We start from the raw sequence: 57,671 nt of genomic DNA on the forward strand, positions 1-57,671 counted from the left end.
GGGACTTATAGCTCGCAGCGCCAGGAACTGGTGGAGCAGTGGGCCAATTACGAAACCCTCAGCCTGGAATTCTGCGAGGAGATTGTAGAGCCGGTCACCCGACGCTGGGTGCAAATGGGCCTACTGGCTGATGCTTTCCAGATTCCAAGGGATGTTGACCCATCCACATTATTGAACGTCGATTTTATTACCCCGGTGATGCCCTGGATCAATCCAGCCCATGAAGCCAGCGCCGATGAAACCCTGCTGGAAAATGTGCTGGTCAGCCCACAGCAGACCATCCGTCGCCGTGGCAAAAAGCCGGACGATGTGATCAAGCAGACCGCGGCTTGGCAAAGAAAGCTGGAAGAGAACGGCATCACCACCCCAACGAAACGCGCTGCGGTCCCCGCAGAAAATACTGAGCAAGACCCCGAGTCTTAAAAGGAGACCGCAATGACCAAAAAATCTTGGTACAGCATTACCGCTGCCGCAAATAACGGTGAAGCCGATATCTTTCTGTATGACTTTATCGGTGGCTGGGGCATGACCGCAAAAGATTTTGCCCGGGATCTCAAAGCGCTCGGCAATGTCAGCAAGATCAATCTGCACATTAACTGCCCCGGCGGTGATGTGTTCGACGGCACTGCCATTTACAACCTGCTCAAAGATCATAAAGCCGAGGTGGAAACCTGGATTGAAGGCATCGCAGCCAGTATGGGCAGCGTGATCGCCCTCGCCGGGGATACCGTCCATATTGCCGAAAACGCCTATTACATGGTGCACAACCCCGCCGCCTTTGCCGCAGAGCGCGCTTTTCGTAAATGGGGCGAGCCCTCTACTTATACAGACAGTAGCGGTACTGAGTCAATTGGATGCCGGGTGATTAAAGATCAAGAGATCTGCGAGTTAGAAGATGAGGAACGTGTGCGGGTGCCGCGTATCGAGCTGAGTCTTTTGGTCAGTGAAGTCGGGCCATACAACTCTGGGGCGGTGGTTACGCTTGGTAGAGTGGCGTATACGGTGTGCAAGCGGCTGGCGGATGATGGGGTTGTTTGGCGGGCGTTGGTGGATGGATAGTAGGTACTACTAAAAAATCTCTTCCCTAATTTGTGTAAACCAAAGAAAATACTCGGGTTTTGAATTTTTTCAGGGAGCCTAAAAATGGAAGGATCTATGAAGCCTAAATCAGACAACCTTTTTCACTTCACGAAATCTTTAGACGTTTTGCAGCTAATATTAAAGAATGGTATTCAACCTAGATACTGTTTAGAAGACATAGAATGGTTTGGTGTTGAAAGTGATAAACATATTGCTTTTCCAATGAGCTGTTTCTGTGATATTCCTCTTTCAAGGATTTCTGAGCATACAGATTTTTACGGTAGTTTTGGATTGGGGTTGTCTAAAAATTGGGGCTATAAGAATGGATTAAATCCTGTCATATATAGTCCTGAGGGTGGTGTTGCCCAAAGTTTGGCGAAGTATTTGTTCTATTTCAATTTTAATAATTTAAGTGATAAAGATCATCAACGATTTAGTGATCATCTTTTTGAGTATTGGTCGATTGTAAAGCCTGTTAAAGGGAAGATGGTCGTCTCAGGTTCTATTGTAGAAAAGGAATTCTATCAAGAGAATGAGTGGCGTTTTGTTCCTCCAGTTAGAGATTTGTTATTTCAAGAGCAATTCGAAGATAAAAAAGAGAGGGCCAATAAGGAAATTGAGAAATTTGCGTTAGAGATGTCTCCAAACGATATTAAGTATATTTTTGTTAGGTCAGATAGTGACATTCCTCAACTAGTAGACTTTATAAATACAGAGCTAGGCAGGTTTCCCTTGAATGATCTAAAAATACTTCTATCTCGGATTGTTTCTTTGGATACTTTGAAAAAAGATCTTTAGTTTAGCTAACTCATCTAAGGCCGTTCCCAGTGCATAAAACCTGCACTCGCAGGATTTTTTATGCCAAAAACTCCTGGAACATTTCACGTTGACCTAACGCATCACCATCCGAGATGCCGCCCTAAACAATCTGAAAAGCCTATCCGATTGCAACTTCCCCTCAGCGGGAACCACTGAAAGCATCGAACGGGAAGAGCTGCCGGCAATTTTCGTAGGTTTTGCCACTGTAAATACAGAGGTGGCGAGGACAAACCTGATGAGTACCGGGTGATCTTTGAGCGTGAGGTCAACGGGCTCGATGATGAGGAGCATATGCATGTGCCGCGCATTGAGTTGAGTCTGCTGGTCAGTGAGGTTGGGGCTTACAGCTCGAGGACGGTGATTACGCTTGGCGGTGTGGAGTATTCAGTGCGCAAGCGCTTGTGGGATGATGGAATTGTTTGGTAGGTGCTGGTGCTGGTGCTGGTGCAGGTGCTGGTGCTGGTGCAGGTGGATGGGTAGTTTTTAACTGATGGATTGCCGGCTTGAGGTATTCGAGGCTATAGTAATATTTAGCTACGAAAAACTATGGATTAATTAAAAATTAGAACTTTATACCGGATATGACTTGTGAGAGTTATTATCGGATTAAAAGCTAACAATGAGCGTACTTTTAATAACAAAGATCAGAATCGGCTTCTTTATATCTATAACTTAAAACCGATAAGTCATTGTTTTTTATAAAGTTCCAAATGTGATATAAAGCGGTGAAAATTCTGAGATATAAAGACCCCGCTATATATTTATTGATACATATGGGTCCAAGTGCGGATAACTAATTAATACGCTTAGATTTTTCTACCTTCGAAAGAGGTGAGGTTTGGAAATATATTCCAAACATCTGCGCTTCATTCCATACATAAACTCTCTACGCGGTTTGCTCAGTTTAGCGGAGAGTAAATTTTACTGGGGATACCAATGAGATATCTACTTTCCATGTTGCTATCAGTTGCTCTGGCTGGATGCGTAACTTTACCATCAGCATCTATTCCAGATGGCGGAGTGATCGCAATAATATATGAAACTCCAGATTATATCTGTCACGACCACACGGGGATTACAGTCTTCGGTAATTTTGTTAAATACTATAATCTTCCAAGTGAAGATATAGAAAGAGCAATATTTGAAGGTTATAAATTAGGCTTTGAACAAGCAGGATACAAAGTTGTTCGAAAAAAAACTAAAGACTTGTTCGGTGATTTAGCTCCTAAATCTAATACAAATCTTTCTCCTCAGGAAGTACAAAGGCTTGTTACATCTGCATCAAAAGAAAATGTATCGTTAGTTCTTTATGCCGATGCAATGGCTGAGGCAGACCTGACAAGTTCAAAGCCACCTCTCGATATACGTAATTACTGCGAAGGTGGTACCATACTTTTTACAGGCCCGGGACAATTTCGTGCAGAAGTTTTGGCTTACTCTATGGATACAACTGCTTTTGATGCGAGGAGTGGACAAAATTTAGGGCGCTTGCATTATCACGAAAATCCAACGTTTAGTGCGACCAAACCTTCCGACTTGAAAAATATTACAGAGCAAGATTTAGAGCGGTTTCTGAGGGATTTGAAAATGAATGCGAGCTTCAAGGCTAGCCTGATAGTGAAAAACTTAACGGGTTCATCAATTTGAGCGCAGAAAAGGGTGCTTTGCACATTAAAGTATAAAAGTGCATGAGTTTATATGTATGAAAAATATATATCTTTGATAATCTTTGAGTTTTAGGTGGCCATTGCATAAAGGCGGTACTACTTTGTAAACATTCAAACCCGCACCAGCGGGTTTTTTTATGCCCAAAATTCCTGGAACAACTCCAATGACTCAACGCATAACAATCCGCGATGCAGTAGTAAACAACTTGCAAACCCTATCCGGTTACAACTTTCCCTAAGCGGGAACCACTGAAGGCATTGAACGGGAAAAGCTGCCGACCATCCTTGTAGGCTTTGCTACGGAACAAACAGAACAGGAACTCTCGGGCACCACCCGCCAACTGGATCTTGTCGTTTCGGTGGTGGTGCACAGCCGGGGGGATATCTACGAATTACTGGATCAGGCCGCTGAGGATATTGAGAGTGTCCTACGGGATCGAACCCTGGGGGGTGCCTGTGAAATTTTTGCGCTCTCACAAACCGATTTCGCCCTGGATCAGGATCACCCGCTGGGCGAAGTACGCCTGACCTATACCGCCCAATATTCCACTGAATGACGCACTTCTGCGTCGGACTTTCATTTCCACTAAAGCAACGGGAGAACCCCTATGTCTCAATTGGCTCAGGGCACCAATATCTATTTTATCGATCCCGCAGATGACTCTGTGCAGAAAGTGACTGGGGTAAATTCTTTTAACCCCGGCGGCAACCCGGCGGATCAGATCGACGATACCTCCTTGGAGGACTTGGATAAAAAATTCAAACGCGGTCTGCGTACACCGGGGCAGGCGTCGGTGGGTCTTAAAATTGATCCGAGAAATGCGGTACACAAGCGCCTGCATGAGTTGTCCCAGGATGACACCGTGGACAATATGAAATGGGCGGTGGGATGGAGTGATGGTACCGAGGCACCCACGGTGACAACCGGCGAGTGGACCCTACCGACTACCCGCACCTGGTTCACCTTTGAGGGCTATGTAGCCGACTTCCCCTTTGATTTCCAGCAGAACAGTTTGGTCACTGGTGAAATATCGATCCAGCGCAGCGGCGGTTCGGCCTGGACGGTTAAGTCTTCAACTTAAGAGGTTAATTAGGAAATTATCCATCGAATCCCTACAGCAGCAGGGGGCATTTTCCGGGGGTCCTGTGAAGCGTTCCATTACCTGGAAGCAGGGCGAGTAAGAGTGATTGACGAGTTTCTATGTACTCTGTCTTTATTTTATTAACGAGCCCTCAGCGATGTGCCGGAGATACGTGGAGGGGTATCGCTGCCAGTATTATTGATACCGAGAAAAAAGCCACTATTTAGCCAAGAGCATATTAACTGGGAGGCAGGTCCACCAGTATCTGCGCAAATTCCGCAACGAGCATTAAGAATCACGAAAAATTAATGACTTTATGATCATACGGCTATATTTACTTTTTAGCTCAATACCAAGGTAAGCTTCTACCAATGGACTCTATGTTGCTGTTGTTCCTCGCTGTCGGAGCTGAGGAGACAAACGGCGCCGACAATACTGGTCTATTACTAGTTGAGGCTAGAGCCTGAGCAGGGACATTTAAAGATGCGATTATAGCTGGGTACTGGGTTTTGATTAAGGAACATCGCACTTATCTATTGATGACAATAATTGAATGGTTGGAGTGTTGGACTTGTAGGGGGCTCTAATCAGGGTAGTACGGATTATGCAAAGGAGATAATGGGCTCAAAAAATATTAAGAAGCAGCTACCTGGGGACTATTTAATACTTGTTTGATTAAAAGTGTGTCTGGAGTTCTTTTTTTACTTTCCCTGAATGATTTCTTTTGCTGGATTTTAGTCGTATATCTCCTGTAGGGTTTGGGTCCTCTGGCATGGAGGGCGAGGGGTGAAAAGCCAAAAATTCATCAGACTGCAAGTTATTTAGAACCTTTTCCTTTTCTATATGACGTTGATAGCCGATCTGACAGCAAATGATAATCGACTGTTTTTGTATACCGTGAGATAACGCCTTAGCACATGTCGCCACGGTGAGGCGATGATCTTATTTAAGGGGGAAGTAATGAATTCGAACCAAGCCGATAGGAGAATTCTCGGCCGGAGTGACAATGCAAGTCCACGCAAGCCACAACGCAGAAACGGGCATAAGAAATATGAAAAACTTCTCGATGCGCTTGAAGCTCTAATTACTGAGCAAAACCCAAATGAAATTAGCCTCATCGACCTAGCCCAGGCTGCCGGAGTTCCTGTAGCATCTGTTTATCATTTTTTCCCTAGTGTGGGAGCCAGTCTAACCGCATTAGCTGAGCGTCACTACGAGTCATTTGGCAAAGTATTACTTGAGTACTCTGATTTCGCACCTGTTGAAAGCTGGCAGGGTTTTCTTAATCAATTATGCGATCTTGTCTGTAGTTACTATCAAGGTAATATCTCCGCATTGAGAGTACATTTCGGACCGCAATCGAGCTGGGCATTACGTCAATTGCAAATGAGTAACAACCGGCGCTTAGCAAACGTTTTGATCAAAAATCTATCCCGCAAGTTTGATCTACCCTCTTCTCGGGACTGGTGTGATCATGTTATTAATGCAATTAATATTAATGATTGCTTCCTCTCTCATTCTTACTCATATTCTGGGGGAATCACCAGTGAGGCTGTAACCGAGGGCAAGCTTGCAGCAGCTGCGTACCTAAAGCTTTATCTTGGAGAATTGTTGCAGCCGCGAAAAACCTCTTATTAAATACCGAAAGGTAGAGTCTATCTTTGCGGGTTAAAGTTAGGGCTTCTAAAAAAATGACAATAATTTTTTAGGGCGTATCTACACTAATTAATCTGTCTACAATAAGTGAAAAGTCAATAAAGAATCTAAAAATCACATCCAATTTATGTAAGCGACTGAAAATTCTACGGAACCCTTTCAGTCGACAGAATAAGCGCTCCACCTCATTCCGCTTCTTGTACACTTCCCGATCATACTCCCACGACGTCATTCGGTTAGCCTTCGGAGGAACCATTGGAATTATGCCTAGATTCAGCACCAACAGCCATGTGTCATCTCCCTCACAAGCTTTATCCATTATGACCATAGTGCCACCCCAACCGCAGTTTTCTAGCGTTCGAAGTAGACTACGCCCCTCGGGAGCATCGCCAAGCTGACCAGGTGATAATGAAAAGGTAACGGCGGTTTTGTCATCTGTCGCGATCAAGTGAATTTTAGTTGTTCATCCACCTCTTGATTTACCGATGGCTTGTGGACCGTTTTTTTAATGCACCGGTAACGTCAGGATTTACCTTGACAATCGTGCTATCAAGGGAGATGTGATCTACCTGATTATTGATCACATCGGCTTCTTGAAGAACTGTGAAAACCTGATCCAAAACCCCATACTTAGCCCAGCGATTGGCCCTCATGTATATAATGTACCACTTGCCAAAATGCTCTGGGAGACCACGCCATTTACAACCTTGCTCGGCAATATATAAAATAGCGTTTATGACTTGTATATTCTGTATCTTTACGTTTCCACGTTTCCACGTTTCCACGTTTCCACGTTTCCACGTTTCCACGTTTCCACGTTGCAGCGGCAAAAGGTGTTCAATAACTTTAATTGTGCTTTTGAGATTTCCATGAGCACAGATTTTTCCAAAATTAGTGTCGACAGGCCCTAGTGTCTTGCTAATACTCGGAAGAAATGCTAACCCCCAACTATTGGTACATCCCTTATAAGTTGGTTTTGTTATACAAATCAAGGTATATTTTGGATCATAAGTACTAAGAGGCCATAGATTCGGTTCTATTTACTCGGAAAAAGCAAAGTTCAAGGAAATGCTATATGTATTTGCGCTACTTATCATTGAAAATGTAATAAAATGTAGCAAAATTCACTAATTGAATTCGAAATAAATATTCTATAATGTTAAATTCACAAGATGTTTAAATTTGACTCAATGTTTAGGTTCGTTATACTAGTTTTAAGTATACCCTTTCTGAGGGTGTTATATATTTCAAGTAAGTATGTGGAAACCATGTTTGTTTTTTGTAATAAGTAAGGAGATAAAAATGAAAAAACTTTTGGCTATAATTATTTTGATGGCTAGCTCTACCTGTGCCCTAGCTAGGAACGATATTAGTGATTACTCCGTTGAGGAGGCGATGTCGACCCCCAAACTATCTTCAGCTATCGGTGAAGGTGTAAGTTTTTATTTTGGAGAGCAAAAGTACCCTAAGGTCCTACAGAATTTCGGTGAATTTGGTTCAAATAAGAAGACTAATGCTTTCGGAAAGTCTGACAAAGCTGCCTGTCAATGGGCATTTGCATCTGCTATTAAGTCGCTTAAGCAACGTGCAGAAAAAGAGGGGGGCAACGCAGTGATAAATATTAGGTCCAATTACAAGGGAAATGTGACTGCGAGCGATACCACCTTTAAATGCGGGGCTGGTGCGATTGTTGCTGGTGTTGCACTTGTTGGCGATGTAGTAAAAATAGAAGGATGATTTAAATGTAGTTTAATTAGAGGTCACCCTAATTAAAGTGTAGTAGTTAAGACTTGATCTGACAGTTTCCGGTTTTCAGAAGATGCTCTGTCAGATCAAGTTCATTTTATGCGCTTTTCTTTTCAAATTTTTTTGCCATCTTCAATTGTTGCCATCGGTTCTTGGATACAATATTTTCTGCCCTGATGGGTGCGGTTCTTATTATAATATGTAAGCCATTCTTCAAGCTCCTTTTGATGCTCCACTACAAATCAGTAGATCTTATAGTACAGTTAAGGTTGGTAGAACTCCTGTAAAATGGTTTTATGGAAAAGTTCACAGATACCCTTCTTTTGCGGATGTCTGGCTTTTGTCTTGCTATATTTTATCTTGTTCACACTCAGATATAAAAGACAATCATGCTGCTCGAACTTGTCACAATATTCTTTGCCGCGATCAGTTAAAGTACACTGCACCGGAAGATCATTCTTAGTGTAAAATGGTAATACACTGTCGTTCAGAAGGTCTGCCGCAGTGATTAGTATTTTGGCGGTTTACGGATTAAATGGGCCACATTTTTTTAAACCATGTATTGATTAACCCATTTTTACTTAAATAGCCCGTATTGCGCGGGCATGGTTTGTTATGCTCAGAATTTAGCATTAGCCTTTTTTCTCTCTAAGTTTACTGCCTGCAATACCGTACACGGTAAATTGGTCGGTTTTTTATCGGTGATCCGTACCCAGTATTTTAAAGGGTTCTTCTTTGGCGATTTTTATTTCCTTCTCCTTTTCTTCCTCGCTGGTCTTAGCTGGGTTGGTAAAATTGCTTGCTTCGATCATTACCAAATTGAAGGTGTCACTAAACAGTGCATATCTATTCATTGGATTCTTCTTAATCCCCAAAGCGGACTTCATGCAAGTATCTATAAAAAAGTAGGTGATAGGTTTGATCGGGGTAATAATAACAATCAAAATAAATCTTTTAGGTACCATTTTTTATTTATTTACTTCTCGCTTAATTATACAAGTATCATTGATGCTGTACGATGCCTTAACCGAGATAAGATCCTATTCGACATTAAGAGGTAAGTGCCAAGTGAATTTTGATGGGAGGTATAAGGGTGGGCGACTAGAAATATATGCGCCGATACAGAGGGTCGGGTTAAATATTAGTTGCTTTAGTTGAGTATGTAGGCTTAAGGTAGATTGCTGCTTAGGCTTTTTGGTTTTGTCTGGGGTTAATGTATTTCAGGTGAGTACAAAATGAAATATATTTAAGTAATTTTTAAAAAATATTGGTTTGCTTTATTGTCTGTCAATGAGTTTTTCGGTATTGGGTTAAGGATATTTAATTATATAAAAATTAAAGGGAGTCATCTAAATGAAGAAATTTATAGAATTCATCGTTTATCTTTTTCTTGGTTTAGGCTTTTGTAGCCAGGCATTTTCTATTGAGATTCTTGCTCATAGAGGTGCATCTGGCGAATACCCTCAAAGTACAGTACTGGCTTTCGATAAGGCACTGGAGCAAGGGGCGGATATTCTTGAGTTAGATGTTCATTTATCCAAAGATCATTATGTAATCATAAATCATGATGCAGATCTTAGAGACAATGTTGGAGTGCCGGATAAAATTAATGATTTGACTTTGGGCGAAATTAAGGCTCTAGATGCGGGGCATGAGTTCACCTTAGATAAAGGCAATAGTTATCCTTTCCGGAATCAGGGGCTTACTTTATTGACGCTGAATGAACTGTTTGAACGATACCCCGAAAGTGTCTTTAATGTGGAAATTAAACCTAATGACAAAACGCTCTCAGAAGTGCTTTGGCAGATTATCGCAGACTACAGGATGGAGCAGAGAGTGACAGTTGCGAGTCAACATAGCAAAGCAATGAAACACTTTCGAGAAATTAGCCGGGGTGAGGTTAGGACCAGCGCAACCATAGGTGAGCTTGTAGAAGCAAGCTTTGCATGGAGTTCGGGTTTTGGTTGGGCTTTCAAACCTCAATTTGATGCCGCGCAACTGCCATATAGTATTACAACCAAGCCTTACGTGCGTTTTTTTCAGAAAAAAGGGGTGACTGTAGACCTTTGGACAGTGAACGATGCGGATCATATCGAGCGCAGTATTTCATTAGGAGTGGATGGAATTATTGGTGACTACCCTGATCGTATTTATCAGGCGCTTGTAGATGCGGGAGAACGCTAGTATCTGTTTGCTATTCATAAAATAAGAATTATTCACTCAAAAGAATTTTTATATCCAAGGGGCTGTGATTTGAGGCGCTTCTCAAATGCGAGCCAAACTTGAAATAAATGCCACGCAAAAGCAACTTAGTTTCAAGTAATAACTGTAATATTTCCATACTGCAAGAAAATTATTAGCGCCATAGAGGCTTCCTGGGGGGTACTTGTACTCTCAATGGCAGTGAAAAAATTTATGTGGCTTGAAAATGAATTAATGCTATTGAAATAGCAATCTTATAAGTTTCTGTCAAAGGATTATCAGCGAGGGCTAAAGAAGTTGCTTTTCTTGAGTTAGAGAAAATAGCCCCAGCTTTTGATATCGCTAAAAAATCTGTCCTTTTAGTTGGGTAAAACTCATGAAATTATTTCTATGGAGGTTTTGAAAAGAAATACTAATTTAATCGAATTGGGGATGGATTCTAAGAAAGCTAAACGCTCTTCTTTTAGCTCTATGGCTAACAGTATCGAAAATCATGTTCATTGTGACGTCACTTTGGTGAAAATTTAACCGCATGAGCTTTGTGCTAGTTGATCAAAAAAATAGTCTTATATTCTTGGGTGTGATCCACTTTCCGGCCTGCTGTTAGCCTTTACATACATGTATGTAAAGGCTAACAGCCATCTAGTAAAATTAGTAGCCTCCCGAAACTGATTGGCAACACTACAGGTGATCCCACATAAGGAATCATTGTGGGGATTTAATAGCAGCCGATTAACTGTTCAATATATTTGCTCGACTGCTATTTCGAAATTTAGTGCGGTATTGGCTAGTTCTCCAACAATTTTCTAGGGGGCGGAGTGGGGAGGGAGAAGGGTATCCGCTCTTCCTTCGTCATCTACACTTTTGAGCTCTTCTCTTAGGTTCACTGTAACTGGAGAGTTGCGCAACACCAGAAAGCCTGCAAATCCTGCGATCACAGAGGCCAGTAAGATGCCGGCTTTGGCCTGAATCAAAAGCTCGTATTGGCTACTAAATGCCAGTTCTGCGATAAAAATTGACATTGTAAATCCGATGCCTGCGATCAGTGCCACACCAATAATATGTTGAAAGCTCGCGGCTTTTGGGAGCTTACCCCAGCCGAGTTTCCAGCCGATCCAGGTAGCACCGACAATGCCAATTAACTTGCCAACAACCAAACCACCAATGACTCCAAGGGTTACTGGATTCAGTACTGCTGCCGAACTAGTAAAGCTTTCAAAAGGGATGCCCGCATTTGCGAGTGCGAAGATAGGGATTACTATAAAACCCACAGGAATATGTAAGCGGGTCTCCATACGCTGAAGAGGGGACTGTGCAAAATTCACACCATTACCAAGGGCCATTACCCTTGCATGGAGGGCATCGCTAGCAATGATCTTGTCGCCGGGGCGAAAATATCGGTCGAAGCTGCGGATAATATCTTTAACAAATGTGCTAAAAGCTAATGGATCATACTTTGGCTTTGCGGGTAGTGCCATGGCGGTAATGACACCCGCTAGTGTGGCGTGGACGCCTGACTGATAAAGTCCATACCAGAGTAATATGCCAATAAAGATGTAGGCTGAAGAGCGACGAACTCCGGCGGCATTGAGGAACCCCATTATTGCAATCAGAAGACCGGATGCGATCAAAGCAGTAGTGTTCACCTGCTCGGTATACCAGATTGCAATCACAAGAATTGCACCCAGGTCATCTACAATGGCCAGGGCTACCAGGAAGGTTACAATCGCTCTAGGTACCTTATTTCCTAGTAGTGTTATACAGCCCACCGCAAAGGCGATATCGGTAGCCATAGGGATGCCCCACCCAGGTTCCGCTACCCCGCCGTTATTGAGGGAACTGTAAATGAGTGCCGGTACCGCCATGCCGCCAATAGCTGCCATCACAGGTAAGACCGCTTGGCGGAGATCTGAAAGCTCCCCAACGAGGAATTCACGCTTAAGCTCTAATCCTACTAAGAAAAAGAAGATGGCCATTAGGCCGTCATTAATCCAGTGGTGTATCGAAAGAGAAAGCTCCCAGTCACCAGAGCCAAGGCTAATTGGCATGTGCAGCAGGTGCTTGTAGGCATCCTGTAGGGGGGAGTTGGCAACAATGAGTGCTACCAATGTAGAGAGCATCAATAAAATACCACTGCTACTTTGGCGATGGATAAATTCCTCAAAAGGTGTAACCAAGCGACCAAGGGCCTCTTCTAGTGGTGCTTGAAATACTTTTCCTTTTCGAATTTTGAATTTATCCAGAACACTTTTTGCCATCGACTAGTTGCCCCTTCCTTATACTAAGCCTTACAAAAAGTAGGGCTGTCTTATGCCTTTAGAGGTTAGAGGTTAGCATGAGACATGTATTGTTATCTATATTGAATTGTCTTTTAGCTAAATCTTAATTTACGTATTTTTTTTAAGGACGTGAAAAAATTCTTTTCGAATGGTTAAGCTGTAATAATTAAGATGTGATTGAAACTTAAGATGTAGGGCCTTTCAAAGGCTCGTTATAAAATAAACCCAAGGGATCTACAAGGCACCCTCTTGTTCATTTTCTATCTGCTCGTAAAGCTCTGCCATTGGACTTCGATCAATAAAAAGTGAACCCTCCGTTGCGCGATCAAGGTCTGTGATCATTAGAGTTGCTGTAGAAAAAGATAAAGCTAGGGAGATGACTATTAGCCATGAAACTTTGTGGCTGATGCCTATCTGAAAGCCCACACCAAAAATGGCAAAGACTGCAATTAGGTAGAGTCCTCCCTAGATGGAAATAGGTATATGGTATTCGAGTGTGTTAACCTTTCTTCTCGAATGAACATCATGTAGTTTGTTCAGCTAAGAGATGAATAAGTGTATACGTGGTGGATCCATCTTTTGGCTCGCTTTTCCGACAATCCCCCATATTTCTTTAAGTACATCCCCCGAGAGCGATTCTGATTTTCGGTCATTGGTTGGGTTGATCCCCTTTTGGTGTGGAGATGTGTATTCGATTAGATGGTTTCTCACTTTATTAATCGTTTCTTTGGTTTCTAGAAAACCTACCTGTAAGTATGCGATACGGATTGCACTTGCTTCATTCAGCAGAAGTTTCCTTCGCTCGCTGAAGCGCTGTAAAGCCATACTAAACATAAATGCTAAAAGAAGCCTTAGTAGTCCAAGTGGGGCACCTACTGCCCCGGCCATAACTGAGTCGTTCAATTGATTGCGAGCACTCTTTTTGCGATCTATCCAAAGGCCAACTAGCAGTGCTGTAAATACTAAAAACAAAGTAAAAAAAGCAATCAGTGAAAGTGAAAAATTATAGAATAAGTTCCTTGACATTGGGAGCCTTTTTCTCAGCTAATCGATAGCTGGAAAACTAAAAGATTAAAAAAGTTATCTATTCATTTGCGTCACCTCATGTGAGGTGATTTCTTATTGCTTTAGCACTCTACTATTTGTTTGTATTTCATAGTACTAAGGTGGCCTCTAATAGTAGATATGTTTGCAATTGTTACAATCCGATTTTTGGGATTTACATGGAGCTTTGTATATGGAGGAGAAAGCTATTCATAAAATATGTTATATACCCCTTTTACTTTCGTGCTATTTTCTCTAGAAAAATGTTACTGATAGTTTTTGCCAGCTTATCCTTTTAAATTAACATCATTACTTCGTGGTTGAAATTATGGAAAGGATGAGATTCCTCGCAGCTTTTCTATTTCAGCCATTTATGTTTCACTGCCGTTTTACATATCAAGTGAGCGTTTATTGGATTTATATGTGAGTAACTTTTGCAAAGGTATATAGGTTAATGCTCAAGCAATAGCAAAATCTCCCCAGGAGCTAGCAATACCATATGCCATTTTCTCCCTATCACCTGAGTTACTGTGGAAATGCTCGTTAATCACAATTTGCCACCAAATGAGGAATGTTAGAGGTTGCGCCATATCTAGCAGGGAAAATTTTTTACCTTTTGGCTTCATTTTGCACTCTTTTTCCCTTTATTCGTGAGGAAAGGGGATTTCTTATGTTCTCTTATGACTGAGACTGTTAAATATGCTATAAGCAAAGCCTTTACGCATATGGCTCAAATACTCGATAATTGACGCCCAACCTTCCGGGGGTGAGTGCTGCTTTTGTACCTCTTCCTAGGTAGGGTGAATAGGAATTGAATCTGAAATCCTGGAGTGATCAGTGACGACAACAGTTGAGCAAAAGGCAACCAATGTACATTGGCATGATGGCGATGTAACTCGTGATAATAGGGCTAGTATTCTTGGCCATAAGGGAGTGACTCTTTGGTTCACTGGTTTGTCTGGTTCCGGTAAGAGTACTGTGGCGGTAGCTGTTGAGAAAGCTCTAGCGGCACGTGGAGTTCTGAGTTACCGCCTAGATGGTGATAATATACGCTTAGGTATCAACTCCAATCTGGGCTTCTCCGCAGAGGACCGCCAAGAGAATATCCGCCGTGTTGGCGAAATTTCCAAGCTGTTTGCGGATACCGGGGTTGTTGTGCTGAGTAGCTTCATTAGTCCATATCGCGAGGATCGGGATGTGGTCAGAAAAATGCACGAGGATGGCGGCCTACCATATTTGGAGGTATTTGTAGACTGTCCATTAGAGGAGGCGGAATCCCGCGACCCAAAAGGCCTCTATAAAAAGGCCCGTGCCGGTGAGATTAAAGGCTTTACCGGTATTGATGACCCCTATGAAGCGCCAGTTTCCCCCGAGTTGCGCCTGAATACGGCAGAAATGACCCTGGAGCAGGAGGTGGAAGTGATTATTTCCACTCTGCAGGAAAAAGGCATTATCGCCAAAGACTAAGTTACTTATCAGCTCGCCCATTTCTGAAAGGGAGGCTTTACCGGCCTCCCTCTTTTCTAGCGAATTTGTCAGGCTATTTGATCAACTTCTTCTGATACTTACTTCCTATAAGTCCTCCCCGACGCCAACTACCGGTTGAGCTCCATATCCCTTCATATACTCATCCTGTACCAGTTATAGAAGTGGCAGCTGTGGAGGCGTTTATGTCGACAAGGGGAGCTTGGTTTCTCTCTGTGTTTTTCTTAATGTTGGTCGGAGTGCTAGGGGTAGCTGCTTGGATCGCATATGCAAAACTGCCAAAAGTGCATGGCAAGGTGGATGCTCCCGTGTTGGGAGTTCCGGCTGGAGCTCTCGAATATGCTCCTACACCGGCCTATGCTGGCCCCCACCCAAGAATGATGTCACGTCCGCCAGAGTATTTCCCATTCCCTATCTCAATCGGTGAGGTTGGGCCTGTAGAAACACTATTTACGGGCCCCTCAAAATACCCATTCTTCTGTGGTCGCAATGCCATTACCGATAGGCAGCCATTGGTTGACAATCAGGTTAAGGAGGGGGTACCTGTTTTTGCTCTAGATGATGATGGGAAGAAAACCAAAGAAGTAATTGGTTATAGCCGGGATTGCAGTCATGCCACGGAGGTAGCTTATTTCTATCGCAGTACAACCGATGGAAGTTTTTACTACCTACATGAGGCACGCAATGATATCGATAAGGTGACCGTGAATGGCCGCCAGGTAGATTTTATTGTGCGAGTGGAAACGGGTACGATCAACCGGCATTTTTACGCCATTGCCGTATTGCGTGGCGAGGGAGAAACCGCAGAAAAGCCGAATGCCAGTAACTGGAACCGTCGCTTGATTTATCAGTTTCGAGGCGGGGTTGGTATAGGTTGGCGCCAAGGTAATCTCAGCAAAGGAGACGTGACCACGCGGCGTATGGATCAGCTGGCGCGTGGGTATGCCATTGTTTACTCGACAGCGAATCAAACTAGAAATCACTACAACTTATGGCTAGCTGAGGATACGGCGCGGCGCCTCAAGAAACAGTTCCAAGCGCTTTATGGCGAGCCAATGTATACCGTGGGTATTGGTGGCTCTGGAGGAGCTATACAGCAGTATTTAATCGCTCAAAATGCGCCTGGGATACTGGATGCAGCTATTCCACTTTATTCCTATCCAGATATGGTGACCCAGACAATTTATGCCTTTGACTGCGAGCCTCTTGAGTATTTTTTTGATGTTTTGGATGCCGATAATCCCCGCTGGAAAGATGTTGAGGAGCGTCAGCGTATACAGGGGCTCGCTGCGAACCCTGAAGCAGATAGCCGCTTCAAACTGATTACAATGGCGGCAGGTTTGTTTGATAGTCGTTACAGAGGTCGCCCAAGTGGCGCAACAGAGTGTGTTGATGGTTGGCGTGGTTTAGTACCACTAGTAAACAATCCAAACTTTGTGCATTTCTTTAAAAGCTTCGCTGGGGATTTGCCGGAAAGGGTGCACTGGACCCATTGGGAAAATCTTCGGCAGTTTTATGGAGCCGGCGAAAATGGCTATGCAAATACTACCTGGGATAATGAGGGGGTTCAGTATGGTCTGAAAGCGTTGGTTGATGGTGAAATCAGTATTGATACCTTCTTGAAAATTAATGCCGCCATTGGTGGTTGGAAGGCACCTCAAAATCAGTCGCAAGAAAAGCTTTGGTTTCTCAATGGTGGATTATTCCCTGTACATCTTTCCTTATGGAGTGAGCAAAATCTCAATATGGGAACCTTGGCAAGCCCTGCCAAGCGTAGCCGTGCGAGCATGGAGGCGATCAATGGGATTTATAGATCGGGACATGTTTTCCTTGGGGATGTAGAAATCCCAATTGTAGATATGCGCCATTATTTGGATGAAGAGTTAGATATGCATCATAGCTCGGCTTCTTTTACTGCTCGTGAGCGCATTCGAAGAGCACGAGGCCATGCGGGCAATCAGCTGATTTGGGTGAGCCACAAAGACTACAACCCCCTGGATGATGCGCTTGACCTTGTTGACCGTTGGATGCAAAACATCATTAGTGACCCCGCCAAAGGTGTTGTTGAAAACCGACCAGAGGATGCCAACGATCAATGCTTTGATAGCGAAGGGAATATACTGGCATCGGGGCCGGATGTTTGGAATGGCGATTGGAACCGCCAACCTAAGGGTAAATGTATGAGGGAGTACCCAGCCCACAGCACCACCAGGCAGGTGGCGGGAGCCCCCGTGACTGATGACATCTTTAAATGCGCGCTTCAGCCAGTTGAACGGGCACTGGCAAAGGGCGCTTACGGCTCCCATACGGAAGAGATTTCGGGCCGCCTAGACGATTTACGCCGCATCTTCCCAACTGGGGTTTGTAATTACAATGAGCAGGATTTGGCTCGCCCAAGGGAGCAGTTAATTCCGAAAGAAATTCCCGTGCGTATTGCAGGCCACTTAATTGATCCAGACTATCGACAGGGCAAAGTGTTGCAGGAAGCCAGTGTCGGGGAGAGGGAGATACAGCCGGTGTCGGCACCGTCTGAAAACATGTCTGATGAGTAATAGTGAGTCTTGGCGCGAAAATGGTTGACAGGAGATTTTATTCCAGTATTATGCGCCTCGCTCAAGGGGCAAGGCCCTTAAAGAAGATGAGTATCGGGTGGTTAGCTCAGTTGGGAGAGCGACGGCCTTACAAGCCGTAGGTCACAGGTTCGACCCCTGTACCACCCACCAACTTCCCAAAATGGAAGTTTACTGCCGAGGACCGGTAGTTCAGTTGGTTAGAATGCCGGCCTGTCACGCCGGAGGTCGCGGGTTCGAGCCCCGTCCGGTCCGCCATACAATAAAAAAGCCCTCTTTTGAGGGTTTTTTTTCATCCGAAATTCCTTCATTACATCGCCATTCATATGTTGTTTTATTGATTAACACATAGGTAAACCACCGCTTTTGGCGGTGAGACTTGACAGTGCTCTGCTGTTCCAGAGTGTAGGGAAAAATACGGACCCATGAACCGGCAAGCCCTTTAGTGAGCTCGTATGCGAGATTGGCAATGTCAAGTTCATGTGAAACATTATTGTAGCTAGCATGTGGTATTTGTGCCGATGTATTGAAAGAAAGCTTTATTTGGGGAATTGAGGCGAGATTGGTCAATATTTAGAGACTTATGTCGTCAAAAGGGCTCTGAGTTGGTCGATGAGTACACAATGAGGGATCGCATCCATATATTGTCAATGATTCCTCCGAAGTTCAGTATTTCCAATACGATTGGGTTTCTGAAAGGGAAATTTGCGATCCAGATATTTCGGAGGTATGAGCATGTACAGAAAAACTATATAGGAAGGCACTTTGGGGCTCGGGACTACGGCATGAGCACAGTGGGGCTTAATGAGCAGATGATTTGAGAGTATATCAAGAACAAGGGGTAGAAGCGCCGGAAGGTGCAGATGCAACTGGCGGGGTTGTAACTGGTCCTTACCCTGGTATTTGGAGTTCGGCAATGGATGGATACATTTTGACCTAAATATATCTGAAATCAGGCGTAGCTGACAGGTAAGATGCATGACGCCATCCTTGACCGACAGGAATATAATAACTTGTTACGGGTAGTTCTTCTAAGTGTGGTATCTCGGCTCGTAAAAAAAGGAGTTGGGGGAGACTTTCGCTAGGATGAGTGAAGCCTGAGGTGTAAACCTAGGCTTGACCCAGATAGCATTGCTGGTCAGTTGATACTTCTCCTGGCGCACTTTTGCCGTTAAGCTTCTGTCTTGGCGGGTAGTGAAGAGGTGGGGGCACTGGTTCTCGATACCAAATCGGACTTTGAAGGGAGCATCGTAGGAAATGGCCATTCGAGTTGATGATCTAGCAAGAGTGGCAATTTACCCGATTGCCAGGTGGGGAAGGGTTTGATTGAAGATCTGACCCGCTAGTTGGAGTTGGCTAAGGTTTGCATAATGTGGCGTTTTTACCAATTGTGGGCCTCAAGAAAAATAAGCTATTCGTAGACTGGTTGATAACTAACAAAACAGGAAGTAATGGAACGCTTGCGGTAGATAGTAAACCGGAAAGTCCACCAAGAATCGATAGTCTACATTATCGGCTTGCTAAGTCATTTAGCTGCCTGCTCTTGCCCTTGGGGCCACACTTTGGAGGTGTGAGGGGATTCTTGCATTTTTTATGGCAATAAAAAAGTAAAGATGATTTTGGCAGAAGCTGCCTATCACCCATTGTTTTTTCTAAGGTATGGTAGCCCGCTTAGTTCCTCAAGGGAGTCATTACTTCGTGTTTTCGGCCCATTATCGAGCACAACTCAGCGGGATACTATGAGGGGGTATTGGAGGTTAATTTTGTTTATCCACCTACTACCACTTTTGCCAAGAATTGGGTGGCGCCTTTCATTAAAAGAGGGTAGTAGGCTCATGCCCTCTGCTTAAGCAGTTCAGGTAGGCTGGTTCGACTACCTCCTGGCTTTATAAAGGTATTAATTTGGCCCTATTTGATCAGGGGGCGTTATTGGAATACGCACTCTTGTAAGAGGCGTATATTTCAGCTGAGGCTAGTATCGAGAGAGCTCTTTTTCTTGTGAAGCCAGTGTGCAAAACAAAGGTTTCTCATTCATTGTGGATCCCTTTATGGTAAAGGGAACCTTACCAAGCCCCACGTAAATGGCTAACCGCGAAAAGAAGTAATTATGCAACCCCGCTTACTAGATAGTCTGGACTTACAGGCTTTTACAGATGCCGCTCGTAATATTCCCTATCAACAGCTAAATAGCGACCTTTTCCATGGTTTAGATGTTTGGGTAAGGCGCGATGATCTTATCGACCCCATTATTTCCGGTAATAAGGCCTACAAGCTTTTTTTTAACTTAATTGAGGCAAAGAAATGTGGAGCAAAAATAATTGTCACTTGCGGCGGAGCCTGGTCAAATCACATACATGCCGTCGCCGCTGCGGGTGCTCGGTTTGGATTTGAAACTATAGGAATCATCAGGGGTGAAAGGCCTCCAAACCTGAGCGCTACACTGCAAGATGCTGAGCGCTTCGGGATGAAGCTCCTATTTGTACCGAGAGCCCTATATCGACAGCGAAGTGAGTTGGATTTTCTCAGGATTATTGGTTTGTGGGGTAAAGATTTCTATTTTATACCTGAAGGCGGCTCCAACCTTCCTGGTATAAAAGGTATACAGCTATTAGGGAAAGTTATTGAGGAGACGGCGCCAGTAGGCTTTGATGAGGTATGGGTGGCCTGTGGAACAGGGGTTACTTTTGCAGGGCTGTATTCTAGCATTTTCAGTGCTTCAGTAATTGGGGTTGAAGTTTTGAAGGCTGGGGATGCTATTTTCAAAGGTGTTTGGCATTGGATTTGGCAGTTAAGTGGGGGGCGCTATGTTTACGAGCAGCCAATAGAAGGGCTCCTTGATGCCTCGCCAGAAGCACTAAGAAAAAATTTGCTAGCTTCGTATCATTGTGGCGGTTACGGGAGGGTATCGAGGGCATTAATTGACTTTAAGTTGGGATTTGAGGGAGTGAATAGCTCCCCTCCGGTTGATCAGGTCTATATGGGCAAATCTGTATATGCGCTCTCAAAAACACTTGGCAGCATAGCTAGGGCTGAGAAAAAGCCTGTTCTGTTAATGCACTCTGGTGGGTTGCAGGGGAGACGAGGTTACAAGTGAATTTTTCCTTGACTTTTGGCTGCTTTAACGAGTGTAAAGTTGGCTATTCGACTCAGGGCGCTCACTCCGGCATAATATGCCGTTTAGCGTCCCTCCGGTAAGGGGCGAACCGATTAGGCAAGTAATGTGTAATGAGCGCCAGGGCATGCTGGGAAGAGATATGTCAGAGTTTCAGAGTATAGGTCTGATCGGTCGAACTGAAAGTGAGAGCACAGCCACCTCTCTTGATCGGCTAATAACTTTCCTTGAGCGGGGAGGTTATACAGTGGTATTGGAAAGTAATACTGCTCGAGCGATTTCTCGTCGTAGTGCTGAGGTATCTCCGAGGAATAAGCTGGGAGAGTTGTGTGATTTGGTTATCGTTATAGGTGGGGATGGTAGCTTACTATCTGCTGCACGTGCATTGGCAAAATATAGTGTCCCCTTACTGGGTATTAATCGAGGGCACTTAGGTTTTCTTACTGATATTTCTCCTGACCAATTAGAAAAAAAAGTTGGCGATGTTTTATCAGGGAAGTATCTGGCGGAGAGTCGCTTCTTATTAGACATGTCAGTTACTCGAAATGGAAAGCCAATTGGAAGTGGCTCAGCACTAAACGATGTGGTTTTGCATCCAGGTGAATTTATCCGGATGATAGAGTTTGAGTTATATATTGATGGCCAGTTTGTATACAGGCAGAGATCAGATGGGTTAATTATTTCTACTCCAACCGGCTCCACGGCATATGCCCTTTCTGGTGGAGGGCCAATTATGCATCCAAAACTTGATGCAATTGTATTGGTTCCTATAAATCCTCACACACTTGGCAGTCGCCCAATTGTGGTTGAGGGAAGTAGTGAATTTAAAATTATTGTTGGTGAATATAATTCCGCCAATCCTTATGTGACTTGTGATGGGCACGATCAAATCATAACCAAACCAAACGATGTAATTAGAATTCATAAAAAGCCTCACAGGTTAACTTTGATTCACCCGCTGGATCATAATTTCTATGAAACATGTCGATCAAAATTAAATTGGCAAAATAACTGATATCGAGTATTGAGAAAGGATATGAGAAAGAAATCTATAACGCCTGTAGTTTTATGTGGTGGCTCAGGAACGAGATTGTGGCCCAAGTCTCGGCGTATGCTGCCAAAGCAATTACAAAGCCTCACGGGTGAGCAGACAATGCTACAGCAAACCCTTGAGCGTGTTCGTGGATATTCAAAACCAATAGTAGTTTGTAATGAAGATCATAGGTTTATGGTGGCCCAACAAGCTCGTGAAATCGGCTTTAATGATTTGACTATTATCATTGAACCTGTTGGTCGTAATACGGCACCAGCAATAGCATATGCTGCTCTGGTTGCTTTGCAGAATGGGGGAGATACCAACTTATTGATTTTACCAGCAGATCACCTCTTGGATGATATTGATCAGTTTCACTCCGCTGTTGATGAAGGTTGCCAACTTAGCTCTGAGGGGAGGTTGGTAACCTTTGGTATAGTGCCAAATGCCCCTGAAACAGGTTATGGCTATATAAAAGCAGGGGAAAATAATCAAGGAGTTGCTAAACCCATAGTAAAATTTATAGAGAAGCCTACTTTAGAGAAAGCCGTTAGTTATTTAGGAGAAGGTGGATATTTCTGGAATGCTGGGATGTTTCTTTTCGGGGCGGAAACTTTTCTTAATGAGCTAGCAATACAATCCAAAGCTATTGCAGAGGCATCTGAAGTGGCGGTCAAAAATGCATTGATAGAGAGTGATTTTGTCCGGCTCCACAAAGATGATGTAGAGAAGGTCCCGGAAGATAGCATCGATTATGCAGTAATGGAGAAGACCAAAGTTGGGGATGTGATTCCTTTGAAATGTGGTTGGTCAGATGTGGGATCCTGGTCATCTTTGTGGGAAGCACTAGAGAAAGACGACAAGGGTAATGCTTCTATTGGTGATGTGATCCTAGAGGATTGCACCAACTCATTAGTGTTTGGGGAAGATCATTTGGTGGCTGCCGTAGGAATTGATAACTTAATTGTTGTCGACACAAAAAATGCGACATTGGTTGCACCAAAAGATCGTGCTCAAGACGTTAAAGCAATTGTAAGCAAGTTGAAAGTGGCCGGTCGTGATGAACATGAACTTCATCGGGAAGTAGTTCGCCCTTGGGGTAAATATGACTCCATTGGAAGCGGGCCACGTTTTCAGGTGAAACGTATCACCGTAAATCCGGGAGCAAGTCTCTCTCTGCAAATGCATCATCACCGCGCGGAGCATTGGGTTGTTGTGTCAGGTACTGCGATCGTTGAGCGGGATGGTGAAGAAATCATGCTCTCAGAGAACGAAAGTGTCTACATCCCAATTGGGGCCAAACATCGATTAAAAAACCCGGGAATCTTGCCAATTGAGCTGATCGAAGTTCAAAGTGGCAGCTATTTGGGCGAGGATGACATTGTTCGATTTGAGGATATTTATGGTCGAACGAGATAATTAACTCTAGTTGCAGCTGATTGATATTAATATTCTGGCAGCGCATGAAGGCCATCTTTTATGTGTTGCTGCTGTTATTTTTGGCAGATTGTTCGATCTGATGTTGGCTTTGATGAACAAATTGAGAAGTGAATATGTTTAAAGGATTGTGGCGCTACCGAAACTTTGTATTAACTGCCATTCAAAATGAGTTTCGTTCGCGTTTTATCCGCAGCAAGCTTGGTGGATTGTGGTTAATTCTCAATCCACTATCACAGGTGGCGATATATGCTTTGATTTTATCTAATGTGCTTGCAGCAAAGCTACCAGGCATAACGAACCATTATGCATATTCGGTTTACTTGATGGCTGGACTTTTAGCTTGGAACCTTTTCAACGAAATTGTCATGCGTTGTCTAACATTGTTCGTGGAGCAAGGGAATTTGATGAAAAAGATGAATTTCCCCAAAGTAACTCTTCCCACAATCGTTACTGGTTCCTGTATGCTGAACAATGTGTTGTTGTCGATAGCAATGCTAACGCTGTTTGTCATCCTTGGCTTCGAATTCAATTTTCAAATGCTTTGGCTTGTACCATTGACATTGATTGTTGTGTTATTTGCTATTGGGATCGGCATGATAGCCGGAGTTTTGAATGTTTTTTTGAGGGATATTGGTCAGGTGCTACCTATATTAATGCAAGTGTGGTTCTGGTTTACGCCGATTGTGTATCCGAAGAGTATTATTCCTGAAGACTATCATGGTTTGATGTTATTAAATCCTATGGCTCAAATCGTAAATGCATATCAAAATGTGCTTGTTTATGGGAGGGCTGTCAATTTAGCAGATCTCCTACCAATTATCACAGTTTCAATACTTCTGGCTGTGGCAAGCCTTTTTCTGTTTCGTCGCGCAAGTGCGGAAATGGTAGATGTACTATGACTTTGCTTTCGGTTAAGAATCTTGGAAAAGCATTCCGGGCCTATCGTAGCGAATGGATTAGGTTTGCTCGTTGGGTGGGTATTCCTCTTAAGCCTAGTAATGAGAAATGGGTGCTTAAGCATATCAGCTTCGATATTTTTCCTGGTCAGGCAATAGGTATTGTAGGGCAAAATGGAGCTGGTAAAAGTACTTTGCTGAAGATGATTACCGGCACCTTACAGCCAACGGAAGGCCATATTCTCGTAAGTGGTCGTATTGCCGCTATCCTTGAATTGGGTATGGGTTTTAATCCAGATCTCACCGGTCGCCAGAACGTTATGCATGCAGCTGGCCTTATGGGCTTTAGTAACGATGAAATTTATAAAGCTATACCTTGGATAGAGGACTTTGCTGAAATTGGAAATTACTTTGATCAGCCAGTCCGAACATATTCCAGTGGCATGCAGATGCGTGTCGCTTTTTCAGTTGCTACGGCGTTTAGACCTGAAATTTTAATCGTTGATGAAGCTTTGTCAGTAGGGGATACCTACTTCCAGCATAAAAGTTTTGACCGAATCCGAGAGTTTCAAAAAGAGGGTACGGCGTTGTTAATTGTTTCTCATGATAGGTCATCGATTCAAAGTTTGTGTGATCGCGCCATTTTGCTGGAAAAAGGATCTGTTATTAAAGATGGTGAGCCTGAAGAAGTCATGGATTTTTACAATGCACTGATTGCGGAAAAAGAAAATAGCACTGTGAAAGTCGAGTATAACGAACGTGGAAAAGCCAAAACGAGTTCTGGTACAGGTGAGGCTACCATTACAGAGGTGGTGATGCTGAATGAGCAAGGGCAGATTGCGGAATATATAGGTGTGGGGGAAGAGGTAAGTTTACGCATTAAGGTGGCTGTCCATAGACCGATTGAAACACTGGTGCTGGGTTATGGTGTGAAAGATAGGCTAGGACAAGTGATTTATGGCACCAATACTTGGCATACGAAACAAGTTATCCGGCATCCATCGGTAGGAGCTGAATATGAATTTATAATTTCTTTTTTGGCTAATCTTGGCGTAGGAAGTTACTCAGTTGAAATTGCGCTGACAGACAAAGATACTCATTTGACAGCAAATTATGAATGGCGTAATCATGCTTATGTTTTTAGTGTTGTTAATATGAGTAAGGCAGAGTTTGTAGGGTTGGCTTGGATTCAGCCGCAGATTAGTATAAGTAATAAAAAAGTGGAGACTATTAGCCAGGGGGTGGCATCATGAAAGAAGGTTTCTACAGTGCTTTTGAAGGCCGCTATCGTGGTTCACGTGAGTTAATCAAAGAGCGCATTCGGGTTTATCTACCTTTTATCGAACCTTTGAAGTCGATTTATAACGAGCGCACGGCTATTGATCTAGGCTGTGGACGCGGTGAGTGGCTGGAACTACTCACCGAGTTTGGCTTTGACCCACAAGGTGTTGATCTAGATGATGGTATGTTGGAAATTTGTAAGGCACTGCGGTTACCAGTAGTTAAGGCTGAGGCTGTAACTACACTGAAAAACTTGCCGGAAGAAAGTCAATTAGTAGTCAGTGGTTTTCATATAGCGGAGCACATCCCTTTTGAAGATTTAGAGGAGCTAGTTTCGGAGTCTCTAAGAGTATTGAAGCCGGCAGGTATCTTGATTCTTGAAACCCCCAATGCCGAAAATATTACAGTGGGTTCTAATAGTTTCTATCTGGATCCTACTCATCAAAGGCCTATTCCGCCCTCTCTTTTGAGTTTTTTAGCTGAATTCAATGGATTTTCGAGAGTCAAGACGTTGAGATTACAGGAAGCTCCCGAATTGAGGGAGAATGAAACTACTGTTTCGATATTGCAAGTATTAACAGGAGTTAGTCCGGATTATGCTGTGGTTGCGCAAAAGAAAAGCGTAGGGCAAATGGCGGCAAAGTTTGATGATGTTTTTGCTGGAGAATATGGTGTTGATTTACCGAGTCTATGTGACAGCTATGAGAAGGCTGTGAATGATAAGTTTGGCCTTATTCAAGGGATGATAAAGTCTCAGGTTCAGAATCAGAATCAGCAGGTTATCGGAGGGCTGAAAAATATATCCCGTTTGCTCCAAAAGAGTGATCAGGAAAGTTATGAGCTTGCTAAGCAAATAGAGCATGCAAATGAAAAGCTACTCAATAATAAGTTTGATCTCATAAATGAAATCTTACAATTTCAGGTAGAGTTGCAACACCAGAATGATATTAAGATCGACCAAATTCGTGAGGTAATACAGCTTCAGGAAGAGAGTAGGCAACAACAGTATAATGTTAAGATCGACCAAATTCGTGAGGTGATACAGCTTCAGGAAGAGAGTAGGCATCAACAGATTATTGGGGTGGTTCAAGATATATCTCGTGAATTACGAGAGAGTAATCAAGGCAGGCATGGGCTCGAAAAACATTTGGAAGAAGTTAATAAACAGTTACAAGCGGTGTATGCAAGTACCTCTTGGCGCATAACTGCTCCAATGCGTATGCTTTCAAGATTCCTATCCAAGCCAATGTATTCCCTGAGGCTGCTAGTGAAGGCTGTATTGATCTCCGTAATTAAACTAGCTAGCAAGGTGTCCTTATTAAGAAAAGTTGCAGTATTACTATTGGTCCCCTTTCCAAATCTTAAGCGTCATTTAGTTTTATTTGTAAGGAATAACCAACTCTTAGACGTTGAACCTCAAGTAAGTGGAAAGCCTAAAGCACATCGTTTTGAGAATAAAGGAATAATTTCTGATCATTTCTCATATCGTTTAAATGATGATGAGTCTCCATCTCTATCCGTAGACCAAATTCTTGGGCGGATAAAGAGAGAATTAGATGAATTAAACTAGCAGGTTGATTTTAAAGTGGTAACCCAAAAGAAAACAGAATCTAATTACCAGGGAATCAAAGTTGCCCTGCTGTCTACAGCGCTTTCATCTGGAGAAAAGGGTGGGGCCGAGCGCTTTTATCAGGGATTGTTGCAGGGGTTGAAAAGTCTGGGCTGTGAGGCCGATTTGATTTTTATCCAAGCGGATGAGCCAGACTTTGAAACAATTCTTGGTAATTACCAGCGAAGCCAAGAGTTGGACCTGGCAGCTTATGATGTTGTTATATCCACTAAAGCGCCTAGCTATGCAGTCAATCACCCAAATCACGTTCTTTACTTAATCCATACAATTCGGATTTTTGATGATAGGTTTGAAAGTGGTTTTTCCAATATAACCACTGAGCACTTAAACCAGCGTTCAAAAATTCACGAGCTAGACTTTGAGAGTATGTCTAAAGTAAAGCAAAGGTTTGCCATAGGACATGAGGTAGCAAGAAGGCTTTATCGCTGGCGTGGTTTGAGTACTGAAGTTATTCATCCTCCACTTGGGTTTAATGAATTCAAGGTCGGAGAAATCGGAGATTATTTTTTCCTTCCAGGGCGGCTCCATGCTTGGAAACGAGTGGACCTTTCTATTCGTGCGGTTAAATCTTCAAAAATGCCATTAAAATTGCTGATTGCAGGTGTTGGTGAGGATGAAGCACGGCTAAGGTTGCTGGCAGGTGGTGATAGTCGTATTCAGTTTCTAGGTGCTATATCAGATGAAGAGCTTATCGACTACTACAAAAACGCACTTGCGATACCATTTACGCCCATTTCAGAAGATTATGGTTATGTCACTTTGGAAGCTTTTGCTAGTGGTAAGCCGGTGGTGACATGCTCTGATTCTGGAGAGCCGACTTATTTTGTCCGAAATGGCGAAACGGGTTTTGTATGTGAGCCATCGCCTGATGGTCTTCGTGATGCCTTTGAGCGGCTTTACATGAACAAAGGTGAGGCAGGAGAATTGGGGCTTCGTGCCAAGAAGGTTGTAGCCGATATGTCTTGGGAACAAGTTGCATCTAAATTGGTGGATGCTGGACTGAAAACAAAAGATACGCAGGTGTTCAGTGAGAAGGTAAAAGTTGCAGTTCTAGATATGCAGCCGATTGATCCTCCTGTTGGGGGGGGGAGATTACGACTTTTAGGTCTCTATCATAAATTGGGAGATGATATAGATTGTACTTATGTAGGTACGTACGATTGGCCAGGTGAAAGTTATCGGAGACATCGGCTTAGTGAATGCTTGGAAGAAATAAATATTCCTTTGAGCGATGAGCATCATAGTGCCGCAGCTAAACTAAGCCAAAAGCTGAATGGAAAAAATGCCATTGATTTGATGTTCAGCCAGCAAGCACATCTTTCACCAGATTACATTAGGGAAGCGAAAGAGCAAATTGGCAGGGCCGATGTTGTTGTCTTCTCTCATCCTTGGGTTTATCGTCTTTTGGCGAATGAGATAAAGCCTGGGGTGGTTGTGGTTTACGATTCTCATAATGTTGAGAGTTACTTGCGCGCACAATTGCTTGACCAATCGAACTCCGAAGAAGTTGAGGTATTAAAGAACGTCATAAGCGATGAATACGAATTGGGTAAACGTGCAGATCTTATTCTGGCTTGCTCACATGAAGATCAATTGAGATTTGCAAGAATTTATGATTTCCCGTTAAGAAAGATACGAATAGTCCCAAACGGAGTAATGACTGAGGGCTTAAGAAACATAGATCGAGACGAGAAAATATCCTTACGAAAAAAGCTGGGATTGCCTGCAAGCCTCTTTATGGCAATTTTCATAGGAAGTCCATATGGTCCTAACCTTGAAGCAGCCCAGTTTATTTCTGGTGACCTTGCAAAGGCTTTGCCTGAGGTTACTTTTATTATAGCGGGTGGTGTAGGAGCTACCATAACTGCGTGCCGAACAAATGTTATCGTTACAGGGCAGCTGGATGATGCTGGCAAGGTTGCATGGTTGCAGGCGGCAGATATCGCAATTAATCCGATGTTCTCAGGTTCCGGCACCAATATAAAAATGTTTGATTTTATGGTGGCTGGGCTTCCTACAGTTACAACTAGTACCGGTGCAAGAGGCATAGCAGCAGGGGCACGCACACCGTACTTTGTATGCGAGCCAGACTCTAAGTCATTTGCAAAAAGGATTAAACAACTAAGGGCAAGCCCAGAGCTTCGTGAGCAAATGGGCGAAGATGCAAAATATTGTGTAGAGGAGAACTATTCTTGGGAGAGAATTTCAGAGTCTCTAGGTAGAATGCTGAAGTCATACAAACATTTCGCTTCTCAGTCATCTCCTCTGTTTTCTGTAATTATTCCCTCGTATCAGCGACACGGTCAGCTTGAGGAGCTTTTGGAGCGATTACAAAAACAAACGGAAAGAGATTTCGAAGTCATTATTGTTGATCAGAGTGCCGAGCCCTGGCCTAGCAATGGTAGAGAATACCCGTTTCCCTATATTTATCACCATACACCTGTGAAAGGTGCGGTGAGGGCAAGGAACACGGGAGCCATGTTCGCAAAGGGTAAGATTATCGCTTTCACTGATGATGACTGTCAGCCATATGAGGATTGGCTAGTTAATGCTCGTAGGTATTTCACCGATGAAAATATTGTCGGAGTCGAGGGGATGATAATGTCAGATCATCTGAATGATGAACAATGGCGCCCCGTAACTAATGTAGGCTTCGAAGGTATAGGTTTCATGACAGCAAACCTGATGGTGAGGACTTCGGTATTTCAGTTGTTGGGTGGTTTTGATTTGCAGTTTGATTTACCTCACTTTAGAGAAGATACAGATTTTGGTTGGCGGATGCAGGAATTGGGTGAGGTTCCTTATGCAGATGATGTCCGAGTCTTTCATCCTGCTCAGCCCCGTTCTGTAAAGGAAGAGTCGTTAGATGAGAGGAACCGTTTCTTTATTAAAGATGCATTGCTATATGCTAAGCACCCAGAAAAATATAAAACTCTTTATCATCTTGAAGATCACTTTAGGAAGACACCAGGTTTTGTGTCTAATCTAAAGAGGGGGTTTGAGCAAAACAATATTGAGTTGCCCTTGTGGATGCTAGATAGTTTTGAGCAAGTTAATAATGAAGCTGAGAGCTAATAACAACAGATAAAGTACGTGGTGCTTTCTAGCTTTATGATGTTTATTTTGAAAGTTAGCAATACTGACTACAGGGTTATTTATTTAAATCCTGTTTCTCATCTTTGGCAAAGATGAAAGTCCTAACTGTTAATTAGTTTGAGAGTATTTTGATGAAAAAGGCAATCGTTACAGGTATCACTGGACAAGATGGTGCTTACTTAGCGCAATTACTACTTGGTCTGGGCTACATCGTTTATGGAACATTTCGTCGTACTAGTTCTGTTAATTTTTGGCGTATCGAAGAGTTAGGTATAGGAAAGCATCCAAATCTACACTTAATTGAGTATGATTTAACTGATCTGTCAGGCAGCATCCGCTTGCTTGAAGCTACTGAAGCGGATGAAGTTTATAATCTTGCAGCTCAGAGCTTTGTAGGTGTTTCATTTGATCAACCTATAACAACTGCAGAAATTACGGGAATTGGTCCGGTTAATTTGCTGGAAGCTATTCGTATTGTTAATCCGAAAATTCGTTTTTATCAGGCATCTACATCTGAAATGTTCGGTAAGGTGCAAGCAATTCCACAAAAAGAAGATACTCCGCTATATCCTCGTAGTCCTTACGGAGTGGCGAAGCTTTATGCCCATTGGATGACTATAAATTACCGAGAATCGTACGATATATTTGGCGCTAGTGGGATTCTCTTTAATCATGAATCCCCACTTCGTGGGCGAGAATTTGTGACACGTAAGATTACTGACTCGGTAGCGAAAATAAAGTTAGGGCAGCTTGAAGCCCTTGAACTTGGAAATATGGATGCTCAAAGGGATTGGGGATTTGCAAAGGATTATGTAGAGGGAATGTATCTTATGCTGCAGGCTGAAAAACCAGATACCTATGTGCTAGCAACTAACCGAACAGTGCCCGTTCGTGATTTTGTCTCCATGGCTTTTAAAGCTGCAGATATCAATATTCGCTTTGAGGGTAGGGATGAAAATGAAATAGGATATGATACAGGCTCTGGAAAAGCGCTTGTGAGAGTTAATCCTAAGTTCTATCGACCAGCGGAAGTCGATTTGTTGATTGGCGATCCGGCAAAGGCGAAAGCAGAATTGAACTGGGAGCCTAAGACTTCTTTGGAAGAGCTATGCCAAATGATGGTAGATGCAGACTTGCGACGTAACGGAATTGGATTTTCCTTCTAATGGGTGGATCTATACTTGTAACAGGTGCCCGGGGTTTTACCGGGTGCCATTTTATTTCGCTTGCAGAGGGATGCGGCTATCAGGCCGTACCATTAAATTCCGACCTTTCTGATCGCGAAAGTATAATGGCAGAGTTATGTAATCAGTCTTTTGATTATGTGGTTCACTTAGGAGCTATAAGTTTCGTTGGTCATGGAGATTCAAGTGACTTTTATCGCGTTAATGTTATTGGTACGCAAAACCTATTAGATGCTCTATTGGTATCTAGCTCCTTGCCCAAGAAAGTCCTGATTGCTAGTAGTGCCAATATATATGGTAATGCCGAAGTAGGTATTATATCTGAAGAAATTGCCCCTGCTCCAGTTAACCATTACGCGATTAGTAAATTGGCGATGGAGCATTTAGCAAAGACATATTTTAATAAGTTGCCAATAGTTATCGCGCGACCTTTTAATTACACAGGGCCGGGCCAAAATGTGCGATTTGTGATACCTAAAATTGTAGATCATTTTAAACGGCGCGCTAATATGATTGAGCTTGGGAATACTGATGTGACTCGAGAATATAATGATGTCCGTTTTGTTTGTAATAGTTATCTCCGGTTAATGGAGAGCGATGTAAATGCAAGTCTATTAAATGTGTGTACGTCTAAAGGTTATAGGCTTTCAGAAGTCATTGAGGAGCTCAAGAATATTACCGGACACTCATTAAGTGTGTCTGTGAATCCCCAGTTTGTCCGTGAAAATGAAATAAAGATATTGCTAGGCGATAGTTCGAACTTGTGTGATTCAATTGGCCCTATCTCAGAATATAGTTTGTCAGATACTTTAAGAATGATGTTGCAAGAGTCGTAGTTTTAATTTTCATGAAAGTTATATTAGATGTTGAATCGCTACATGGAAAGCTGACTGGGATAGGGAGATACAGTTACGAATTGGCAGCTCGTTTGCCGGTGGAGGTTGGTGCACCAATTAAATATTGGAATGGTTATTCGTTTCAGGATGCTGTCACTTACCAGCATTTTAATAAAGGAGAATCCCCTTCTTTAAAAGATATACTTAGGCGCCTGATGTTTAATCGTTATACGGCTAAAGTTGCGGCCTTGTTGCCGCGCGGGCTTAAGCATTGGGTTAAACGTCTATTGCGCTTCAATTTACAGTCTGATCATGTGGAAGATTTGGCTGAGAATTCTGACCATCTCTTCCATGGACCGAACTTTGTTTTGCCTAATCATTCAGGGAAAACAGTCGTCACGATACACGACCTTTCTGTTTTTCGTTTTCCTGAATATCATCCGAGCGATCGAGTAAAGTTCATGTCTGTAGAGGTTCCGAAGGCTCTTGAGAGAGCAGATGCAATCATTGCTATTTCGGAATTTACTAAGCAAGAGTTATTGCACTATTTTCCCTTGACTGAAGAAAAAATACATGTTGTGCCGAATGGTGCGAGCAAGCCAGTTGTAGTTGAATACACAAAAAATGATTCAGAAGTGCTTCAGAACTTATGCTTGGAAAACAGGAGCTTTTTCCTCTGTGTTAGTACTATCGAACCTCGCAAGAATTTATCCACGTTGCTAAGTGCGTATCTCCAATTAGCACGAGATATACGCAAAAAAAATCCTTTGGTCTTAGTTGGGGGAGATGGTTGGAAATCAACGCATTTGATGAAGCAAATCCAACTGGCTCAGGATGAGGGGGTTCGGTACCTGGGATATATTGATCAACCTACTCTAGAGGCTCTTTATAAGTCAGCAAAGGCATTCGTTTTTCCGTCCTTGTATGAAGGGTTTGGTTTGCCGGCAATTGAGGCTATGGGTTACGGTTTACCTGTAGTTTGTGCTAGTGATACTGCTGTTTCTGAGGTATGTGCTGGAGATGCATTGGAATTCGACGGACATTCAGCGGATGAACTTGCAATTATCTTGGAAAGGCTTGTTACTGATGAGGTTTTAAGGCGGCGTCTTTCTGAGGCTTCCAGGAAAAGGGCGGGTGACTATAGTTGGGAGCGTTGTTGCAGAGAGACTGTTGCTGTGTATAGAAGTGCTATGAGCGATATCTAGTGATTTTTTATTTGCTGTTTTTTGCCGCATTAGTGGCATTTATTTTTCGTGTATGGCAAGGTCATCAGGTTTTACGCCCGATTGCTTTGCTCGTTGCTTTAAATATTATTTTCTTGGCGCTATATTTTTTTGTTGACGCGTTGAGTGGAAATGGTTTTGACGAATCTGTTGTATATCACCTTGTGGTAGGCCTTAAGGGGGCAGGAATCTTAGGGTTTGTGCCATTAATACTTACCGTGCTAGTGGTAATTTTGGGCTCTACGCTTCTTGCACTATATATATCAAGAAAGTCTTTCAATAAAGATAGAAGAGAAGGTGATCAATTTACATTTATTGGTTTATGTGTAGCCTTAGTGGCGGCTTTAGCACTAAACCCTCTAGTAACAAACATCAAGGTACAAGCTCCATTGCTAATGGCTATTCTTATACAGCAGAATAACCTAGAGGGTCAGATATCAGAATTTAGTAAATCGAAAATTGGAAGTCTAATCCAAGGTGAGTCGTTAGATGATTTAATAGCGTTACCCCATGCGTTCAGCGATTCAGGCAAAAAAAATGTTATCTGGATCTATGCCGAAAGTCTTGAAAGAACCTATTTCAATAATGAGGTCTTCGATAGACTTTTACTGAATCTTTCAGAAAAGGCCGAGTTTGCTCGTAAATATAGATCGATACGTCAGCCATGGGGAACCGGCTGGACTATTGGGGGTATTGTTGGCTCACAGTGTGGAGTGCCGCTCGTAACATTGGGTGCTAAGAATGCTAATAGTTTAACTGGGTTGCCAGAATTTATGCCTGGCTCTGTTTGTCTGGGTGATCTGCTTTCGAGTATCGGTTTTACACTAGAGTTTATTGGTGGTGCGTCAAAAGAATTTGCTGGTAAAGGTAATTTCCTTAAAACGCATGGTTTTGCCTCGGTCAAAGACAAAACTACGCTGCATGAAATTTATGACGATGGTTCTGTCGAGAGAAACGAATGGGGATATTACGACGACTTTATACTAAATGTTACTAAGCAGCGTGCGTCCTCGCTTCATACTGAGGGGAAACCATTCTTTTTAAATACGCTGACTCTGGATACGCACTCACCGGGCTTTGTCTCGCCAGTATGTCGTACAAAAACTGAGCTAGCTCATCCAAGTCCTATGGGGTCAGCGATAAGATGTTCTGACTATTTACTTGCTGACTTTATTGATTGGTTTGTGGAGAGTGAGTTGTATGCGGATACTGTATTAGTTATTTCTTCAGATCATCTAGCTATGCCAAATGATCTATACAGTAAGTTAGGAAAAATCTCCGCGGAAAGGCGACTTCTTTTATGGATGATCGGTAAAGATATACCACCAGGAAATATTGATTCTCCGGCCTCTACATTCGATATAGGGCCGACGGTCCTTGGTCATATACTTCCAGACAGTGATTATGCTATAGGCCTTGGAAGGAATATCGACAAAAATTCCTCTTTGTATAGGATGGAATTTAATGATGAAGATCTGGCCAGTAATATCTTGGGGTTTCAGGCACTTGCCTGGCTCCATGTCAATGGGGCCGACTCCATTTACGTAGATGAATCAGATGGTAAATTGTTGATGGGAGGGCGCTCATATTCCTTTCCTGTTCTTATCGAGCTAGATGGAGATCTATTTTCTAATCTTATTTGGATTGAAAAAGCTAGAGGTGAGCAATATCTTGATCTAATTAGTGATGATAGATCATATGTCTGGTTAGATAGGTGTGGTTGGTCTCCAGATAAAAGGTATATCGGCAGCGATTCTTTCTGTGGGCACTTTGTGCATCGTGGCGATATAGTGAACTCTATTCCTTTGGTATCAGGAGAGGTAACAGAGATTAGCACTAGAGAGGTTCAAGAAGCTCTCTTTGAGGATAGTGGTTCTAAGGCAAGCTTTGAACGTGTTAGCCACACCGAATATGCAGTGTCCTTCTCAGGCCCTGGGTCCAAATCAGGGGTTTTAGGCGAGCAAGAAGTTACTATCGCTAGAGGAATAAATATTCTCGAAAAGAGAAGCGCAAATTCTTCTTGGTCTCTGGTGAAAAACATTGATTTTTGTGGTGGGCCGGTTGCTTCCTCAGCTTTAGATGGCGTCGAGTTTTCGTCAAGCGGCAAGTTGCTTGTTGTAGTAAAAGATTCAGCGCATTGTGGTTTGGTAGATGAGTTGAGAATTTTAGAGGAGTCTCTAGGCGTGGAAAAATTAGCTTCACTGAAATTTAGACAGCCTTATATTGCGTTTATCAAATCACGAGAAAGCAGACCTGATGAGTATGTAGGCCAAGTAGGCGCTTCGGTAATTGTTGCATTACAATGATTAGGTAGAAATTTCTAATTTTTATTAGGTAAATAGGTTGTCCAAAGATATTAAAATTCTTCAATGTTATCGTACCTTCTATCCTGAATCACAGGGAGGGCTTGAGCATGCGATTCTTGAGATGGCTTCGAATACGCCATCTTCAGAAGTTCTGACTCTTTCGGAAAAGCCTGGTACTTACTTTGTTGGGAAGCGGAAAGTTTTGGTAACAGCTAATAAGCGCTGGTTTTCTGTTGCATCTTGCTGTGTTGGTTTTGGGCTATTGCTTTCCTTGAGGCGACACAGAGCTCAATTACTCCACCTCCACTTTCCTTGGCCATTTGGGGATATAGCTTATCTATTAGCTGGTCGCTCACGGCCTCTGGTTATTACATATCAATCAGATATTGTTCGCCAACGTTTTCTTGGCATTTTGTACAGACCTTTAATGCATCGCTTCCTAAAACGGGCGGATCGCATTGTTGCGACATCTCAGAATTATGTTGACAGTAGTGATGTACTAAAAAATTATCAAGATAAAGTGGAAGTGATACCTCTTGGCATCTCTGAGGGTGAATACCCATCTCCATCTCAAGAAACATTACTATCGCATGAATCACATTGTGGTCGTGATTTCATGTTGTTTGTAGGTGTTCTCCGTTATTACAAAGGCCTTGAATACCTCATCCGCGCTGCGGCTCAGCAGCCATATAAAGTTGTTATTGCTGGCAAGGGGCCCGAGTCTCTTCGTCTCAAACAGTTGGCGAAAAAGTTGGGAGCGGATAATGTTATTTTTCTTGGCTATGTGAGTGACGAAGATAAAATAGCCTTGCTGCAGTTGTGTAGGGCAGTGGTATTTCCCTCTCACTTGCGATCAGAAGCGTTTGGTATTTCTCTTGTTGAGGGGTTGATGTGTGGTAAACCACTAATTTCTTGCGAAATTGGCACTGGTACCAGCTTTGTTAATTGCGCTGGAGAGACGGGGCTTGTGGTCGAGCCGGCTAACTATTTGGCTCTTCGTGAGGCGATGGGCGAGTTTTGGACAAATCCATCCAAGGCAAGAGCTATGGGTAAGGCGGCGCGTCTTCGTTTCGATAACTTATTTACCGCAAAAAAAATGGCCGAAACCTATAAAAAACTTTATAGCGAAGTTCTGCTGGAGAGGGGCATAAATATTAATGGCTAAAATTGCTGTGGATGCCCGCCCATTGTCGATTCCAACAACTGGAATTGGTCGATATACCCAGGCTCTCTTAGAATTTATGCTGGATAGTGAGCATCAGTGGTATCTTTATAGCCATAAACCTCTGTTGATTGATTTTGAATCTCTTAATAACGTGACGGTTAGGTCGGGGGCTATTAATAAGTCGAGTTTGAGCTCGATTTTTGCGCAGGTAGTTTTCCCTCTATGGTCACGGATAGATAAAATTGATCTTTTTTGGTCTCCTCGCCACCACTTACCACTCTGTCTTGGGTCATCTGTTGTCCGAGTGGTTACTATCCATGATTTGGTCTGGCAAAGGTTTCCTCAAACCATGTCACGGTCTGGCTTATTACTTGAGAGGCTGTTAATGCCTCCGTCTCTTAAGACGGCTGATCTAGTGGTTACTGTATCTGGGAGTATCTCAGATGAGTTACAGCAATCATTTCCCAAGTATGCTGAGAAGATTCAGACGATCCATGAGGCACCTTTTTTGGCATTGGCGAACAAGCCTGGTCCCTTGGGTAAATATTTTTTATTCGTGGGTACGATAGAGCCTCGTAAAAACCTCAGACGCTTGCTTGAAGCATATTGTTCATATCGAGAGCTAGTAACGGAACCATTACCCCTCAAAATTTGTGGTGGTAAGGGTTGGGGTATGCCGGAATTGAAGGGAAAGGTCCAGGAGTTGGATCTAGAAGGGAGTGTTGAGATTCTAGGTTATATAACCGATGAAAAATTGCCAGATCTCTACCGGGAGGCGAGAGCGTTATTAATTCCATCGCTATATGAGGGTTTTGGTTTGCCAATAGTCGAAGCTTATAGCCAGGGAACTCCAGTTTTAACGGCTAATCGAGGTGCTATGGCTGAAATTGCCGGGAGTGCAGCATTAACGGTCAATCCAGATTCCACAACAGAAATTGCACATGCACTCGCAGTACTGACAGAGGATCATCCGAAAGTTAAAGAGTTACAAATCCGTGCATTGAGGAGGGCGAGTGAATTTTCTTGGGATAAAGCAGCAGCAGAGACTCTCTCAGTGATTGAATCTACTTTGGATCGAGCTCGGTAAATGTGGTGAAAAAAGACATGTTCTGAGATTGGGCTTGACCTGTTAAATCGACAACAGGGAGTCGGTAATTGTCAGGTCAAGCCTACTGCTAAAAATCAGGTGAATAGTTTCGGTAACTCCCCGCCTTCCAAGGATTCAGTCATATCACCTTCTCGACTCATCAACCTATCAGTCAGAACCTTCACCTTCACAATATTTAGCGGCTTTACTGGTTCTTGATAGATGGCTGCACTGAGCAGCGACTGAATTTCCTCTAACTCCTCAAAACCCAATTGATGTGCAATCTCACTTAAATTATTACCGTTTACATGAGGCCAGCGTTGCTGTAGCCAGTCGAGTAAGGCTTGTTGAATGTGTCTGGGGTCTTCACTTTCAACAGCCTTCTTTAACTTGACTTCTTGGTGCATTTTCTTTGCTGACTTTGCCTCAACTGCAGGTTTCTTTGGACGCTGTTGGCGATACCGGTAGAAGTAGAAAACCCACAGTAGATGGGAGGCAAGGGCGGCGATAGCCAGGTTGCGCCAGAAATGATCCTGTTCCTCCAGGGTTTTAGTGCCGGGTACAAGGGTTGGTAGATTTCCCGGTTCTTGCGTTTGTGGTGCGGCTGCAGCAGTGCCGCTGACCTTAAAGCGGAAAGCGGGAAGTTGGGTGGCACGCTGTTTTTTGCTCTTGGTATCCCACCAAGTGAGTGTTACAGCGGGCAGCTGATAATCGCCGGGCTGGGTGGCGACGATTGCGGTGGTTTCTATACGGCTGCCGGTAACGCCATTAGGGCCTATCTGATCTTCCTGTTGTGGTTGGTCTGGGTAGGTTTTAAGGCCTTCAATATCCAGCTTGGGGAGAGGTGGTAGTTGGGCCGCACGCAGGCCTTCGGCTCGTATGGTAAGAATCCGGGTAATAGGCTCGCCTACGGTAAAGGTATCCGGGTCTTGGCTCCAGCTTTGCACGATTCCCAGGCTTGCGGCAGGCAGCCAGTGGGCACCGCTATAGCTGTCAGGCTTGGGAAGAACCTCGATGGTTTTTGCCTGGGAGCGCAAGCGTAGCCTCTGGCTGTTGCGATTGAACAGTGAGAAGGGGTCTCGGCGCCCGGCAACGGCGACATAAGTCAATGCGGGAATAGAGAGTTGGCCAGAGCTATCGGGAAAGATGGCGTAAGTCAGTTCGTATACGGCATGACTGACGCCATCGAGTTTGCGCTCATAGCGCTGCTCATCGACCTTTTCTACATGGGCACCGGCCACTTGTAATGGTTCGGTGGCGATATCGTGCAGGCCGATCGTTGTGTACAGGCGTACTTTAACTAGTAGCTGCTCTTGTACGTAGACTTTGTCTTTATCTAATTCGATCTCCAGAAAAGCCTTGCGATCAGAGCCATTATTGGGGGCACTGCCGGCCTCACTCACTTTTATGGGGATCGCATCTGAAACTTGCCCTTTATAGTGCAATGAAGGAATAAATAACTCTCCTTCCCGCTTTGGTGCCAGCGTGAGCATCCATTCGACAAAGCTCTCCGCACGACCATTAATGACCCGGTATTGGTTGGATTGTTGACGAGAGAGGATGTCAAAATCCTGCTCCAGTAATTCGAAGTCGGGCTGGCCGCCATTCTCATCACCGGAGTAGCGCACGCGCAAATTCAGGGTTTCATCGATACCAATTTTATTGCGATCCACACTGGCATTGAGATCACTGGCCCAGCTGCTGGCGGGCAGGCAAAAGAGAGCCAGTAAAAATAGCAGGCAGTGAAGTCCTGAAAGATCTAGTGGGCGAGATAATTTATGGTCCTTAAAAAAGCTATCCATAAGCCTTCCTGAAGTTTGGTCACATCTAAAAACAGAGGTCATGTTTTGCATTGTGGGTATCTATCTACCACCTTTGGGTAGCGCCGTTTTCAGGGGGTTCCCACTCGCCACTGCGATAGGCACGCCGCCTCTGCAAGCTTTCGTATTTGAATTTTTCCCGCATTAAGCCGGCGGGGTCATCGGGAATTTGTCGTAGCCATTGGTCCAGGGCCTGCTGGGTTTCTGGGTCCAGTTGGCGCTCCTCGGCGCCGGCAGGTTGGGGCTCCCCTTGCTGTTGTTTTTGCTCTTCTCCACCCTGTTGGGCTTGTCGAGACTGCTGCTCCTGCTCATTTTGTTGCTGCTCAGCATCCGCAGGCTGCTGTTCGGCTGATTGATCCTGCTCCTGGCCGGATTCTTGCTCGGAGGGCTGGGGTTCGCCAGAGGAGGGCTGTTCCTGGTTCTCCTGCTGTTGATTCTGTTGATTTTGCTGTTGGTTGCCGGCCTGCTGCTCCTGTTGCTGATCCTGCTTGTCTTGTTGTTCTTGTTGATCACTGGATTGCTGTTGATTTTGTTGCTGCTGGCGCTTTTGAAGCTCTTTGAGCTTCTCGGCAATTTCTCGGTTGTGTTGCGCATCGGCGAATTGGGGTGCTTGAGCTAGAGCTTGGTCATAGGCCTCAATGGCGCGCTCATAGTCGCCCTGTTGCACTAGGGTATTGCCCAGGTTGTATTGTCCCTGTGCATCATTTGACAGGGCAAAGTCCTGCTGAGCAGCGGCATAATCACCGGCGCGATAATTTGCGGTGCCGCGCCATTCCGGGTTGCGAAAGGTTTCTGCGGCTTCGGCAGACTCACCTTTGTTGAATAATTCCTGGCCCTGTTGATCTTTGCGTTGCCAAAGATCCTTCCACTCTAAAGCCTGGCTTTCACTCGGAAGTCCCAAGGTTAGCGCTAGGGGCAGAGTGCAGGCGAGAGCGCCACGGCGAAACAGCAAGGTAGCAAATGGCAGAAGGAGTAGGACCAATAGGGGGCCTTCATCGCGCCATTGGTCAAATTCTCGCTCGGTTAATTCGGCCTGCTCGGGGCTTTCACTTTGCGGGAGTAGGTGCTCTATGTCGGTGTCGTTGACGGTAATCTTGGCGTAACGGCCGCCGCTTCCTCTAGCCAGCTTGCGCAGTTCCCGTGGGTCAAAATTGGAAATCACAATTGCGCCATTACTGTCTGTGACGAAGCCTCCGCTATTGCCGCGGGGGATTGGACTTCCTTCGCCACTACCCACAGCGAGAATGTTGAGTTCAACTCCAGCCTCGGCGAGGGATTTGGCGACTATATCCGCGGCCGCAGGCTCAATGCCGTCTGTGACGGCGAGCAGTTGCCCGCGCCCAGCAGAGCCATCCTTGAGTAGGCGAATACCAGTTTGCACAGCCATTTCAATGTTGCTGCCGGGTACCGGCATAATGGCAGGCGATAATGCGGGAACCAAGTTGGCGATAGTGGCGGTATCTTCTGTCAGTGGTGTGACCACATGAGCTTCGCCTGCATAGGCGACCAGGGCGGTCAGTCCGTCCTTGCGTTCGCGAAGAATATCCAGAATTTTTAATCTGGCGCGGGTGAGACGATTGGGCGAGAGATCAGTTGCCATCATGGAGGGAGACAGATCCAATAAAATCACCAAGGCGTCTTGATTGCTGTAGACCGGAGTTGGCAGTTTCCTCCAAGAAGGTCCCGCCATAGCGATAATCATAGTGGCGAGTAACGCAAAAATTAGCCCGAATAACCAGGGGCGCTTGGCGCCGCCGCGCATTAAAAGGTGGGGTAACAAATCTGCATCAATCACCTTTTGCAGTTGGGCATTGTTTAGAACGATCTTGCCCAAGCCCCAACAAATGAGGGCTGCGGGAATTAATAACCATAGCCAGTAGGGGCGGAGAAAATGAAACGAGTGGAGTAGCTCAGGGGTGTTCACTGTGCCTGGCCTCCGTTAGTGGTAGCTTGTTTATTGCCGTTGCTGGAAAATCTGAAATTAGAGGTGAGTGGGGCCACTGCCCAGATGGCGGACAGGAGTAGGGCTATTCCAAGTGGCCATACAAATAGGGACTTTAGCGGGCGGTAGCTTTCTGCTTCCTGCTCTACGGGTTCCAGTTCATCTAATTCCGAATAAATCTCTGCCAGTTCCTGGGGGTTATGGGCGCGGAAATAGCGGCCCCCAGTTGTATCGGCAATTGCCTGCAGGGTTTTGCTGTCGAGATCCCTGGAGGGGTTAATTCTTCGGCTGCCATAGCGGCTGCCCAATAAACCCGGTTGAACCATTTCTTCGGCACCAACACCGATGGTGTAGACAGTGATGCCCGCTTGCTGTGCCAGCTCGGCGGCTTTTAGCGGGGAGACCTCGCCGGCAGTGTTGGCGCCATCGGTGAGCAGGATTAGCACACGCTGCTCGGCGGGACGCTGGGTTAGGCGCTTAACAGATAGACCGATAGCATCCCCGATGGCGGTACCCTGGCCGGCGAATCCGATTTGGGCTTCGCGCAATAGGGTTCCTACAGTTTCCCGGTCGTAGGTCAGTGGCGCCTGAAGATAGGCGCGGGTGCCGAAAAGCACCAGGCCCAGGCGATCGCCCTGGCGCCTCTCTACGAAGTCCCCCACCACCTGTTTGACCGCATTAATACGCATCGCTGGGCGCCCGCCCAGGAGCATGTCGGGAGTCTCCATACTGCCGGATATATCTACCGCAACCAATAGGTCCCTTGCGCTACTGGCTTGGGAAATCGGTTCTCCATACCATCGAGGTCTTGCAGCGGCACAGATCAGCAGTAGCCAAATCAGAGTGAGTAACATTAAATTGAGGTAGTTGCTTTGCTCCCCACCGCCGCGCTGAGAGAGCTCAGAGTAGAAGGGTACTTTCAAGGCGCTGCTTAAAGGCTTTGAGCGGGGCAGTAGCCACCGCGCGAGCAGTGGCAGAGGAACTAGTAGGAAAATCCATGGCCAGGCAAACTCAAACACCGGCATGCTCCTTACTAACTTGTGGCTCGGAGTCTTGCGCCGTTAACTGGTGCTGCAGGACCCATTGAATAGCGTATTGGCGAAAAGCCTCGCTGTTCTCTGGCTTGGAAGAGCCGCGATAAAGTTGTTCGAGCAACGCTTCCCGTGCCTCGTCAGGACATTTCAGGGAAGCGCTGCCTTCTAAAAAACTCAACCATGCGCTACCGGTGAGATTGCCACAGTGCGCTCTGCTAAAAGTGGTTACAGCAACGCGTTTAAGAATTTCGTTGATCTCCCCAGTCGCTTCAGACTGGCTTACATCTACCGCATTTAATAAAGCAATTGCTTCAATTTTGTAGCGATTGCGTTCGGCCTGCTTGCGACGATGTCTGATCCACAGGGCGATTCCAAGCAAAGATAAAAGTATCAATAAAGCGAGTAGCCACCAGCCAGGCGCGGGTGGCCACCAGCTCACTGGAGCTGGTTCCTGGATATCGTGTAGTTGGGCCAGTAACTCCTGGGCCTCGGGTGAGGGGGACTGCAGTTGCTGTTGCTTTCTCAGCATGGTTGCCCCTCAACTATGGTTAATATTTTGTTGGCAGCGCCAGTCGCTCCAATTAAATAAAACCTACCAAGTGAAAATTCAGTGTGTACCCTATCACTCACGGCTACTGCCTTTTATTTTTATGCCAACCGTTTTGTTGGCGTGAACCGTAAAAAGACATTAATTCCCCGACAAGGGGCTTTGTATTGTCAAAATCCAACAACGGAAGTCGATGTCGACGGCATAATTGTTCAACGTCGGCGCGGGCCTGAGCCTGCTTTTCTGCAAAATGCTCACGCAGAGGGCGGTTGCCTGCGTACAAAAATGTGCGCTGCCGGCCATCCGAAATTGTCAGAGATTGATCGGGCAAATGCTTTTCCAGTGGATCAGTTATACGCAGTACCTGTAAATCCGCATGCCTCGACAGCAAATATAATGACTGTGAGCATTGCTGATTCAGGTCATGACAATCACTAATAAGAAAAAGCGCACTGCCGGGGCGGGCGATACGGCGGGCCTCCTCCAATAGAGTCTGCATGGATTGACTGCCATTCTCAGCGATAGGGCTCTGTAATTTGGATGCCCTGTCCACTGCGCTGTGAATCATCGCCAGTACGGCGTGGTGGCTGCGCTTAGGGCGCACAGTGTCTATGTCGTTATCAGAAAAGAGCAGGGCGCCGATACGGTCGCTGTGTTGCAACCCAGCCCAGCCCAGTGCGGCGGCAATGCCACTTGCCGCAACAGACTTGAAGGCGCGATGGCTGCCGAAAAACATCGGTGAGCGCAAGTCGAGCAGGATAACAATGGGCCTCTCCCGCTCCTCCTGATACAACTTGGTATGGGTTGTGCCAGTGCGCGCAGTTACACGCCAGTCGATAGAGCGCACGTCGTCGCCAGCTTGGTAATCCCGTACTTCCTCGAAATTCATCCCGCGCCCACGATAGCGGGTAAGGAGGTTGCCAGCCTGGTCGCTGCGTACTAGGCGAGGTTTGAAGAGCTGTAACTGACGCGCAACATAGCGCATTTGCACCAGTGAATTCACTTCAGGATAAGCGCCGCGCAGGTCCAGTTCTGATGGCGGTGTTGCGGTGTGCATCAGATAGCCGGCACCTGTTGCAGCAGGCGTTGAATAACCTGATCTGTGGTAATGCCTGCGGCTTCGGCCTCAAAGCTGAGCAGCAGGCGATGGCGTAAAATATCCGGAGCAACATCCATGACATCATCAGGGGTCACAAAATCGCGGCCGGCTAGCCAGGCGCGTGCGCGGGCACAGCGGTCGAGTGCAATTGTTGCCCTTGGACTTGCACCAAAATCTAGCCATGATGCCAGCTCGCTGTCATACTTCGCCGGCTCGCGCGTAGCAATGACAAGTTGGACAGTATAGGTTTCCACGGCTTCGACCATCTGCATTTCCAGAATCTGGTTGCGGGCCTGAAAAATGGTTTCCTGGCTGATAATTTCGGTAGGGCGATTTTCGCCAAGGGTGGCCTCGGATCTGGCCAGGCGCAGGATTTTTGCTTCCGCCTCGGCATCTGGGTAGGCAAGATTCACCTGCATGAGGAACCTATCCAACTGAGCCTCAGGTAGAGGATAAGTCCCCTCTTGCTCAATGGGGTTTTGCGTGGCCATCACTAAGAATAATTGCGGCAGCGGATAGGTTTTTCGCCCCACGCTAATTTGCCGCTCGGCCATAGCCTCCAAAAGTGCCGATTGCACTTTCGCGGGCGCACGGTTTATCTCATCCGCCAGGATCAGGTTGTGAAAGACTGGTCCGGGTTGAAAATGGAACTCTCCGGTTTCCGGCCGGTAAATGTCGGTACCGGTAATATCAGCCGGTAGCAAGTCTGGCGTGAATTGAACTCGATGGAAGTCACCCTCAATAGCTTCGCCCAGTGTTTTGATTGCCTTGGTTTTGGCCAGGCCCGGAGCCCCCTCTACGAGCAGGTGTCCATCGGCAAGCAGAGCGATCAGAATACGATTAACCAGTGTCTCCTGGCCGATGATCTGTTTCTCCAGCCAGTCGCCCAAGGCGGTGATGTGATCTCTGATATTCCGGTTTGCTTCCATAGCGTCTCTTCTTCTGTAAATGTGCCCGCCCAATTAGTACGGGTGGCTATCTACCATCTTTTATATATAGTCGCCGCCAAAGCGGCGAGGCTTGTTGATTTTAGCGGCGCCACTGGAAGAGGCAACCACCGAATACTCGCCCACTTTTTAGGCGACATTCTTGGGGTGGCGCTGGTGCCACTCACAAGGTTAATTGAAAGTTTAATTTTTTGGACTCGCCCCTGCAGCACTTCAGGGATGAGATGACGATCTTTTCGGATCTACAGTCATAGGATTCGATGTGACAAAAATGAGATTGGGAGGTTCCCCGTGAATATGGCGACGGTGATTACCGACAGCCGTGAAGAGTTAGTGGCACAGATTTGTGAGCTGATTCGCGATAAGTTGTCATCTGATGCAGAGCCGGTGGTGGCTTTTGCGCAGCAGTTTCTGCACCAGTATCCACTGGAAGACCTGCAGGGCCGACGTCTGGTAGATATCTACGGCTGTATCTACACCTGGTGGAACTATATACAGCAGCGCTCTGATGGCCTGCCCAAAGTAAGAATCTTCAACCCGCGTCTGGAAGATGATGGTTGGGAGTGCTCGCATACGGTAATTGGGCTACTGGTACGGGATATGCCTTTCCTGGTGGACTCTGTGCGCATGGAGGTCAACCAGAGAAATACGGTTATTCACTCGATTAAGAGTACCGTGTTGCAACTCGAGCGCAGTGCCAGTGGCAAGTTAAAACGTCTGTTGCCACCAAGGGATGAAATTCCCAATCTGACTTTCGAACATATTACGGCTAAGCATCATAAGCCCGCCAAGGGAGCGAAGTTAGTCAGTGAGGCCCTCATTTATATCGAGGTCAACCATGACACTTCGGCGAAGTTTGCCTCGGAACTCAGTGCGGCCCTGAAAGATGTTCTCGGCGACGTTGAGCTGGTGGTCGATGACTACGCGCCTATGCTCGAGACCTGTGGCGGCATGGAAGGGCAGTTGAAAGCCGGGGTTTCCGAAGACGATACCAATCTCCTGGAGGCCTGTGCGTTTTTACAGTGGATGCGCGACGGCAACTTTACTTTCCTTGGCTACCGGGAGTATGAGTTCAGTCAGGCCGGTGACAAGAAAATTCTCAGTGAGGTGGAAGATCGTCGCCTCGGCATCTTCAAAAAGCTAGAAGAAGCAGCGGCGCCTATGCCTGAAACTGCTTTTAGCGAAGGCAAGCAGCGCTTTTACCAGGGGCCTAATTACCTGACTTTTGCCAAGTCCTCGGTGAAGTCCCGCGTGCATCGCAGTGCCTACTCAGATTATGTCATGATCAAGCGCTACAACGCTGAGGGCGAGGTGATTGGTGAGTCCGCCTTTATGGGTCTCTATACCTCACCAGTCTACACGGAGAGTCCGGCTAAAATCCCCATCATCCGGCGCAAGATGGCCTCAATTATTGAGTCCAGTGGTCTTTCTGGTTACGGGCACGATGGTAAGGCGCTGCGCCGTATTCTGGATACCTTCCCCCGCGATGAATTGTTCCAGAGCAGTACCCAGGAACTCTTTGATGTTGTGATGGGAGTACTCAGCCTGAATGAGCGCGCCCATGTCCGCCTGTTTATGCGCAGAGACCTTTTTGGAAAATTTGTTACAGCCACTGTGTATGTTCCCCGGGATCAGTTCAGCAGTAGCGTACGCGAGCTGATTTGTTCTCATATCTCTAAGGCAATCAAGGCGAAAGAGTCCGATTTCACCACCTATTTTTCTGAATCCATTCTCGCGCGCGTGCACTTTGTTTTCCGCATCTCGCCCGATGAGCCTGTCGATATAGACGTAGCGCTGCTGGAGGCGCAGATTGTGGATATTACCCGCTCCTGGGAAGATGTTTTTCAAAGATCCTTAGTTGAGAGTAGTGGAGAGGAAGAGGGTAACCGACTCTTCCGAATTTTTGGTCGCGCTTTCCCGGCAGGTTATCGAGAAGATTTTGAGCCGCGCATTGCTGTACAGGATGTGGCGGCTATCCAGGATCTTAATGAGAACAACCGGGTGGCTATGAGTTTTTACCAGCCGTCTGGTGCTGCTCAGGGTAGTTTGCGCTTCAAGGTGTTTAACTGGGGCAATGGCCTGACACTCTCTGATGTGATTCCCGTGTTGGAAAACCTGGGCCTGCGGGTAATCGGAGAATTCCCCTATACCATTCGCCCTTCCGGCAGCGCCGATGTATGGATGCACGAATTCCACTTGGAATTTGGCTTGCCGACGAAAATCGATGCACAGGCATCCCGTGGGCTTTTCCAGGATGCGTTCGCTGCAATCTGGAGCCATACCGCTGAGAGTGATGCCTTTAACCGCTTGGTGTTGGCAGCCCGTTTGAACTGGCGTGAAGTCTCTATGCTGCGTGCCTATGCCCGCTATCTGAAGCAAACAAAGTCCAGTGCAAGCCAGAGCTATATTGCCGCAACTCTGGCTAATCAGGTGGAAATCACACGCAATCTGGTGGCTTTGTTCCGCGCACTGTTTGATCCGCGTTTGAGCAGTGGCAAGCAAGAGCAAACCCGAGTGGAGCGGTTGATTGCCAAAATTCACGACGGCCTGGATGCTGTTGAGAATCTCAACGAAGACCTGGTATTACGTCGTTATCTCGAGTTGATTCTCGCCACTTTGAGGACCAACTTTTTCCAAACAGGAGCCGACGGTCAGCCCAAGGACTATATCTCCATCAAGTTCAGCCCGCGGGATATTCCCGGTATCCCCGAGCCGCGTCCGGAATTTGAGATTTTTGTTTACTCCCCAAGGGTGGAAGGTGTGCACCTGCGTGGTAGCAAGGTGGCCCGTGGTGGCTTGCGCTGGTCGGACCGTCGGGAGGATTTCCGTACAGAGGTCTTGGGTTTGGTAAAAGCTCAGGCGGTAAAAAATGCGGTGATTGTCCCCAGTGGCGCCAAGGGCGGTTTTGTTGTGCGCCGTCCCCCTGCAGATGGCAGCCGCGAAGCCATGCTGGAAGAGGGCATCGCCTGTTACAAAACCTTTATCCGCGGCTTGTTGGATATCACTGATAACCTGAAAAACGGTGAGATAGTTGCGCCCGAGCAAGTGGTGCGCAGGGATGAGGACGATCCCTATCTGGTGGTTGCTGCGGATAAGGGAACAGCGACATTTTCTGATATTGCTAATGGTATTGCTGCGGATTATGGCTTTTGGCTGGGGGATGCCTTTGCCTCGGGTGGTAGCCAGGGTTACGACCATAAGAAGATGGGCATTACCGCGCGCGGTGCTTGGGTTTCCGTACAGAGGCACTTCCGTGAGATGGGGGTGGATGTTCAGAAAGAGGACTTCTCTGTAATTGGCATTGGCGATATGGGCGGCGATGTGTTTGGCAACGGTATGCTGTTGTCTGAACATATTCAGCTGAAGGCTGCGTTCAACCATATGCATATTTTCATCGATCCGAATCCCGATGCGGCAAGCAGTTTCGAAGAGCGCAAGCGTCTGTTTGAGCTGCCTCGCTCCAGCTGGACAGATTACGATCACACCCTGATATCTAAGGGCGGCGGTGTCTTCGAGCGTAGGGTGAAAGCGATCAGTATCACGCCGGAGATGAAAGAGGCCTTCGACATCAAGGAAGACCGACTGACGCCCAATGAGCTGATCAGTGCCTTGCTGCGTGCGCCGGTGGATTTGATTTGGAACGGTGGTATCGGTACTTATGTTAAGGCCGGGACGGAAACCGACAGTGAGGTAGGCGACAAATCCAACGACCACTTACGCGTTAATGGCGCAGAGTTGCGCGCTAAAGTTTTTGGTGAGGGTGGTAACCTGGGCATGACTCAGCGTGGGCGTATCGAGTATGCCCTTAACGGTGGCCGCTGTAACACAGACTTTATCGATAACGCCGCGGGCGTGGACTGCTCCGACCATGAGGTGAATATCAAAATTCTCCTCGATAAAGTGGTGGCTAATGGCGATCTCACCGAAAAGCAGCGCAACCAGCTGTTGCACGGCATGACCGACTCGGTGAGCGAACTGGTGCTGCATAATAACTATGATCAGACCCGCGCATTGAGCGTGGCGGAGTACCAGGTCTCCAAACGTCTGGATGAATACCGCCGCACGATTAACACCCTGGAAGATGATGGTCGATTAAAAAGGGCGCTTGAGTTTATTCCCGATAATGAGCAGATTTCTGATCGGGTACACAAGGGGCAGACCCTGACCCGGCCGGAACTCTCCGTTTTGATTTCCTACGTGAAGGTGAAGCTGAAAGAGGAGCTGCAGGAAGCGGAAATTACCGATAATCCCCGCGTGCGTGAAGCGGCTGAATCCGCCTTCCCGGCAGCACTGGTGGAGCGCTACAAGGACCAGGTATACGAGCATCCTCTGTTGCGCCAGATCGTTTCCACCCAGGTGGCCAACGAAATGGTCAACAGCATGGGAATTACCTTTTACAACCGCATCAGCACCGCAACTGGAGCGGACGTTAACGATGTCGCTGCGGCCTATATCAGTGCTCGCGATGTCTACAAGATGGTGGAGTTCCAGCAACAATTGGCCGAGCTGGATTACAAGGTGCCAGCAGAGTTGCAGACCGAACTGCTCAACTCCATGATCGGCCGGGTACGTCGCGCAGCCCGCTGGTTCCTGCGCAATCGCCGCAGTGATTTGGAGCCGGCGCAGAATTGTGCCCTGTTCCAGTCACAGGTGCAGAGAGTGATCAAGGCACTGCCCAAAGTCCTCAGTGGCGCCCCGTTGGGTGAATGGGAGCAGCGTTACCAGAAGCTACTGGAAGCTGGCTTGCCGGAAGATATCGCCTTGCTGTCGGCATCGCCTACCTACCTCTATTCGGCTCTGGGTATTTCTGAGTCTGCCTATGCCAGTGACCGGCCGGTGGAAGAAGTGGCTAAAGTCTACTTCAGCCTCTCCGATGAGCTGAATTTACACTGGTTTGGCAACTTGATTGTGGATCTGCCAGTGGATAGTTTCTGGCAGGCCCAGGCTCGTGAGACCAGTATGGATGACTTGGATAGTCAGCTCGCTACCCTGGCCGTTCATATCCTGCGCCTTGCCAGTGCAGAGAATTTGGACGTAGATAGTGCAATGTCGCGCTGGGGCGCTATTATGGCGCCCGCTATTCAGCGTTGGCACAGTATGATTGCCGAGCTGAAGGCTGCTGCCGTTAGTGATTTTGCGATGTTCACTGTGGCGTTGCGAGAGTTGATGTATCTTGCTCATGCAACGGCCGATCGCGAAACCTTGGCGGAATAGTCCGGTGTAAGCCCGTGAAATAGCTGGGGTGTTCTTCTACTTCCAGTGTTCACGGGCGGCAATGAAACTCTATCCCCGTTCGTTTGTTCCGGGCGAACGGGTTCAGTCCCCACGTAAGGAAAGGTATGTATTCAACTCTGCGTAAAGCTCTGTTTGCGCTCGATCCCGAGCGGGCCCACCACCTCTCTCTGGATGCAATAGGTGCTGCTGAGCGCCTCGGTTTGATGTCTTTTTTCAAGCAGTCAGTGGCGCATGACCCGGTAGAGCTGATGGGACTGACCCTACCGAATCCAGTAGGTCTGGCCGCGGGGCTGGATAAGAATGCCCAGGCATTTAATGGGCTGGGTGCACTTGGCTTTGGATTTGTCGAAGTGGGTACTGTCACTCCCCGCCCGCAGCCGGGCAACCCGCTTCCACGGCTGTTCCGTGTGGAAGAAGCGGACGCCATTATCAACCGTATGGGATTCAATAATCTTGGGGTTGATTACTTGATCGACAGGGTGAAACACCGTCGTTACAAGGGTGTTTTAGGTATTAATGTCGGCAAGAATTTCGATACCCCGGTGGAAAAGGCGGCTGACGATTACCGTCTGTGTATGGAAAAAGTGTATCCCTACGCAGATTACATCACGGCAAATGTCTCATCGCCGAATACCAAGGGGCTGCGGGACCTGCAATTTGGTGAGAGTCTCAATAGGCTACTGGGTAGTATCAAGGACAAGCAGGCGGAGTTGACGCAAAAGACTGACCGATATGTGCCTGTTGCGGTGAAAATTGCGCCTGATATGGAGGGGGATGCCATAGCGCAGATTGCCGAAGCGCTGTGCGAATACAGCATAGATGGTGTTATTGCTACTAATACCACGATCGATAAGTCCTCCGTGGCTAATCTGCCCCATGGTAATGAAGAGGGCGGACTCAGTGGAAAGCCCTTGCAGCAACGCTCTACGGAGGTGATTGCCCAGCTGTCAAAAGCCTTGGACAAGCAGGTGCCTATTATTGGTGTGGGCGGAATCTTCGATGGCGATAGTGCTGCAGAAAAAATTCGTGCTGGCGCAACGGCTGTTCAGGTCTATACCGGGTTTATCTACCGGGGACCGCAATTGGTACGTGAGGCCGTGGAAGCTATTGCGATGGAGCGTCGTCGTTCAACTAGTGAGTAACTGGAAAGTGACTATTTCGCCTCCCGGATGTGAAACGTATCTGCCCATCCGGTTGGGTGGTCGATTGGTTGGTTCTTATTGTTTGTGATGAACTTGCGAAAGGTGCAGGCTTGCCTGCACCTTTCCTCTGACTAAATGGTACTCCAGCCGTCTGGATATTGGATATCGGTAGAAACTGCGCCATAAATTTCCAATTTTTGCGCCTTGGTGGTCCTGTCAAAGCCATTCCAGTAGTCTTCCCGCCCTTCACGCCAGCCGTTTACCCATTCCTGATGTGGGTCGTTTTCGACAAAGGGGCAACTATCAATAGACTTATTGTTCAGGGCTGCCAAATACCCTTTGTAGAAAGCCCTGTCGGCGTGATTGCGTTTTTGGCGTTTCATCTATACGGCACCTCTGCTTGTAGATTTACGGACTGCGGCGCGGCCCGTTGGATGCTTATTGCGGTTTTTCTTGCATCGACAATTAAAGCTTAGCGAATCTTTTCCGCGGATAGCTGTGCGCCTCCATTCGCCTTCCACACTGCAAGAATATGGTGGAGGAGCCGTGATCGGAAAAAGCTGTTTGCGACAGTTTGGGTATTTGCGAAATGCCATCGAAAAGTGAGGGTGACCCTGTAGACATCATCACTATCTGCCATGTGCCATAGGCTCAGCCGTTACAAAGTGGGATAATTGCGCCAGAAAGTTTGGTTTGTAGAGGTGGATACTTCCTCTCGGGTATCCCTTCACAGCTGTTTGAAAATCTGATTCACGCCAAAAGGCGTTGTATATACCCACTTTATGTGGGGTTATCGAGTAAAAGTTTTGACCGACCCATATATTGAAGAATTTAAGTTCACCGCGACCTGCCCGAAAGGATTGGAGAACCTACTTGTCGGGGAGCTGGAGTCCCTGGGTGCCAGTGTCCTTCGGGAGCAGCCTGCGGCAGTGCATTTTGCCGGATCTTTAAAGCTGGCCTACCGCTGTTGTCTCTGGAGTCGTCTAGCCAACCGAATCTTACTGCAACTTGACCAGGTGCGTATTGGCGGTGCTGAAGATCTTTATCGGGCTGTGGCGGCACAAGCCTGGGAGCAACATATTGGCCCCTCGGGCAAGTTATGGCTGCAGTTTTCGGGAACCAACCAAGAGATCCGTAACAGCCAGTTCGGCGCACAAAAAACAAAAGATGCCATCGTCGATCGCTTGCGTGAAAAAACTGGTGCGAGACCCAGTATCGATAAGCAGAATCCAGACTTAACCGTTGCCCTGCGACTGCACCGGGATAATTTGGATATTGCCATAGATCTTAGTGGGGAAAGCCTGCATAAACGGGGCTATAGAACACATATCGGCGCTGCCCCCCTTAAGGAAAATCTGGCGGCAGCCCTTCTGATGCGCACCCGCTGGCCGCAGCTTGCGGAGCAGGGCGGGGCCCTTTTGGACCCCATGTGTGGCTCAGGCACTATTTTGATTGAGGCGGCCATGATGGCTGCAGATATCGCCCCAGGTCTATTCCGCGAAAGCTTTGGTTTTGAGCGCTGGCTCAATCACCAGAGCGATATTTGGAATGAGTTGCGAGAGGAGGCTTTGCAACGTCGCGCCGCAGGTCTAGAAAGACCTCTTCCAGAAATCCGCGGTTACGATGCTGATGCCAGGGTTCTATTCGCCGCCGAAGGTAATATTGCCAGGGCGGGATTGGAGCGTCAGGTCAGGGTGAGCTGTCGGCCGGTAGCGACATTCAAGGTTCCGAGTCACAAAGAGGTCAATGTTGGCTTGGTATTGACTAACCCACCCTATGGTGAGCGCCTTGGAGAACAAGAGGCTCTGCGGGAAACTTACGCGGAGTTGGGGCGGCAGCTGAAGGCGGAATTCCCCGGTTGGCTGGTGGGAATTTTCACCGGTAATCCTGAGTTGGGTTATTCCACCGGGTTGCGCTCCCACAAGCACTATCAACTGTATAACGGCGCAATTCCAAGCCAATTATTGTTGTTTCAAGTGCGCGAACAAAATGAGCAAAGCGAAACCGCGCATAAAGAGCGTAAGCTCTCCCCGGAAGCCGAAATGGTGGCCAATCGCCTGCGGAAGAATCTACGCACCACGGGTAAATGGGCCTCCCGAAGTGGTATTGACTGTTTTAGACTCTACGATGCAGATCTGCCCGAATACGCCGCAGCGGTGGACTTATATCGAACCCTGGATGGGGACCTGTACGCACATCTGCAAGAATACCGGCCGCCGGCCAGTATTGATGAGAGCAAGGCGCGCAATCGGTTAAGAGACTTAATGCGGGCTGTACAATCCGTTCTAGAGTTACCCAGGGGTAGAATCAGTATCAAGGAACGTCGTCGCCACAGCCATAAAAGCGGCCAGAAGGGCACTAGCCAGTATCAAAAGCAGGCTGATGCAGGGTCTACCTTACAAGTGCAAGAGTATGGCGCTGAGTTGGAAGTGGATTTGTGGAGTTACCTGGATACTGGGTTGTTCCTTGACCACCGTCCGGTGAGAAAGCACCTGCGCGAAATGTCCTCCGGGAAAAAGTTTCTGAACCTCTTTTGCTATACCGCGACTGCCACTGTACAAGCGGCTTTGGGTGGCTGTGTGCAGAGCACCAGTGTGGATATGTCCAGAACCTATCAATCTTGGGCCGCACGAAACTTCCGTGCAAATGGTATGGACCCCTATAAGCATCAATTGATAGAGGCGGATTGTCTGCAGTGGCTGGCATCGGCCCAGCAAAACCGTAAAGGCCACTACGACCTGATCTTCCTCGATCCCCCGAGCTTTTCCAATTCGGCCAAGATGCGGGGTGTGCTGGATATTCAGCGCGATCACGCCAATCTGATCAGTCAGTGTATGGCGCTTTTGGCTCCGCAGGGCACTTTGATTTTTTCCAATAATTTGCGCAGCTTTAAAATGGACACGGCAGTTACTGAAGCCTTTGTTGTGCAACCATTGCAGCTGTTGGATAAGGACTTTCAACGCAATCCCAAGATCCACAATGTTTGGGAAATACAGCGAAAGTAAAAGTAACTAGAAGTAGCTGCTAGCCTGGGAAATTTTTGAAGCAGCGGAATAATGTGGCACAAGGATGTGTCATGGCTGCTGATTTCTATTGCCTCAGATTAAAATATCTATTGCAGTTTGCCACTACTTGAATGCTTTGGCTCTGGTAGTAAAAAGATGACGGCAGTGGTTTGGCGAGATTCTCAGTTTTTTAACTTAATTGGGAATCAATCAAGTTCCATAACTACGCGCATCCCCACATCCTTGGTACGACTATTTTCATCGAGACCCTTGCGGTATTCGGCTCCAATTCTATTGGAGGGATCCCGCATAGAGCCCCCGCGAACGCTGCGTAACTGACAGTTTTTGAGTTTTACTGGCGAGGAAGTGTTGCGGTTTTTATCGTAGCCGGGTTGGTAGCAGTCCTGTACCCACTCAGCTACATTGCCTGCCGTATCGTATAACCCAAAAGGATTGGCTTGGTAGTTCGCTACTGGCCCGGTTTTGGTAGAAAAAAGACTGTTAAATTGGCTATCGCATCCGCGCCTGCAATTGGCTTTTCCTCTTGCGTCGCTACTTTTCCACCAGAAAGAATGCTCTGTTCCAGAGCGAGCTGCATATTCCCACTCAGCTTCGGTGGGTAGGCGATATTTTCTCCCTGTCTCCTCTGAAAGCCACTGAACATAGTCTTGGGCATCCTGCCAAGAGATATTGATGGCTGGTCTCTCCCCACGGCCCCAGCCCGCATCGCTGGGTTGCTTGGCGCCTGTGGCAAGGACAAAACGATCAAATTCTTCAAAAGTAATTTCGCGAGTTGATATGGCGAAAGCTTTGGGAATATTTACCTCGTGTGTCGGGCGGCTGTTGCTGTGTTTATCACTGCCCATGGTAAATTCCCCCGAATCTACCACGATCATTTGCGGCCCCCGACCACCAGAGGAGAGCTCCGAGCGTATTTTCTTGCCGGCAAAGTAGGCCCTTTGCAGTTTTACCGAAAACTGGAGATCCTGATCTTCAATGCTAATCCAGTGTCGATAATGGCTATAACCGGGTTTACTGACTTCCACATCGTATTGCCCCGGCTCCAGTCGAATGCCGGGTTGATAGCGTGGAGCAATATTCATTATGCGTATGCGCGCATCTTCAGGTTCGGTTGCTACTGTGAATTTAAATGTTGGGATGGCGTTTGTCAGTTTCTCGGAAGTATCAGCAGAGGTTTGAGTTGGTAAATTGGCGGTTACCGGTAATTGAGCTGGCTGACGTGATTGAGGTAGTTTGAGTGAATTACCCAAAGAGATTGCCTGAGGGCTGGCCAGCTCTAGTACTTGTTTTGGCAGTTTTTCTGAAGTTGCGTCTGTTATAGCGGTTTGTTTCTTGTCTACGCTATCGGTCCTGGAAATTGGATTTGTGTGAAGGGCGTTAGCGTCATCTGCTAATGTGATGTTACTCAGTTGGGTTTCTTTGTTGCTCAGTAGACTAAAAACACTCCAACCTAAAACTAGAGTAATTGCGGTAATAGCACTAAAAGCCCACGGACGTTTGTGCTTTGCTGGTTCACTGACCAGTTGCCGTAAGCGCACTAAGGTGTCCTGATCTTTACGTGCAGGCTCTAGTTGCTGGGGATTTCCCTGTCTAATCTGCCAGGCTTTGAGAAAGCTTTCGCGGAGGCTACTGAGCAGAGTAAGGAATAGCGCCCGCGCCAGGCTAGATACACTGACAGAAGTGTTGTTTAACTGGCTGATTTGCTGACTCGGTTTGCCAGCTAAGGTAGCAACCAACTGATCGGCCGCATCGGCAACCTCCAAGCCTCGTTGAAATCTTTTTGTCGGATCTTTGGCCAGGGCACGGTCAATAATTGACTGGTACAGCGCGTGCCGGGCAGGCAGTTTTGGTATTGGGTCGGTCAAGTGCTTGATGGCGATAGCCACTGCTTCCTCGGCTTGGTAGGGAACGACGCCGGCCAGCATTTCATAAAAGACGACGCCAAGGCTGTAGAGGTCAGCACGACCATCTATGGCATTACCCCTGGCCTGTTCGGGACTCATATAATGGGGTGTCCCCACGACCATGCCGCTATTGGTCATTCTCGTGGTATGCGCAACTGCACGAGCTACGCCAAAGTCACTCAACACTGCGGAGCCGTCTTCCCGAAAAAGTATATTTTCCGGTTTCAAATCCCTGTGTACATACCCTTTGCTATGGGAGTGATCCAGGGCCATGGCAATTTGTCGCACTACATTCAGAGCTTCCAGTGGATCCAGTGGTCCTTTGGCGAGCCTTTCCGCAACAGATCCGCCAGACAAATAGTCCATAGCGATATAGTTCAGGCTGCGGTAGCGTCCAATATCGTGGATGCCGACAATATTGGGGTGTGAGAGTTGTCCGACAATATTGGCTTCTCTCTGGAATCGCTCGCTAAAGATTGGGTCGGCATTGAGTACTGGCGACATAACCTTGAGTGCGACTTGACGACCCACACTGCGTTGTATGGCCAGGTATACCGTGGACATGCCACCCTGGTTAATTTTGCGGAGAATACGATAGCCGGGGATTTGCAGCGTGGAGTTGCCACTTTTGACGAGTTCCATGGTGTACTTTCGCCTTGTTAAAGCAGTTGGGATAACCCGCCTGCCAGTGCGGCAACAGTCCCGCAAGCGGCAAGTAAAATCAGAAACAAGCGCCAGAGGCTATTATTGCGGCTTGTGCCGACAGTATCGCTTTGCGAGGTGTTCTCGGGAATTTGCTTCGAGATGTTTGGGGGAGAGGCGATGGTTGGGGCTTCGATAATTTGAACGGTAATGTTGTCTTTGCCGCCGGCGTCGAGGGCTGCGTTGACGAGAAGTTCGACTGTTTGGTGATTGCTGATATTTTCTGAAATGATTCGGTTTATTTTTTCGCTGGGTATTTCAGAACTAAGGCCATCGCTGCAAAGTAGAATTTTCTGTCCGGCGCTCCAACGGTAAGATACTCGATCAACTTCGAGCTTTGGGTTGGTGCTGCCG

General features: G+C 46.3%; 42 protein-coding genes, 2 tRNA genes and 1 pseudogene (1 of these 45 running past the window's edge). 31 read left to right on the plus strand and 14 right to left on the minus strand.

The window, feature by feature from the left end:
- The 8 genes from LC073_RS11510 to LC073_RS11545 form a co-directional block, all read left to right on the plus strand.
- On the plus strand, nucleotides 1-423 hold a 423-nt coding region (locus LC073_RS11510; RefSeq protein ID WP_226647156.1), incomplete at its 5' end, for a hypothetical protein.
- Nucleotides 424-435: 12 nt separating this feature from the next.
- Nucleotides 436-1,059: a head maturation protease, ClpP-related gene (locus LC073_RS11515; protein WP_226647158.1), complete on the plus strand. Its 624-nt coding sequence runs from the start codon at nucleotides 436-438 to the stop codon at nucleotides 1,057-1,059.
- A gap of 84 nt (nucleotides 1,060-1,143) precedes the next feature.
- A complete protein-coding gene (locus LC073_RS11520; protein WP_226647160.1) occupies nucleotides 1,144-1,878 on the plus strand; it encodes an abortive infection system antitoxin AbiGi family protein in 735 nt (244 codons plus the stop codon).
- 267 nt (nucleotides 1,879-2,145) lie between these two features.
- Nucleotides 2,146-2,325, plus strand: a complete 180-nt coding sequence (locus LC073_RS11525) for a hypothetical protein (protein WP_226647162.1) — start codon at nucleotides 2,146-2,148, stop codon at nucleotides 2,323-2,325.
- Between the two features lie 510 nt (nucleotides 2,326-2,835).
- Nucleotides 2,836-3,546, plus strand: a complete 711-nt coding sequence (locus LC073_RS11530; protein ID WP_226647164.1) for a hypothetical protein — start codon at nucleotides 2,836-2,838, stop codon at nucleotides 3,544-3,546.
- A gap of 379 nt (nucleotides 3,547-3,925) precedes the next feature.
- Nucleotides 3,926-4,123, plus strand: coding sequence for a hypothetical protein (locus LC073_RS11535; RefSeq protein ID WP_226647166.1), 198 nt, complete (start codon nucleotides 3,926-3,928; stop codon nucleotides 4,121-4,123).
- Between the two features lie 51 nt (nucleotides 4,124-4,174).
- Nucleotides 4,175-4,648 (plus strand): phage tail tube protein, encoded by a 474-nt coding sequence (locus LC073_RS11540; RefSeq protein WP_226647168.1) that lies wholly within the window; start codon nucleotides 4,175-4,177, stop codon nucleotides 4,646-4,648.
- A gap of 960 nt (nucleotides 4,649-5,608) precedes the next feature.
- Nucleotides 5,609-6,286: a TetR/AcrR family transcriptional regulator gene (locus LC073_RS11545; protein WP_226647170.1), complete on the plus strand. Its 678-nt coding sequence runs from the start codon at nucleotides 5,609-5,611 to the stop codon at nucleotides 6,284-6,286.
- 67 nt (nucleotides 6,287-6,353) lie between these two features.
- Here the strand turns inward: LC073_RS11545 and LC073_RS11550 are convergent.
- Nucleotides 6,354-7,175: pseudogene (locus LC073_RS11550) on the minus strand (IS5 family transposase).
- Between the two features lie 431 nt (nucleotides 7,176-7,606).
- Here LC073_RS11550 and LC073_RS11555 point away from each other — a divergent pair.
- Nucleotides 7,607-8,041 (plus strand): excinuclease ABC subunit A, encoded by a 435-nt coding sequence (locus LC073_RS11555; protein ID WP_226647171.1) that lies wholly within the window; start codon nucleotides 7,607-7,609, stop codon nucleotides 8,039-8,041.
- A 704-nt stretch (nucleotides 8,042-8,745) separates the two neighbouring features.
- On the opposite strand, the gene LC073_RS11565 is transcribed toward LC073_RS11555, so the two are convergent.
- The gene (locus tag LC073_RS11565) at nucleotides 8,746-8,904 is read right to left on the minus strand and encodes a hypothetical protein (RefSeq protein WP_226647173.1); all 159 of its coding nucleotides are present in this window, start codon (nucleotides 8,902-8,904) and stop codon (nucleotides 8,746-8,748) included.
- Between the two features lie 499 nt (nucleotides 8,905-9,403).
- Here LC073_RS11565 and LC073_RS11570 point away from each other — a divergent pair, with 499 nt between their 5' ends.
- The gene (locus LC073_RS11570; RefSeq protein WP_226647175.1) at nucleotides 9,404-10,234 is read left to right on the plus strand and encodes a glycerophosphodiester phosphodiesterase; all 831 of its coding nucleotides are present in this window, start codon (nucleotides 9,404-9,406) and stop codon (nucleotides 10,232-10,234) included.
- Nucleotides 10,235-11,058: 824 nt separating this feature from the next.
- Here the strand turns inward: LC073_RS11570 and nhaA are convergent.
- The 3 genes from nhaA to LC073_RS11585 form a co-directional block, all read right to left on the minus strand.
- The gene (nhaA, locus tag LC073_RS11575) at nucleotides 11,059-12,510 is read right to left on the minus strand and encodes a Na+/H+ antiporter NhaA (RefSeq protein ID WP_226647177.1); all 1,452 of its coding nucleotides are present in this window, start codon (nucleotides 12,508-12,510) and stop codon (nucleotides 11,059-11,061) included.
- A gap of 561 nt (nucleotides 12,511-13,071) precedes the next feature.
- Nucleotides 13,072-13,557: a hypothetical protein gene (locus tag LC073_RS11580; RefSeq protein ID WP_226647179.1), complete on the minus strand. Its 486-nt coding sequence runs from the start codon at nucleotides 13,555-13,557 to the stop codon at nucleotides 13,072-13,074.
- 476 nt (nucleotides 13,558-14,033) lie between these two features.
- The gene (locus tag LC073_RS11585; RefSeq protein ID WP_226647181.1) at nucleotides 14,034-14,201 is read right to left on the minus strand and encodes a hypothetical protein; all 168 of its coding nucleotides are present in this window, start codon (nucleotides 14,199-14,201) and stop codon (nucleotides 14,034-14,036) included.
- Between the two features lie 211 nt (nucleotides 14,202-14,412).
- Here LC073_RS11585 and cysC point away from each other — a divergent pair, with 211 nt between their 5' ends.
- The 18 genes from cysC to LC073_RS11675 all read left to right on the plus strand — a co-directional run bounded on the left by cysC (nucleotide 14,413) and on the right by LC073_RS11675 (nucleotide 37,919).
- Nucleotides 14,413-15,042 carry an adenylyl-sulfate kinase gene (gene cysC, locus LC073_RS11590; protein ID WP_226647183.1) on the plus strand — a complete coding sequence of 210 codons (630 nt, stop codon included), beginning with the start codon at nucleotides 14,413-14,415 and terminating at the stop codon, nucleotides 15,040-15,042.
- Nucleotides 15,043-15,245: 203 nt separating this feature from the next.
- On the plus strand, nucleotides 15,246-17,612 hold the full coding sequence (locus tag LC073_RS11595; RefSeq protein ID WP_226647185.1) for a DUF6351 family protein: 2,367 nt from the start codon (nucleotides 15,246-15,248) through the stop codon (nucleotides 17,610-17,612).
- 95 nt (nucleotides 17,613-17,707) lie between these two features.
- Nucleotides 17,708-17,783, plus strand: a tRNA-Val gene (locus tag LC073_RS11600).
- Between the two features lie 28 nt (nucleotides 17,784-17,811).
- Nucleotides 17,812-17,888 (plus strand) — tRNA-Asp (locus LC073_RS11605).
- A gap of 293 nt (nucleotides 17,889-18,181) precedes the next feature.
- A complete protein-coding gene (tnpA, locus tag LC073_RS21945; RefSeq protein ID WP_226647187.1) occupies nucleotides 18,182-18,451 on the plus strand; it encodes an IS200/IS605 family transposase in 270 nt (89 codons plus the stop codon).
- 1,286 nt (nucleotides 18,452-19,737) lie between these two features.
- Complete coding sequence (locus tag LC073_RS11615; RefSeq protein WP_226647189.1) at nucleotides 19,738-20,724, plus strand: 1-aminocyclopropane-1-carboxylate deaminase/D-cysteine desulfhydrase; 987 nt, start codon at nucleotides 19,738-19,740, stop codon at nucleotides 20,722-20,724.
- A 160-nt stretch (nucleotides 20,725-20,884) separates the two neighbouring features.
- Entirely contained in the window at nucleotides 20,885-21,757 is an 873-nt protein-coding gene (locus tag LC073_RS11620; RefSeq protein WP_226647191.1) for an NAD(+) kinase, read from the plus strand.
- A gap of 21 nt (nucleotides 21,758-21,778) precedes the next feature.
- Nucleotides 21,779-23,194, plus strand: coding sequence for a mannose-1-phosphate guanylyltransferase/mannose-6-phosphate isomerase (locus LC073_RS11625; RefSeq protein WP_226647192.1), 1,416 nt, complete (start codon nucleotides 21,779-21,781; stop codon nucleotides 23,192-23,194).
- 134 nt (nucleotides 23,195-23,328) lie between these two features.
- Nucleotides 23,329-24,114: an ABC transporter permease gene (locus LC073_RS11630; protein ID WP_226647194.1), complete on the plus strand. Its 786-nt coding sequence runs from the start codon at nucleotides 23,329-23,331 to the stop codon at nucleotides 24,112-24,114.
- Nucleotides 24,111-25,364, plus strand: a complete 1,254-nt coding sequence (locus tag LC073_RS11635; RefSeq protein ID WP_226647196.1) for an ABC transporter ATP-binding protein — start codon at nucleotides 24,111-24,113, stop codon at nucleotides 25,362-25,364. Before LC073_RS11630 ends, LC073_RS11635 begins: the two co-directional genes overlap by 4 nt.
- The gene (locus LC073_RS11640) at nucleotides 25,361-26,962 is read left to right on the plus strand and encodes a class I SAM-dependent methyltransferase (protein ID WP_226647198.1); all 1,602 of its coding nucleotides are present in this window, start codon (nucleotides 25,361-25,363) and stop codon (nucleotides 26,960-26,962) included. Before LC073_RS11635 ends, LC073_RS11640 begins: the two co-directional genes overlap by 4 nt.
- A gap of 15 nt (nucleotides 26,963-26,977) precedes the next feature.
- Nucleotides 26,978-30,097, plus strand: a complete 3,120-nt coding sequence (locus LC073_RS11645; protein ID WP_226647201.1) for a glycosyltransferase — start codon at nucleotides 26,978-26,980, stop codon at nucleotides 30,095-30,097.
- A gap of 152 nt (nucleotides 30,098-30,249) precedes the next feature.
- On the plus strand, nucleotides 30,250-31,284 hold the full coding sequence (gene gmd, locus LC073_RS11650) for a GDP-mannose 4,6-dehydratase (RefSeq protein ID WP_226647203.1): 1,035 nt from the start codon (nucleotides 30,250-30,252) through the stop codon (nucleotides 31,282-31,284).
- The gene (locus LC073_RS11655) at nucleotides 31,284-32,138 is read left to right on the plus strand and encodes a GDP-mannose 4,6-dehydratase (RefSeq protein ID WP_226647205.1); all 855 of its coding nucleotides are present in this window, start codon (nucleotides 31,284-31,286) and stop codon (nucleotides 32,136-32,138) included. The genes gmd and LC073_RS11655 overlap by 1 nt, the downstream gene beginning before the upstream one ends.
- Nucleotides 32,139-32,149: 11 nt before the next feature.
- Complete coding sequence (locus LC073_RS11660) at nucleotides 32,150-33,343, plus strand: glycosyltransferase family 4 protein (protein WP_226647207.1); 1,194 nt, start codon at nucleotides 32,150-32,152, stop codon at nucleotides 33,341-33,343.
- Nucleotides 33,343-35,667, plus strand: a complete 2,325-nt coding sequence (locus LC073_RS11665) for a sulfatase-like hydrolase/transferase (RefSeq protein WP_226647209.1) — start codon at nucleotides 33,343-33,345, stop codon at nucleotides 35,665-35,667. Before LC073_RS11660 ends, LC073_RS11665 begins: the two co-directional genes overlap by 1 nt.
- Nucleotides 35,668-35,704: 37 nt before the next feature.
- The gene (locus LC073_RS11670; RefSeq protein ID WP_226647211.1) at nucleotides 35,705-36,832 is read left to right on the plus strand and encodes a glycosyltransferase; all 1,128 of its coding nucleotides are present in this window, start codon (nucleotides 35,705-35,707) and stop codon (nucleotides 36,830-36,832) included.
- Complete coding sequence (locus LC073_RS11675) at nucleotides 36,825-37,919, plus strand: glycosyltransferase family 4 protein (protein WP_226647214.1); 1,095 nt, start codon at nucleotides 36,825-36,827, stop codon at nucleotides 37,917-37,919. The genes LC073_RS11670 and LC073_RS11675 overlap by 8 nt, the downstream gene beginning before the upstream one ends.
- A 95-nt stretch (nucleotides 37,920-38,014) precedes the next feature.
- On the opposite strand, the gene LC073_RS11680 is transcribed toward LC073_RS11675, so the two are convergent.
- The 6 genes from LC073_RS11680 to LC073_RS11705 all read right to left on the minus strand — a co-directional run bounded on the left by LC073_RS11680 (nucleotide 38,015) and on the right by LC073_RS11705 (nucleotide 45,290).
- Nucleotides 38,015-39,721 carry a BatD family protein gene (locus LC073_RS11680; RefSeq protein WP_226647216.1) on the minus strand — a complete coding sequence of 569 codons (1,707 nt, stop codon included), beginning with the start codon at nucleotides 39,719-39,721 and terminating at the stop codon, nucleotides 38,015-38,017.
- 64 nt (nucleotides 39,722-39,785) lie between these two features.
- Nucleotides 39,786-41,663, minus strand: a complete 1,878-nt coding sequence (locus LC073_RS11685) for a VWA domain-containing protein (RefSeq protein WP_226647218.1) — start codon at nucleotides 41,661-41,663, stop codon at nucleotides 39,786-39,788.
- Nucleotides 41,660-42,700 (minus strand): vWA domain-containing protein, encoded by a 1,041-nt coding sequence (locus tag LC073_RS11690; protein WP_226647220.1) that lies wholly within the window; start codon nucleotides 42,698-42,700, stop codon nucleotides 41,660-41,662. The genes LC073_RS11685 and LC073_RS11690 overlap by 4 nt, the downstream gene beginning before the upstream one ends.
- Entirely contained in the window at nucleotides 42,693-43,244 is a 552-nt protein-coding gene (locus tag LC073_RS11695; protein ID WP_226647222.1) for a DUF4381 domain-containing protein, read from the minus strand. The genes LC073_RS11690 and LC073_RS11695 overlap by 8 nt, the downstream gene beginning before the upstream one ends.
- A gap of 103 nt (nucleotides 43,245-43,347) precedes the next feature.
- Nucleotides 43,348-44,319 (minus strand): DUF58 domain-containing protein, encoded by a 972-nt coding sequence (locus tag LC073_RS11700; protein WP_226647224.1) that lies wholly within the window; start codon nucleotides 44,317-44,319, stop codon nucleotides 43,348-43,350.
- Nucleotides 44,319-45,290, minus strand: a complete 972-nt coding sequence (locus LC073_RS11705) for an AAA family ATPase (protein WP_226647227.1) — start codon at nucleotides 45,288-45,290, stop codon at nucleotides 44,319-44,321. The genes LC073_RS11700 and LC073_RS11705 overlap by 1 nt, the downstream gene beginning before the upstream one ends.
- A 315-nt stretch (nucleotides 45,291-45,605) precedes the next feature.
- Between LC073_RS11705 and LC073_RS11710 the strand changes: the two genes are divergently transcribed.
- Nucleotides 45,606-50,522, plus strand: a complete 4,917-nt coding sequence (locus LC073_RS11710) for an NAD-glutamate dehydrogenase (protein WP_226647472.1) — start codon at nucleotides 45,606-45,608, stop codon at nucleotides 50,520-50,522.
- A 125-nt stretch (nucleotides 50,523-50,647) separates the two neighbouring features.
- Nucleotides 50,648-51,685 (plus strand): quinone-dependent dihydroorotate dehydrogenase, encoded by a 1,038-nt coding sequence (locus LC073_RS11715; protein WP_226647243.1) that lies wholly within the window; start codon nucleotides 50,648-50,650, stop codon nucleotides 51,683-51,685.
- 131 nt (nucleotides 51,686-51,816) lie between these two features.
- Here LC073_RS11715 and rmf read toward each other — a convergent pair whose 3' ends face one another.
- Complete coding sequence (gene rmf, locus LC073_RS11720) at nucleotides 51,817-52,068, minus strand: ribosome modulation factor (RefSeq protein ID WP_152453232.1); 252 nt, start codon at nucleotides 52,066-52,068, stop codon at nucleotides 51,817-51,819.
- Between the two features lie 423 nt (nucleotides 52,069-52,491).
- Here rmf and rlmKL point away from each other — a divergent pair, with 423 nt between their 5' ends.
- The gene (rlmKL, locus tag LC073_RS11725) at nucleotides 52,492-54,690 is read left to right on the plus strand and encodes a bifunctional 23S rRNA (guanine(2069)-N(7))-methyltransferase RlmK/23S rRNA (guanine(2445)-N(2))-methyltransferase RlmL (protein ID WP_226647245.1); all 2,199 of its coding nucleotides are present in this window, start codon (nucleotides 52,492-52,494) and stop codon (nucleotides 54,688-54,690) included.
- Between the two features lie 206 nt (nucleotides 54,691-54,896).
- Here rlmKL and LC073_RS11730 read toward each other — a convergent pair whose 3' ends face one another.
- Nucleotides 54,897-57,257, minus strand: a complete 2,361-nt coding sequence (locus LC073_RS11730; RefSeq protein ID WP_226647247.1) for a bifunctional serine/threonine-protein kinase/formylglycine-generating enzyme family protein — start codon at nucleotides 57,255-57,257, stop codon at nucleotides 54,897-54,899.
- Between the two features lie 17 nt (nucleotides 57,258-57,274).
- A protein-coding gene (locus LC073_RS11735) for a PP2C family protein-serine/threonine phosphatase (protein WP_226647249.1) crosses the window boundary here: on the minus strand, nucleotides 57,275-57,671 show its 3' end. Its footprint extends 536 nt past the window's final position; the window shows 397 of its 933 coding nt (coding positions 537-933); its start codon lies off the right edge, out of view; its stop codon occupies nucleotides 57,275-57,277.

Origin of the sequence: Microbulbifer variabilis (assembly GCF_020524905.1) — a bacterium.
GTDB lineage: Bacteria > Pseudomonadota > Gammaproteobacteria > Pseudomonadales > Cellvibrionaceae > Microbulbifer > Microbulbifer variabilis_A.

Bases quoted from the DNA above. Each gene is read 5' to 3' on its own strand.
- LC073_RS11710 (WP_226647472.1), top strand. From the start codon at position 45,606: ATGGCGACGGTGATTACCGACAGCCGTGAAGAGTTAGTGGCACAGATT.
- LC073_RS11705 (WP_226647227.1), bottom strand. From the start codon at position 45,290: ATGGAAGCAAACCGGAATATCAGAGATCACATCACCGCCTTGGGCGAC.
- LC073_RS11570 (WP_226647175.1), top strand. From the start codon at position 9,404: ATGAAGAAATTTATAGAATTCATCGTTTATCTTTTTCTTGGTTTAGGC.
- LC073_RS11595 (WP_226647185.1), top strand. From the start codon at position 15,246: ATGTCGACAAGGGGAGCTTGGTTTCTCTCTGTGTTTTTCTTAATGTTG.
- nhaA (WP_226647177.1), bottom strand. From the start codon at position 12,510: ATGGCAAAAAGTGTTCTGGATAAATTCAAAATTCGAAAAGGAAAAGTA.
- LC073_RS11715 (WP_226647243.1), top strand. From the start codon at position 50,648: ATGTATTCAACTCTGCGTAAAGCTCTGTTTGCGCTCGATCCCGAGCGG.
- LC073_RS11675 (WP_226647214.1), top strand. From the start codon at position 36,825: ATGGCTAAAATTGCTGTGGATGCCCGCCCATTGTCGATTCCAACAACT.
- LC073_RS11625 (WP_226647192.1), top strand. From the start codon at position 21,779: ATGAGAAAGAAATCTATAACGCCTGTAGTTTTATGTGGTGGCTCAGGA.
- LC073_RS11565 (WP_226647173.1), bottom strand. From the start codon at position 8,904: ATGAATAGATATGCACTGTTTAGTGACACCTTCAATTTGGTAATGATC.
- LC073_RS11680 (WP_226647216.1), bottom strand. From the start codon at position 39,721: ATGGATAGCTTTTTTAAGGACCATAAATTATCTCGCCCACTAGATCTT.
- LC073_RS11635 (WP_226647196.1), top strand. From the start codon at position 24,111: ATGACTTTGCTTTCGGTTAAGAATCTTGGAAAAGCATTCCGGGCCTAT.
- rmf (WP_152453232.1), bottom strand. From the start codon at position 52,068: ATGAAACGCCAAAAACGCAATCACGCCGACAGGGCTTTCTACAAAGGG.
- LC073_RS11520 (WP_226647160.1), top strand. From the start codon at position 1,144: ATGGAAGGATCTATGAAGCCTAAATCAGACAACCTTTTTCACTTCACG.
- LC073_RS11655 (WP_226647205.1), top strand. From the start codon at position 31,284: ATGGGTGGATCTATACTTGTAACAGGTGCCCGGGGTTTTACCGGGTGC.
- LC073_RS11660 (WP_226647207.1), top strand. From the start codon at position 32,150: ATGAAAGTTATATTAGATGTTGAATCGCTACATGGAAAGCTGACTGGG.
- LC073_RS11730 (WP_226647247.1), bottom strand. From the start codon at position 57,257: ATGGAACTCGTCAAAAGTGGCAACTCCACGCTGCAAATCCCCGGCTAT.
- LC073_RS11540 (WP_226647168.1), top strand. From the start codon at position 4,175: ATGTCTCAATTGGCTCAGGGCACCAATATCTATTTTATCGATCCCGCA.
- LC073_RS11580 (WP_226647179.1), bottom strand. From the start codon at position 13,557: ATGTCAAGGAACTTATTCTATAATTTTTCACTTTCACTGATTGCTTTT.
- LC073_RS11545 (WP_226647170.1), top strand. From the start codon at position 5,609: ATGAATTCGAACCAAGCCGATAGGAGAATTCTCGGCCGGAGTGACAAT.
- gmd (WP_226647203.1), top strand. From the start codon at position 30,250: ATGAAAAAGGCAATCGTTACAGGTATCACTGGACAAGATGGTGCTTAC.
- LC073_RS11640 (WP_226647198.1), top strand. From the start codon at position 25,361: ATGAAAGAAGGTTTCTACAGTGCTTTTGAAGGCCGCTATCGTGGTTCA.
- LC073_RS11630 (WP_226647194.1), top strand. From the start codon at position 23,329: ATGTTTAAAGGATTGTGGCGCTACCGAAACTTTGTATTAACTGCCATT.
- LC073_RS11555 (WP_226647171.1), top strand. From the start codon at position 7,607: ATGAAAAAACTTTTGGCTATAATTATTTTGATGGCTAGCTCTACCTGT.
- LC073_RS11615 (WP_226647189.1), top strand. From the start codon at position 19,738: ATGCAACCCCGCTTACTAGATAGTCTGGACTTACAGGCTTTTACAGAT.
- LC073_RS11530 (WP_226647164.1), top strand. From the start codon at position 2,836: ATGAGATATCTACTTTCCATGTTGCTATCAGTTGCTCTGGCTGGATGC.
- LC073_RS11585 (WP_226647181.1), bottom strand. From the start codon at position 14,201: ATGAAGCCAAAAGGTAAAAAATTTTCCCTGCTAGATATGGCGCAACCT.
- LC073_RS11620 (WP_226647191.1), top strand. From the start codon at position 20,885: ATGTCAGAGTTTCAGAGTATAGGTCTGATCGGTCGAACTGAAAGTGAG.
- LC073_RS11515 (WP_226647158.1), top strand. From the start codon at position 436: ATGACCAAAAAATCTTGGTACAGCATTACCGCTGCCGCAAATAACGGT.
- LC073_RS11700 (WP_226647224.1), bottom strand. From the start codon at position 44,319: ATGCACACCGCAACACCGCCATCAGAACTGGACCTGCGCGGCGCTTAT.
- LC073_RS11695 (WP_226647222.1), bottom strand. From the start codon at position 43,244: ATGCTGAGAAAGCAACAGCAACTGCAGTCCCCCTCACCCGAGGCCCAG.